Annotated in this window: 42 protein-coding genes and 2 pseudogenes; 20 read left to right on the plus strand and 24 right to left on the minus strand. The window is 66.6% G+C overall.

Features of this window, described 5'->3' with window-relative positions; all coding sequences use genetic code 11:
- The first annotated feature begins 529 nt into the window (after positions 1-529).
- From E0H73_RS42700 to E0H73_RS42710, 3 genes are all read left to right on the plus strand, one after another.
- On the plus strand, positions 530-1774 hold the full coding sequence (locus E0H73_RS42700) for a lipid II:glycine glycyltransferase FemX (protein ID WP_238164636.1): 1245 nt from the start codon (positions 530-532) through the stop codon (positions 1772-1774).
- 272 nt (positions 1775-2046) lie between these two features.
- Complete coding sequence (locus E0H73_RS42705) at positions 2047-2340, plus strand: transposase (protein ID WP_131366550.1); 294 nt, start codon at positions 2047-2049, stop codon at positions 2338-2340.
- 42 nt (positions 2341-2382) lie between these two features.
- Complete coding sequence (locus tag E0H73_RS42710) at positions 2383-2715, plus strand: IS3 family transposase (protein ID WP_131366552.1); 333 nt, start codon at positions 2383-2385, stop codon at positions 2713-2715.
- Between the two features lie 162 nt (positions 2716-2877).
- Here the strand turns inward: E0H73_RS42710 and E0H73_RS48170 are convergent, their stop codons facing one another.
- Complete coding sequence (locus E0H73_RS48170; protein ID WP_272949199.1) at positions 2878-3009, minus strand: hypothetical protein; 132 nt, start codon at positions 3007-3009, stop codon at positions 2878-2880.
- On the opposite strand from E0H73_RS48170, the gene E0H73_RS48565 reads away from it, so the two are divergent.
- The 4 genes from E0H73_RS48565 (at position 2992) to E0H73_RS46845 (ending at position 5677) form a co-directional block, all read left to right on the plus strand.
- The gene (locus E0H73_RS48565) at positions 2992-3252 is read left to right on the plus strand and encodes an integrase core domain-containing protein (protein WP_131366601.1); all 261 of its coding nucleotides are present in this window, start codon (positions 2992-2994) and stop codon (positions 3250-3252) included. The two genes, E0H73_RS48170 and E0H73_RS48565, sit on opposite strands and share 18 nt — an antisense overlap.
- Before the next feature lie 1432 nt (positions 3253-4684).
- Positions 4685-4879, plus strand: a complete 195-nt coding sequence (locus E0H73_RS46835; protein WP_202867873.1) for a hypothetical protein — start codon at positions 4685-4687, stop codon at positions 4877-4879.
- On the plus strand, positions 4876-5073 hold the full coding sequence (locus E0H73_RS48570; RefSeq protein ID WP_202867874.1) for a helix-turn-helix domain-containing protein: 198 nt from the start codon (positions 4876-4878) through the stop codon (positions 5071-5073). The genes E0H73_RS46835 and E0H73_RS48570 overlap by 4 nt, the downstream gene beginning before the upstream one ends.
- A gap of 73 nt (positions 5074-5146) precedes the next feature.
- Positions 5147-5677 carry an IS30 family transposase gene (locus E0H73_RS46845; RefSeq protein ID WP_202867875.1) on the plus strand — a complete coding sequence of 177 codons (531 nt, stop codon included), beginning with the start codon at positions 5147-5149 and terminating at the stop codon, positions 5675-5677.
- A 67-nt stretch (positions 5678-5744) separates the two neighbouring features.
- On the opposite strand, the gene E0H73_RS42725 is transcribed toward E0H73_RS46845, so the two are convergent.
- The 7 genes from E0H73_RS42725 to E0H73_RS42755 all read right to left on the minus strand — a co-directional run bounded on the left by E0H73_RS42725 (position 5745) and on the right by E0H73_RS42755 (position 20380).
- Positions 5745-6092 (minus strand): hypothetical protein, encoded by a 348-nt coding sequence (locus E0H73_RS42725; RefSeq protein ID WP_131366554.1) that lies wholly within the window; start codon positions 6090-6092, stop codon positions 5745-5747.
- 516 nt (positions 6093-6608) lie between these two features.
- Entirely contained in the window at positions 6609-8237 is a 1629-nt protein-coding gene (locus tag E0H73_RS42730) for a glycoside hydrolase domain-containing protein (protein ID WP_131366556.1), read from the minus strand.
- Entirely contained in the window at positions 8234-9796 is a 1563-nt protein-coding gene (locus E0H73_RS42735; protein WP_131366558.1) for a peptidoglycan-binding domain-containing protein, read from the minus strand. The genes E0H73_RS42730 and E0H73_RS42735 overlap by 4 nt, the downstream gene beginning before the upstream one ends.
- Positions 9793-10674 (minus strand): peptidoglycan-binding domain-containing protein, encoded by an 882-nt coding sequence (locus tag E0H73_RS42740; RefSeq protein ID WP_131366560.1) that lies wholly within the window; start codon positions 10672-10674, stop codon positions 9793-9795. The genes E0H73_RS42735 and E0H73_RS42740 overlap by 4 nt, the downstream gene beginning before the upstream one ends.
- Before the next feature lie 74 nt (positions 10675-10748).
- Complete coding sequence (locus E0H73_RS42745; RefSeq protein WP_131366562.1) at positions 10749-16865, minus strand: RHS repeat-associated core domain-containing protein; 6117 nt, start codon at positions 16863-16865, stop codon at positions 10749-10751.
- Positions 16866-16988: 123 nt separating this feature from the next.
- The gene (locus E0H73_RS42750; RefSeq protein WP_131366564.1) at positions 16989-19826 is read right to left on the minus strand and encodes an AfsR/SARP family transcriptional regulator; all 2838 of its coding nucleotides are present in this window, start codon (positions 19824-19826) and stop codon (positions 16989-16991) included.
- 107 nt (positions 19827-19933) lie between these two features.
- A complete protein-coding gene (locus E0H73_RS42755; RefSeq protein ID WP_238164637.1) occupies positions 19934-20380 on the minus strand; it encodes a S8/S53 family peptidase in 447 nt (148 codons plus the stop codon).
- A 287-nt stretch (positions 20381-20667) separates the two neighbouring features.
- On the opposite strand from E0H73_RS42755, the gene E0H73_RS46345 reads away from it, so the two are divergent.
- The 3 genes from E0H73_RS46345 to E0H73_RS46350 all read left to right on the plus strand — a co-directional run bounded on the left by E0H73_RS46345 (position 20668) and on the right by E0H73_RS46350 (position 21618).
- Positions 20668-20826: a hypothetical protein gene (locus tag E0H73_RS46345; protein WP_165556122.1), complete on the plus strand. Its 159-nt coding sequence runs from the start codon at positions 20668-20670 to the stop codon at positions 20824-20826.
- On the plus strand, positions 20823-20957 hold the full coding sequence (locus E0H73_RS48175; protein WP_272949200.1) for a hypothetical protein: 135 nt from the start codon (positions 20823-20825) through the stop codon (positions 20955-20957). The genes E0H73_RS46345 and E0H73_RS48175 overlap by 4 nt, the downstream gene beginning before the upstream one ends.
- Before the next feature lie 91 nt (positions 20958-21048).
- Entirely contained in the window at positions 21049-21618 is a 570-nt protein-coding gene (locus tag E0H73_RS46350) for a hypothetical protein (protein ID WP_165556120.1), read from the plus strand.
- A gap of 60 nt (positions 21619-21678) precedes the next feature.
- On the opposite strand, the pseudogene E0H73_RS42760 reads toward E0H73_RS46350, so the two are convergent.
- The 8 genes and pseudogenes from E0H73_RS42760 to E0H73_RS42795 form a co-directional block, all read right to left on the minus strand.
- Positions 21679-21835 (minus strand): annotated as a pseudogene (locus E0H73_RS42760) (ANTAR domain-containing protein); the annotation flags it as partial.
- A 43-nt stretch (positions 21836-21878) separates the two neighbouring features.
- Positions 21879-22973 (minus strand): GDSL-type esterase/lipase family protein, encoded by a 1095-nt coding sequence (locus E0H73_RS42765; protein WP_131366567.1) that lies wholly within the window; start codon positions 22971-22973, stop codon positions 21879-21881.
- 423 nt (positions 22974-23396) lie between these two features.
- The gene (locus tag E0H73_RS42770) at positions 23397-27383 is read right to left on the minus strand and encodes an RICIN domain-containing protein (RefSeq protein ID WP_131366569.1); all 3987 of its coding nucleotides are present in this window, start codon (positions 27381-27383) and stop codon (positions 23397-23399) included.
- A complete protein-coding gene (locus E0H73_RS42775; protein WP_131366571.1) occupies positions 27380-33607 on the minus strand; it encodes an RHS repeat domain-containing protein in 6228 nt (2075 codons plus the stop codon). The genes E0H73_RS42770 and E0H73_RS42775 overlap by 4 nt, the downstream gene beginning before the upstream one ends.
- Before the next feature lie 499 nt (positions 33608-34106).
- Positions 34107-35543, minus strand: a complete 1437-nt coding sequence (locus E0H73_RS42780; RefSeq protein ID WP_131366573.1) for a glycoside hydrolase family 43 protein — start codon at positions 35541-35543, stop codon at positions 34107-34109.
- Positions 35544-36204: 661 nt separating this feature from the next.
- Positions 36205-36558, minus strand: coding sequence for a hypothetical protein (locus E0H73_RS42785; protein ID WP_131366575.1), 354 nt, complete (start codon positions 36556-36558; stop codon positions 36205-36207).
- 9 nt (positions 36559-36567) lie between these two features.
- Entirely contained in the window at positions 36568-37116 is a 549-nt protein-coding gene (locus E0H73_RS48575) for a GntR family transcriptional regulator (protein ID WP_131366603.1), read from the minus strand.
- Positions 37117-37471: 355 nt separating this feature from the next.
- Positions 37472-40033 carry a glycoside hydrolase family 20 zincin-like fold domain-containing protein gene (locus E0H73_RS42795; RefSeq protein ID WP_131366577.1) on the minus strand — a complete coding sequence of 854 codons (2562 nt, stop codon included), beginning with the start codon at positions 40031-40033 and terminating at the stop codon, positions 37472-37474.
- Positions 40034-40524: 491 nt separating this feature from the next.
- Between E0H73_RS42795 and E0H73_RS42800 the strand changes: the two genes are divergently transcribed.
- Positions 40525-40950 carry a LacI family DNA-binding transcriptional regulator gene (locus E0H73_RS42800; RefSeq protein ID WP_131366579.1) on the plus strand — a complete coding sequence of 142 codons (426 nt, stop codon included), beginning with the start codon at positions 40525-40527 and terminating at the stop codon, positions 40948-40950.
- A gap of 304 nt (positions 40951-41254) precedes the next feature.
- On the opposite strand, the gene E0H73_RS42805 is transcribed toward E0H73_RS42800, so the two are convergent.
- A complete protein-coding gene (locus E0H73_RS42805) occupies positions 41255-41455 on the minus strand; it encodes a hypothetical protein (protein ID WP_131366581.1) in 201 nt (66 codons plus the stop codon).
- A 684-nt stretch (positions 41456-42139) separates the two neighbouring features.
- On the opposite strand from E0H73_RS42805, the gene E0H73_RS46850 reads away from it, so the two are divergent.
- Together E0H73_RS46850 and E0H73_RS48580 are read left to right on the plus strand one after the other, a co-directional pair.
- Positions 42140-42361, plus strand: coding sequence for a hypothetical protein (locus E0H73_RS46850; RefSeq protein WP_202867876.1), 222 nt, complete (start codon positions 42140-42142; stop codon positions 42359-42361).
- A 321-nt stretch (positions 42362-42682) separates the two neighbouring features.
- Complete coding sequence (locus E0H73_RS48580; RefSeq protein ID WP_202867880.1) at positions 42683-43135, plus strand: nucleotidyl transferase AbiEii/AbiGii toxin family protein; 453 nt, start codon at positions 42683-42685, stop codon at positions 43133-43135.
- A gap of 267 nt (positions 43136-43402) precedes the next feature.
- On the opposite strand, the gene E0H73_RS42815 is transcribed toward E0H73_RS48580, so the two are convergent.
- Positions 43403-43951 carry an HAD family hydrolase gene (locus tag E0H73_RS42815; RefSeq protein WP_131366583.1) on the minus strand — a complete coding sequence of 183 codons (549 nt, stop codon included), beginning with the start codon at positions 43949-43951 and terminating at the stop codon, positions 43403-43405.
- A gap of 505 nt (positions 43952-44456) precedes the next feature.
- The gene (locus E0H73_RS42820; RefSeq protein ID WP_238164639.1) at positions 44457-45593 is read right to left on the minus strand and encodes an MFS transporter; all 1137 of its coding nucleotides are present in this window, start codon (positions 45591-45593) and stop codon (positions 44457-44459) included.
- Between the two features lie 1367 nt (positions 45594-46960).
- Between E0H73_RS42820 and E0H73_RS42830 the strand changes: the two genes are divergently transcribed.
- From E0H73_RS42830 to E0H73_RS42840, 3 genes are all read left to right on the plus strand, one after another.
- On the plus strand, positions 46961-49693 hold the full coding sequence (locus E0H73_RS42830) for a helix-turn-helix transcriptional regulator (RefSeq protein WP_131366587.1): 2733 nt from the start codon (positions 46961-46963) through the stop codon (positions 49691-49693).
- An 80-nt stretch (positions 49694-49773) separates the two neighbouring features.
- Positions 49774-50142 (plus strand): VOC family protein, encoded by a 369-nt coding sequence (locus E0H73_RS42835; RefSeq protein ID WP_238164640.1) that lies wholly within the window; start codon positions 49774-49776, stop codon positions 50140-50142.
- Between the two features lie 42 nt (positions 50143-50184).
- Positions 50185-50577: a VOC family protein gene (locus E0H73_RS42840; protein ID WP_131366591.1), complete on the plus strand. Its 393-nt coding sequence runs from the start codon at positions 50185-50187 to the stop codon at positions 50575-50577.
- A 61-nt stretch (positions 50578-50638) separates the two neighbouring features.
- On the opposite strand, the gene E0H73_RS42845 is transcribed toward E0H73_RS42840, so the two are convergent.
- Both E0H73_RS42845 and E0H73_RS42850 read right to left on the minus strand, forming a co-directional pair.
- Positions 50639-51439 carry an alpha/beta fold hydrolase gene (locus E0H73_RS42845; protein ID WP_202867877.1) on the minus strand — a complete coding sequence of 267 codons (801 nt, stop codon included), beginning with the start codon at positions 51437-51439 and terminating at the stop codon, positions 50639-50641.
- Positions 51436-51903 carry a hypothetical protein gene (locus E0H73_RS42850; protein ID WP_131366593.1) on the minus strand — a complete coding sequence of 156 codons (468 nt, stop codon included), beginning with the start codon at positions 51901-51903 and terminating at the stop codon, positions 51436-51438. The genes E0H73_RS42845 and E0H73_RS42850 overlap by 4 nt, the downstream gene beginning before the upstream one ends.
- Positions 51904-52381: 478 nt before the next feature.
- Between E0H73_RS42850 and E0H73_RS42855 the strand changes: the two genes are divergently transcribed.
- Entirely contained in the window at positions 52382-53131 is a 750-nt protein-coding gene (locus E0H73_RS42855; RefSeq protein WP_131366595.1) for an orotate phosphoribosyltransferase, read from the plus strand.
- A 562-nt stretch (positions 53132-53693) separates the two neighbouring features.
- Here the strand turns inward: E0H73_RS42855 and E0H73_RS42860 are convergent.
- The 3 genes and pseudogenes from E0H73_RS42860 to E0H73_RS42870 all read right to left on the minus strand — a co-directional run bounded on the left by E0H73_RS42860 (position 53694) and on the right by E0H73_RS42870 (position 55570).
- The gene (locus tag E0H73_RS42860) at positions 53694-54047 is read right to left on the minus strand and encodes a DUF3349 domain-containing protein (RefSeq protein ID WP_202867878.1); all 354 of its coding nucleotides are present in this window, start codon (positions 54045-54047) and stop codon (positions 53694-53696) included.
- 1 nt (position 54048) lies between these two features.
- Entirely contained in the window at positions 54049-54354 is a 306-nt protein-coding gene (locus E0H73_RS42865; protein WP_202867879.1) for a hypothetical protein, read from the minus strand.
- Positions 54351-55570 (minus strand): annotated as a pseudogene (locus E0H73_RS42870) (inorganic phosphate transporter). Before E0H73_RS42870 ends, E0H73_RS42865 begins: the two are co-directional and overlap by 4 nt.
- A 127-nt stretch (positions 55571-55697) precedes the next feature.
- Between E0H73_RS42870 and E0H73_RS42875 the strand changes: the two are divergent.
- The 3 genes from E0H73_RS42875 to E0H73_RS42885 all read left to right on the plus strand — a co-directional run bounded on the left by E0H73_RS42875 (position 55698) and on the right by E0H73_RS42885 (position 57576).
- Positions 55698-56021: a hypothetical protein gene (locus tag E0H73_RS42875; protein WP_238164641.1), complete on the plus strand. Its 324-nt coding sequence runs from the start codon at positions 55698-55700 to the stop codon at positions 56019-56021.
- A 607-nt stretch (positions 56022-56628) separates the two neighbouring features.
- Positions 56629-56949, plus strand: coding sequence for a hypothetical protein (locus E0H73_RS42880; protein ID WP_131366597.1), 321 nt, complete (start codon positions 56629-56631; stop codon positions 56947-56949).
- Between the two features lie 27 nt (positions 56950-56976).
- The gene (locus E0H73_RS42885; RefSeq protein ID WP_131366599.1) at positions 56977-57576 is read left to right on the plus strand and encodes a hypothetical protein; all 600 of its coding nucleotides are present in this window, start codon (positions 56977-56979) and stop codon (positions 57574-57576) included.
- Positions 57577-57671 lie beyond the last annotated feature (95 nt).

Here is a 57671-nt window from a genome sequence, read left to right on the forward strand (position 1 = left end):
CACCACCTGCGACGAGATCGCGAGCCGACTCCACCTCAGCCACGACCGGATCGACAACCTCCTGCTGGCAATGCTCCACGGAGTCATCCGACTCCAGGAGGGCTGAACAACTGCCGGACTTGTTCTTCGACATCACCACCCTTGAGCATCTCGAGTACCTCGAGCAGGGCAGACTGGTCCAGAGCCATCGTGTGAAGTGTCCTTTCGCGAGAACCATTGGCGTGGTCTCGCTGACCTTCACACGGTGGCCTCCTCACACGTGGTCACCCACGCCGAGCAGGGCCCCGACTTACACCACCCCACGGGATGCAACCCGGCGCTGTGACAAAACGTCGGGTCATTAGCGTCTTGAGGATAGACCGGGTGTGTACCTCGCGGAACCTTCGCCTGGACCATCTGCGTCCTCACGGGTAAGGAACGCCGCTCACTGTCCGCCGTTCGATGCCGGCCATGTCAGCTCATCGTGGACATGGCCCAGCATGTCTGGAGGTGCTTTGTGCTGACGTTGTGCTCGACTAGTCAACTCCCGTTGACGATCAGCCAGGTCGAACCAATGGAGTATCGAGCCGCCGCCGACCTTTATGGCGGAAGAAGTTTCCTGCAGGTCCCGTCCTGGTCCGCGGTCAAGGCAGCGTGGACGTCTGAGCTTTTGGCTTGGCGAGACGGTGAGAACCGAGTCGTTGGAACATCGCTCGTACTGTTTCGCCGGCTACCAGGCTTCTCCCGATGGTTTGCCTACCTCCCGGACGGGCCAGACATCGACTGGACCGACCCGAACCTGGATCGCTGGCTCGATCCGCTACTCGACTATCTTGAAAGGAACGGCGTTTTCGCGGTCCGGATGGGTCCACCGGCCTCTTATCGGCGTTGGCAGGCCGCGACCTTGAAAGCGGCGGCCGGTCCTGGCCGGCGAGTCGACCACATCCTGCCTGACGTCGTGGAGCCAATCGGGTCTGCGGTAGCCGATCGGCTGCGTGCGGTTGGATGGCGCCGCTGCGGTGAGGGAGGTTCGGCTGGCGACGCGCAGCCGCGATTCCTCTTCCAGGTGCCGCTTGAGAAGCAGACCGCAGACGCTCTGCGAAACAGGCTCGGCAAGGACTGGAAACGCAACATTCTCAAGGCAACCAAGTCGGGGGTTGAGATCCGGCGCGGAACCTGGAACGACCTGCCCACCTTCTACGAACTCTTGAAACAAACTGAACGACGCAACGGCTTCGAACTCGGCCGGTCCTTGGCCTACTACCAGCGTGAGTACCGCGAACTGAACAGTGAGATGCCCGGAACGATGCGTTTGTACCTGTCGACCTGCGATGACGAGGTATTGGCTGCCCACACGATGATCGTGGTAGGTCGCCGTGCTTGGTACCAGACAGGCGGCTCGGCCGACCATCGCCGCGACGTCAGGCCGAGCCATATCCTCCAATGGTCGATGATCAGGGAAGCGAAAGAGCTCGGCGCTGAGCTGTATGACATGCTTGGCGTCTCCGGCTGCCTAGACCCCGAAGATCGCGCGTTCGGACTTCTGCGGTGGAAACTCGGGACTGGGGGCGAGTTGGTGGAGACAGTCGGCGAATGGGAGCGAGTGCTGCCCGGGCCGATCAACGCCGTACTCCATCGTGCCATGGTCAGCTACCGCAATCGACGCGTCCGGAAAGGCATAGGCCACCGTGAGCAAGCTGATCCAGCGCCCGGGCGACACGCTGGTCGTCAGATGGCTCTGATGATGGAACGGCGGCGCTCGGGGTTGCAGATCCATCCACAAAGAGCGCCCTGAAGATGGTCATCGGGTGAGGCTGGCGGCGCGGAAGCGGGCGGGGCAGTCTTCGGGTCCGCGGAAGGTGTCCGTCGAGGTCACCTCTCTTTGCTGTCGGTGACGTCCTCGGAATGCTGGGCAATGTAGAGATCGGTTCTGGTTGGTCAGGTTCGTTGCCGAAGAGCGCCACGACCGAGCTGGCGCCAGGACCATCCCGTGCGGAGCAGACGCCAGGGTGCACGTTGTGGGTTTCCCCTCGTAACGTGGAGACATCGCCCTAGAAGGTGAGGGTGATGGCTGAGGTACGAAGGAAGTTTGATCAGGAGTTCCGGGAGGGCGCGGTCCGGATTGTCCGGGAGACCGGCAGGCCGATCGCGCAGGTTGCGCGCGAGTTGGGGGTGAACGCGGGCACGTGGGCGAACTGGGTGGCCAGGGACAAGCGGGCTCACGATGGTGACAGGGTGTTGAGTGAGGATGAGCGGGCCGAGCTGGCTAGGTTGCGGCGGGAGAACGCGGAGCTGGCAATGGAGCGTGATGTGCTCAAGCGCTCGGTGGCCCTCTGGGTCAAGGACGCGATGGGCCGGTGACCGTGGCCGCGTTGATCGCCACCCAAAGGGAGCAAGTACCGGGTGCCGCACGCGTTCAGTTACCGGACGCTGGGAGTCTGCCAGGCGTGGTTCTACAAATGGCGCCAGGTGACCAAGTACGGCGACGACTCGCCCCGGCATGCCCGTCGCGAACAGCTGAACATTGAGATCCGGCGACTCTTCGCCAGGCACTGTGGCACCTATGGCTCGCCGCGGATCACCGCCGATTTGCGCGATGAGGGCTGGCGGGTCAGCAAGAACACTGTTGCTGCTGTGCTCCGCGAGCTCGGTCTGCAGGCCCGGCGCAGACGCCGCCGCAAACAGACCACCCGCCAGACAGCGGCAGCCGGGGCACGTGGCGGGCGCCAGATCTGATCCGGCGCGATTTCCCTGCCGGCACGGTGAATCGGAAGTGGTACGGAGATCGGACCGAGATCAACACCGACGAGCGCAAGCTCTACCTCGACAGTGTGCTCGACATGGCGTCTCGGCGCATCGTCGGTTCGCCGTCGCGGAGCACCACAACGCCGAACTTGCCTACAACGCGCTGGTGATGGCGGTCGCGGTCCGCGGCGGCAAGGACGCGATCACCGGCGTCATCATGCACACCGACCAGGGCAGCGAGTACACCGCCGGCACCGTCCGGGCCGCCTGCACCCGGCTCAGCATCACCCAGTCCATTGGCCCGGCCCGGCTCGGCACTGGACAACGCCGTCATCGAATCGTGGCACTGCACGCTCGAGTTCGAACTGGGCAGCCTCGCACTTCACCACCAAGACCGTATCTCGTGCCCGGGTCGCGGCCTGGATCGAGGAATACAACCACGACCGGCGCCACACCGCGCTCGGGACGCGCTCCCCGATCGACTACGAACTGACCCTCCACGTCACAGATCAAGAGCAAGCGGCATGAACGAACCAACTCTCGCACGGCTGAGTCTGACCTCGTCCTCGTCGACATCAAAGGCCGAGCCCCAGCGGGGCGCCCTCCAGCCAGCCGGGACCCCGACTCCGGACGAGCACGCCAGGCCGCCAGCAGAGGCCGGCCGCACAACCGAAACAACAAACCGAACCCCTACGGTTTCAGGGGATTGCCGACAATGCCCCTAACCGAAGATGTCAAGGGACGTTTTGAGTGTAGCCACGACGTCTTCGACACGTCCTTCCAGGCGGCCCGTGCGTCGTCCCGACGATTCGTACAATCCTTGGTCGACAAGCCTAAAGGAGGTGGGCAGCGATGAGGCGCCGACTGGGGTCCGCCTAGGGCCTAGTGCATGGATGAGGATCGCAAGCCCAACAGGCAGCTGCGGAACGCGCGCGGTGAGATGTCGCAGGCCCGGCTGGCGGTGTTGGTGATCGCGGCGATTCTGCGAGGGACTGGTCGTCCAGGTGCGATCACTGCGAAGTCGGAGTCGGACTGGGAACGTGGTTGGTATTCCTGGCCGATCGCTCCGGTGCGGGATGCGTTGCGCGAGGTGCCCGGAGTATCGGAGACGGCGATCTCGGGTTCGAGAATCGGCGAGCTCGCGCGCCGGAGCACGGCGGCATGGCGGAGGTCGGTGCATCCGTCGCCTTACTCGATCTGCTGCGAGCGGAGGCGATGCCGGCCGCCGGAGTAATCGATGTTCCAGGTGGGCGATCGTTCCACGGAGCTGGCCTGGCGGCGGTGGTTGACCGTCGGTTCCTTTGATGGCGGCGTCGTACGCGAGCTATCCGCAGGTTTGCTGGCGAGACTCAAGCGTCCACATCGCCGAACGATGCTGCTGACGCCGACGCTCAGTGAGGACGGGCAGGTCGTCCACGTTGCGGATGGGGAGGAGTTCGCGGGTGCCGCCGTACGGCGCACTGATGTTCATCGCCTACCAAGATGCGTACCGGCTGGACAAACCTGACAATCGGTGTGTTGTGGGCGGTCGCGAACACGGACTCTGCGATCTTGGCCGATGACAGTGCCCTCGCACGCCTGCCAGCGATCGCTGGCGCACTATGACGAGACCTCGAAGCCGGCGGCGACGCTCAGCGAGGTGCCGAGTCTGAACGGCGTCTCGAGCAAGTGGCTCGGATCGGAGTTCCGTACTCGGCACATCATCATCCGTCATCTGCCGAGGCTCAGCGCCGATCCGTTCTTCTGGAGCTGTGAGCAACGGGGCGAGGAGGCGTCGGCTTGGCTGCTGTGGACACACAAGCTCAACGATCTGCAGGTGGTTTCTACTGACGGTTGCAATACTTCGTCCTGGATTGGGAGGTTGTGTTGTCGTCTCGTCGTGTGAAGAAGGGTCCTGGCCGGCGTCCGTTGTCGTCGGCGCGGCAGCGGTCGTGGAATTGCGGCTCGTGGATGGAGCATCATGGCCGCGGCCCGCGAGGTCGGTGTCTCGAGAACGACCGGCGCCAACTGGTCGCGCGGATACAAGACCTACCGCAACGGGGAAGTGGTCGGCTTCGTCGCTCCACTTGACCGGCTGGCCGTGCGCCAGATCAGCCCACGGTTCCTGTCCGAGGAGGAGCGGATCGAGATCGCGGACCGCGCCGGACCAGCTTGAGTATCCGTGCGATCGCGGAGAAGCTGGGTCGCTCGCCGTCGACGATCTCGCGGGAGCTGCGCCGCAATGCCCATGCCAGTGGTGGCTATCGCCCATTCGAGGCGCACCGGCAGGCGACCGCCCGCAGGGCTCGCCCGCATCGGCGGCGCCTCGACACCCACCCAGAGCTGCGCGACCGGTGGCCGACCTGCTAACCCAGCGGTGGAGCCCACAACAGATCAACCGGCGTCTGCGGCTGCATCGCCCTGACGAGCCGCTGATGCGGCTGTGTCACGAGACCATCTACCAGCCTGGAGCCAAGCTGCTGCGGCCATCTCGCGTGGCGCCGCACCATCGTTCGCCGCTGCGCACCGGCCGGGATCAGCGGCGCGCGCACCAGAGGACCGAGCGTCGCCGAGCCCGCTTCGAGCGGCCCATGCTCCCATTCACCAGCGACCGTTCGCGCCACAGGACCGGTCCGAGGCCGGCCATTGGGAGGGCGATCTCGTCATCGGCATGGAGCAGGCCTCGGCGATCGGAACCCTGGTCGAGCGCACGACCAGGACGATCCGGCTGCTACGCCTACCGCGACGGAACAGCGACCACCTGCACGCCGCGCTGAAGGACCGCATGGGCGACCTGCCGCCGGCGCTGCTGCGCTCGATCACCTGGGATCAGGGGACCGAGATGGCCCGCCACACAACGATCGCCGTACCCTTGGTGTGCGATCTATTCTGCGACTCGCCTTTGCCGAGGCAGCGGGGTTCGAACGAGAACACGAACGGGCCAGCTCTACTCACCTCTTTGCCCATGCCATGACGGCGCGGGCCTGCCGAAGGCCGAGAATGGCCATCCGCCCGCGCCACCACCTGATCGTGACTGTGCGTCACATCACATCGCTTCGCGTCCTTGCCACTTCCCCCGCCCGAACGATCCCGCCGGCGTCGAGCAGCGAACCCTCACCCCGGTTTGGAGGCATGACATCGCGAAGCCGCCCCTGCAGGTCGGATCCCGGTGAAGCATCTCCACCAAGGTCATCGAGACCGACAAGAAGGGCAAGCCCGTCAAGCACCGGTCGCAGGCCAGGTACCGCGATCACGACGACCAGGTCCGCAACGTAACCGCGATCGGCCACACCAAGACAGCGGCCGAGCAGGCCCTGCTGAAGAAGCTTCAAGAGCGTGCAAGGACCAGCCGATCCGGCGAGCTCACCGCCATGCACAAGATCGGGCACCTACTCGACCTCACCCGCCAAGCCGCCAGCATCCGTCTCGACACCCCCTCTTCCCGACGGCTTCCGCGACCCCACCAACGTCCCCGTGCCCTCCGCGCAGCCCTCTCCCCCGTCGGCAGCACCGCCGGCCGCGACCTCGGCCTCACCCTCAGGACGATCCGTCGCGAAGCCCACCTCACCCGCAACAGACCGCCGCAGCCCTCAACTGGCCCCAAACCAGAATCGAACTCATCGAACCGGCCGCAGCACAATCCCGACAGATCGCAACTCGCGCCCGACCGCACATCGACGACGAACGTCCACGCTTCGACGCGACGCCCGAGCGGAGCAGCGAGCTCGCCGACCGTTTCCTTGCCGACTTGGACAACGGTGATCTCGACGGCTTGGTCGACATGCTGGCGGAGGACGTGGTCATGTACGGCGACGGTGGTGGCCGCGGTCGCTCGTTGCCGGAACATCCAATGCGCCGTCTGCTCCGCCCCTGGCCGCGAAACGGATCTCCGGCCGTTCCCGGGGCTACGCGACGAGATACAGCCAGGTTGTGGTGCCCACGGTTCCGGTCCTCGGAAGGGCAGAGCGAGCTTGGAAGGCTTCCACGTTGGTGGTCGTGGCCGGGCCGAAGTCCCCGTCGACATCGGTGCGGATGCCATGGGCGGTCAATTGGCTCTGGACGGCCTTGACCGCACTGCCGGTGCTGCCTTGCTGGACCGGGACGACCAACTGCTCCCAGGTCGCTGCTCCGACTCGGCCATCCACAGGCAGACCGTGAGCGGACTGGAACGCCTTGACCGCGGCAAGAGTTGCGGGGCCGAAGTCACCGTCGACGGCCAGGCCGGCCGCCTGCCGGTGATTCAGCAGGTACTGGACGGTCTTGACCCGCTCTCCGATGCTGCCTGCGACAACGACCGGCCAGCTGGGCGTCGGTGGCGGGGTCACGTCGCCTGCGACCTGTACGTCGAGGTAGTCGCCGTCCATCTCGAGCGTGTAGCCGCCATGGGTCTCGCTGACGCCACCGTGGTACTGGTGAGCTCGCTGGTGATCGGCCCAGTGGGTGGGGTCGATGTAGCTGGTGTCGGTGTTCTTCGCATTGTTGTAGCTCGCGAACCAGACCACATCGGGTGAGGTCGGCCCGTACGTGGCGTTGAGATCGCGGACGGCGCTGAGGAGGCTGCCGTACACACCGGACTTGTAGCCCTTGGCATGCAATTCCGCGGTCCAGGCGGAGAGGTAGTTCAGCACGTTGGTCGTGTACGTCGCGCTGTACGCCTCCATGTCGTTGTACAACACGCTGCCCGGCGGGATCCCCAGTGCGGCCGCTGCGTTGACGGCGTCGTCTGCCTCGGCAGACCCCTTGGCGGCGGCAGTGGTCCCCAGGCCGGACGCCTGAGTCCCCACGTAGATCGGCAGGAAGTGCCAGCCGCGACCGGCCTGCTCGGTCAGCCAGGCGGGAGTCAAGTTCGGCTGAGCCGAGCAGTACCGGTGGCTGCCACCGAAGTAGATGCCGATCGCACGGTACGCGGTGGTTGCCGTCCACGCTGCCATCAGAGCCGACGACGGTGCGTTGCATGCGTCGAAGCCGTCGCCGGTGTAGTTGGTGTCCGTCGCCGCGATCGATGCGGTAGCCACTCGCGGAGCAGCCGGCATCGCAGCGGCGCGCGCCGAGCCATCCAGCCGCGCGGAGCGCAGTACACCGGCCAGCGTGTCGAAGTCCGAGCCGTATGTCGCGCTCACCACGACACCCGCAGCCGGTACGGCGAAGCGCACCTCCTGATCGACGGACCGACTCAGGTGCTGCGGTGCCGCCTGCGTCGAGACCAGGACATCTGACGCCACGGCCGATGCGTCGAGCGGTTGGATGACCACGCTCTCGGTCCGGCCGACCGCATGGGCCGGACACTGCTGGTCGCGGCCTGGCGCGCCGAGGTACACGGCGTGCAGGTCGCCACGCACGCACGTGGTCGGCCGCTCGGCCAGGTCGATGACCTGCCAGTTCGCCGGAACTGTCAGGTGATAGCCACGATAGTCCACGTCCCGGGTCGCGGGTGCGGCATCGGCCGGCGCGGTGACCGCCCCGAGCACCACGACGGTGGCCGCGAGTCCCGCCGTACGGAAAGCCATGTTGTTGCCTTTCACAATCAATGTCACAGGAGGAGGGTCTTCCAGGTGTCCGCATCGACCATGCCGGTCGCAGGCAGCCCGTTGGCCGCCTCGAAGGCCTGCACCTTGGTCCCGGTGGTTTGGTCAAACGCGCCAGTCACCGCGACGGCGAACCCGTGTGCGGTCAGCTCGGCCTGAAGGGCCCGCACCGCGTTGCCGATGTCACCCGGGCGAAGACTCGGTACCAGCGCTCGCCAGGTCACTGCGTTGACGACGCCGTCAGCCGTGATCCCGTGTCCGGCCTGGAACGACTTCACCGCCGCGGTCGTGAGCGGTCCGAAGTCACCGTCGATTTCGAGTCCCGCGTCGAGCAGGTACTGGACGGTCTTCACCCGGTTGCCGGTGTTGCCCTGCTTCACGGTTGGCCAGCCGAGCAGGCCGACGTCCATCGCGTACACGACCCGGTTCCCGGGCACCTCGCTGAGGGACCACAACGCGTTCGTGGCGGGCCAGTACGACAGATCTTCGGGATGGGCCTGCAGCGTGTTGAGGAAAGCGGTCGGACTCTCTCCACGCGTGAAGGTGTACAGCGAGCCGTACGACGAGGAACTGGTGGTGTAGCTGGTCGAGGCGAAGAACCGGCCACGGACCGAGGCCGAACCCTGCATATGCGTGATGCCCGTCTCGTAGGCCTCGGTGGCCGTTCCCCCGAGCTCGAAGGTCGCCGGATTCGCGCTGAACCGGACCACTCGGTGGGTGCCGCTCGTGGCCGTGTTGTACTCGCAGACCACCACGCTGTCCGACGGACCAGTCCGGTCCAGCGAGACGGCGGAGTAACGCAGTGCTGGGTAGCCGGTGGTCGATGACGTGTAACGGAAGGCCTCCGGGAGCACGTACTTGTAGCTGTACGCCTGATAGGTACCGTCGGACTGCAGCCCCATCGCGGTCCGGTTCGAGTCGACCCGCCACAGGTGATCAAGGTCGAAGACCCGGAACCCACCCCACGTGTCGGCGACGTACAGGTTGTGGCCATACCAGGTGATACCGCCCGAGTGCAGCGAGATCTTCGCGCCGGTGTCGGCGTCGACCGTCGTCTCCGCCCGGAAGTCCGGGTTCCCGCCCGAGTTCGTGTACGGCTCGACCAAGAGGACGACGCGGTACTGCGGAGCACTCGGGTTCGAGTAGTCGACGAACGCGATCCGCGCACCCCGCTCGGTGCCGCCGCCGTTCCAGTACCAGCTGGCCAGGATCGCCTTCCGGTTCTGGTAGCTGCCCGACGGATCGGCGTCGGCGCTGGTCGTGATGCCCTGCGGATACCAGTCGGACGTGTGCTCGTCGTCGGTCCCCGAGGCCGAGGACCAGCAGAACGACGCGACCCTGCCGGACGCGTGCGAACCACACAACGGCGCAGCCCGGTTGGCGTCGTCGATCACCTGCGGGACCATGGCCTTCGGCAACTTCTCGTCCAGCGCCGCGATCGTCGGGTTGTACGCAGTCTTGTGCAGCTGGAAGTTCGATGCGGTCAGGTCCGTCGGTGCGGCTGTGGCCGGCGTGGTGGCGATGAGGGCCGCCGCGACCAGAGTCGCGGCGGCCAGCAACTGCTTCATCGCGCGACCGGGCTCGCGTAGCCGACGATGGCGGAGTACGAACGGCTGACCGTCTTCTGCAGCAGCGCGTCGTCGTTCCCGGTGGCCGGGTTCGAGGTGTTGCCGGAGATGTAGGTGACCGAACTGCTCGTCGACGACACTACCAGGCCGACATGCCCGTAGCTGAACACGATCGCGTCACCCGGTTGCGGACTGCCCGTGTGCCACGTGCCGAAGTTCTGGCCGTACGTCGTGAAGCTGCTGTAGTACGAGGTGACGTAGGTCGTCTTGGCGCCGGCCTGCTTCCACACCCACTTGCCGAAGTCGGCGCACCAGGCCTGGGTCTTCCAGCCGTTCGAACAGTGCGCTCCGGTACCGCTCAGGCCGAGCGCGGTCGTGTAGTAGTTGCAGTTGTAGCCGCCGATCTCGCGATTGTGCGCCGAGTTGGCCGCCTCTTGCTGCGCGATCTGCACGATCGCCGCCGCGAGTTCGCCGGGCGGTGGTGGCGTGCAGTCCTTGACCCGGGTGACGCCCATCGCGGTCATCGTGGCCGCGTCGGCCTGCCCGGTCTGGGCCAGGCTGTGCGCTCCCTGCCAGGTCTTGATCGCAGCCTGCGTCGCCGGTCCGAACTCCCCGTCCGGATCGGCGCCGACGACCTGCTGCACCTTCGTCACCTGCGCGTCGAGTTCGTCCGTTGTCATCGGCCCGACCACGCCGTCGGGATCCAGACACCGATCGGTCTGGAACGCCTTCACCGCCGCGCTCGTCTTCGGCCCAGTCACCCCGTCGACATCCCCGAACGACAGATACGCCATCCCCGCCAGATCCCACTGCACCTGCGAGGTGGTCACCGCAGCCGCGGGCTGTACCCCCGCGACCAGGAACCCGACCGCTACCATCCCAACCACCAACAAACTCCGAATCCTCACAATGTTCCTTTCGACAAGGGCTCGCTTGTTTTGCAACGTCGCGGTCACCACGCGCGTTGGATGAGGCTGCCGATCGTCCCGGTGGTCGATCCAATTCCTGCCGCGAGGTCCGATGCCGAGAAGGCGACATGAATCCCCCACGCCCTCGACTGAAGCGTGAGCGCGTCGATCACGAACGCGTCGGTCGCAGGCTCACCGGTTGCCCGCAGGACCGCCCGGTCGGCTTTCGCAATTCCGACCAGCTCCTGCGCGGAGTCGAGCGCCTTCCCCGATCCGGCCGCCCCGAGGAACGCAGCCGCCTGGAAGCCCGAGTCGATCGAGTTCTTCCACTCGTGGTTCGCGATGTACACGCCCGCGTCGAACGAACTCACCACGGCACCTGCTCCGGCACAGTACTTCGAGAAGAACGAGCAGACGCCCAACGCCGCTTCGCCCGCCTTCCACCATGGGTTGTTGATCAGGCCCTTCAGGCGCTTGGCAACGCCCGGCTTCTTCGGTGCTATCGAGTAGTGGGAGCCGCAGTAGTCGTGGGCTGTGTCTACGTGGCAGCCAGGGTGCCAGATCTCGTAGCTGGCGTTGCCGTCGGCGCCGCAGTAGTTGTGGCCGGAGTCGATGTAGCAACCCGGATAGTGGCGTTTGGCCGGGCCTGCGCTGCGGTGGGAGGTCGAGTGGTGGGAGGAGCCGCGGGGTGCGTGGTAGTGGCGGGCTCGTTTGGCTTGGGACTTTTCCCAGTTCTTCATGCAGGAGCCCCAGCAGTCGGCCGGCTTCAGGCCGGTCGGGTCGCTGTAGGTGATGGGGTTGTCGGCTGCATACGAGTACGGGTTCGCGGCGTCCGGTTCGGCGTTGTTGTCCAGCGGGTCCGGTGACACGAACTTGGCGATCGTCGGGTCGTAGTACCGGGCTCCGAGCAGGTCGAGGCCGGTGGCCTTGTCCTGGACCTTGCCGAGGAAGCCGCGATCGGTGGGCAGTTGGTTGCCGGCACCGCGCGGGGCGCCGTTCGGAAGGTAGCGCTGACGGCTGACCGCACCAGCCGCGTTGATGGCGAGCTGAGCGGAGCCCTGCTGGTCCGCAGTGAGCCAGGTCAACCCGGCCGGCGTGCGCTGCGCGACCACGGCTCCACCGGAGTTGTAGTACCGCGTCGCCGTGGCCCCACCAGCGCCTGCGACCAGTTCGGTGCCGTCCAGGAACAACGTCGTGCTGCCGGATTCGCTGCGCAGCAAGCGGTCACCGTCGGCGCTGTAGACGAAGTTGGTCGTGCCAGTGCTCGTTGTGAGTGCGGTCAGCTGGTTCTGCGCGTCCCACGTCAACGTGGACGCGGTTCCATCGATCTTCCTGGTCTGAAGGTTGCCGTCGGCATCATAGGTGTAGGTGTTCGTCCCGACCGCACTGACCGCGTGCGGACGGACCGAGCCGGCACCCTGGGCCGGGTAGGTGTAGGTGGTGGTAGCCCCATTGCTACTGGCGGAGGTGATGTTGCCCGAGCCGTCGTAGGTGTAGGCCAGGTTGTACGGATCGGGGCCGCCTGTGTCGGCGGCGTTCGGGCAGCTAGTGGTTGTCGTGTACGCCGTGGTCAGCCGGTCGCGGCCGTCGTACCCGAAGCACTGTGACTGGTTGGCGACCCGGTCGGCGATGGTCTTGACGTTGCCGATCTGGTCGTAGGTGTAGCCGTCGTCCTGCACAGTGTTGCCGCTGACAACGGTCTTGATCCCAGACAACCTGTTGGTGGTCGTCTCGTAGCTGTACTGGCGTTGCACGCTGCTGCCGTAGTTGCGGGACGCCAGCTTCAGCGAGTCGGAGTACCCGGTCCCACTGACGTACGTCGCTGCGCCCGCGAGCGTGCTTGGCAGGCCGAGGCTGGTGTAGGCCTGCGTCACGGTTTCCTTGGGCAGACCGCCTGCCTCGGGGTAGGTGATCGAGGTCTGATGATCCGCCGCGTCGTACTGGTACGCGAAGTTGTACGCGCCGGCCAGCGAACTCGGCGCCGGGATCGTCACCGACCGCGCAGTCACCCGATAGCGGCTGTCGTAGCCGTTGACCGTGGCGGTGTACCCCTTGCCGTCGGCGGCGTACGACGTGGACGACGAGACCTGCCCCAGCGCCCGGGTGACGCCGTCATCCATCAGGGTGTTGTCGTAGGTCCACGCGGCCAGCTTCTTGCCGGTGTTGACGTCGCCCAGCCAACTGGATGTCTTGCGACCGAGGTCGTCGTACCCGATCGACACCTTCTGGGTCTTGGCGTCCGTGACCGACGCGACCTTGCCGGCGAGGTCGTACGCGGTCGTGCTCTTGCCGCTGTCAGGGTCGTCGGCGGTCAGTCGGTGCCCCAACCAGTCGTAGCTGTAGGTGCTGACGTTGCCGCTGGGGTCCGTGACGGTGGCCAGTTCGTGCGTCGGCGTGTAGGTGTACTTGGTGTCCTGGTGGCGGGTGCTGTCCAGGTAGTTCTGGACCAGGGTGTTCTTGTCGTGAACGTCGGTCCAGGTGACTGTCTGCCCACCGGTCGGCGGGACCTCGACAGTGTGGTCACCGTGGTAGCTGGTAGTGGTGCGCCAGAGCTCCGCACCGGCCGCCTTGGTGACGTCCGCGATCGGCTGCTCCTGGGCGTCGTAGCTGGTCGTGCTGTACTGCGGGATCGCGTTCTCGGCCGGGTTGAGCAGCCCTGATCCGGCGTCTGCGGAGTTGTAGAACGGCTGGGACTCCAGAGTGCTCAGCCCTCGGCTGTCATTCCGGGTGACGGTGACCGCCCGGCCGCCCTGGGGTGCAGGCGTCTGGCTCTCGACCGCACTGCCGAACCCGTCGTCGTACTCGTAGCTGGACAGCCACACCGCACTCGTACCGGTGCCGGACTGCAGTTGCCTGGAGGTGACCAAGGTCGGTCCGGTCGGGGCGGTGATTCCGGTGGCCGGAGTGACGTAGCTGAAGGTCGACGATGCCGTACCACCCGAGCGGGGCTCTGTCGGTCGCCATACTGCGGCGAGCCGGCCGAGTGCGTCGTAGTCGGACTCGGTGACCTTGCCATTGAGATCCTTCACCTTCACGGCTTGGCCGAACGCCGGGCTGAGCACCGTCACGGTCGACTGGTTCAGCGGGTTAGTGACGGTGACACCGTCGGTCGGGTAGCCGATGGCCGGGGCGTACGTGCTGGTACTGACCTTCCCCAGCGCATCGGTCTCGGTCTTCACCCGACCCTGGTCGTCGTAGGTGTGCTTGACCGTGCTCGCCGTGTTCGTGTCGGTGTACGACCGCACCTCGGTGGCGTTGCCGTCGTACGGCTTGTTGACGGCATCGTCGGTCGAGGCCGCACCGTCGTACAGCGTCACCTTCCGGGCGATCACCGCGCCGGTGCAGGTGCCCTGATGGGTCTCCGCGGTCTCCGGGTACTCGATCATCCAGCGCCAGTCGTCGGTGTTCCGCGCGTACGACGTCGTCGTGCAGGTGTCGTCGGAGGCGATCGCCGTGTCACCAAGATCAGACTCGATCGCCTCGAGGCCGTACGCGTCGTACGTGTGCTCGATGTCGGTCACCTGCCAGGTCCCGTCGTCCCGCCGGTCCCGGGTGTAGTGCTTCTGCTCCCGCACTTGGTAGGCGTTGTGCAGTCCCGGACCGTTGGCCGTGATGCCGGTGTCGGTGTAGATCCAGCGCTCGGACGACAGTTCGGTGTACTTGTCGTCGTCGCCGAGCCGGTAGTCCTGGGTCTGCAGCTTCTGCCCGGCGCGACGCTGGTAGTCGTAGAAGACGTTGTTGTCGTAGTCGGTCAGCGTCGTCCCCCGGGCGCTGCCGTCGGCTTTGATGTCCTCGTTCAGACCGCGGTAGTACGTCGTCGTCTTGACCGTCCGCTCGGCCTTGAGCCCCTCGCCCTTTGTCACCCGCACCTGCGGGTAGCCCCTCCAGTCACCCCAGGTCTTCTGCTCGCTGGGCGTGATCATGTCTTCGTCATGCGCCCAGGCGGCATTACCCAGGTACGCGTACGACGTGACCTGGTCCGGCTGTCCACCGACGTGGTCGATGTCGCGTACCTCGACCGCCGAGTACTTGTGGAAGATTCCGAACCCCGCAGCGGCCCCGTCGGGCTTGAACAGCTGCGGATAGCACTCGTCGTCGTTGGTGTCCCAGTGGCCGTCCTTGGTCTTGTACCAGGCGTCCCACCCGGTGGCACCCGAGCCGCCGACGAAGCAGCCGTGGCCCGTGGCATGGTCGTAGGTGACCTTGGTCTCGCCGCCGAACTCGTTGTGGATGTTCGTGACCCGGCGCATCGAGAGCGGCTTCACCCCCAGGCTCGCGTTCCAGTCCACCCGGTTGTTCAGGTTGTGCCCGTCGAAGTTCGTGACCGGCTCGCGGATCGTCCCGCCCTGCAGGCCGATCCGGCGGACGTAGTCGAGCCACAGGGCTGGCTGAGTCCCGTCGTCAGTGGCCGGGAACGCGTACTTGAACTGGTACTTCGTGACTGGGTCGTACCCCGTCCCCGCGGGGTTGCGGACGAACGCCGACACCGAGTCCAGCCAGTCGGTGACGAAGAACGTGGGTGAGTGCTTCGAGCAACCACTCGAACAGATCTGGTCCGTCGGCACGTCGGGGTACGACGACGGCGAGCTGGCGATGGTCGGGCAGTCCGCCGGCGGGTTCAGGTCCGGCTCGTCGATCGTCGTGCGCTGCTTGCAGCGGTTGTAGTGGGTGAACGACACGTACGCCGGCGGCTCCGCATCCGGAGTCTCCGTCTTGCCGTACTCGATCTTCGACAGATAGCCGCCGCGGATGTACGACAGGTCGTTGCCGGACGAGGTCCGCCGGTAGGTGTTGGTCTCGGTCGCGTAGTAGAGGACGGTCCAGTTCTCGTTCGGGTCGTGGATGTGGTCGAGGTTCCACCGGTAGGTCTGCTTGCACGACGCCAGGTCCGACTGGTGACAGGGCTCGCCGGAGTCATCGCTGACCACCGGCACGATCCAGTTCGAGTTCGTCTTGGCGTGGGTCGTGCGCTGCTTGTCCTCGCCGTACCCGAAGTAGTAGCGCGAACCGTCGAGCGTCGAGATGATCCAGTACTCGCCGTCGTTGTCGTCGTTCGGGCCGCCGGTGACGTGCTCGATCTTGTACGACTCGTCGTCGCGCATCCGGTACGAGCCGTCGGCCGCCTTGATCAGCTCGGTGGTGTGCCCGCCGAAGTTGATGATGTACTCCGCCGCGGCCGGATCACCGGAGTACGGCGACGACCAGCACAGGTCACCCCAGCCGACGTGCCCGTCCTCCGAGCAGGACTTGTAGACCCGCTGGATGTACGGCTCGCTGAGGTCCCAGCCCTGCCCGACCCACGAGGCCTGGTTGTTGCTCTTCGAGCTGCGGCCGTCGACCGAGCCGGAGTTGTAGTTCAGCGACAGGTCCGGCGCCTTGCCATACGGCGGTGCCGGCAGCTCGAGCGGGTACGAGTACGTGAACGCGCCGCCCGACTCACCGGCCATCCACTTGGCCGAGTCGCTCAGATCGGTGGCCCGGTAGTCACCGCTCTGCCCGGAGGCCATCGGCGTCACCGCGTAAACGACCGGGACACTCGAAGCAGCCACGGTCGCAGTCAACGTCTGTGTGGTGGCGTTGTTGCTGGTGACCACCGGCGTCCCACCGGCACATGCTGCGTTCTCCGGGTGATCGGCGCAGCTGCCAGGGACCTTCACGACCCGCAGGCGATCGGCGTACGAGCCGCCGTACGCGTCTGCGAAGCGCGAGTAGTTGACGGTCAGCTTGACCGACTCCGCCGCGCTCTGCCCGTCAGTACGCCGCAGTTCCAGCGCCATCGCGGTCCCGGTGCCGAAGTGCGACGCCGGATCGTGGCCCAGGCTGCGAGCGCGCACCTGCGCCGGGAGGGCCTTGCTGACAGCGGATGCCGCGCCGGTGCCGGCGATGGTCAGGGGCAGATCGCCCAGTTGCACCGGATGTCCGTCCGGCACCGAAACAGTCACGTCCGCGGCCTGCGGCCAGGTGGTCGTCGTACCTGCCGCTGCCGTCTTGTCGGGGTCGGGCGTGTGGGCCACCGCGGGTGCGCCACGGCCCGGAACCGATGGTTCCTTGACCACGGCCGCTGCCGGCGGGGCCGGTGGACCCGCCTGTGCCGGTAGGGCCGACAGTGTGCCGGCGACCAGCGCGGCACTGAGGAGCGAAAGCAGAGTTCTCGGCACCATCGAGGGTTCTCCTGGCAGACGTCGGGCGGAGCGGGCAGGACTCTTCCTCCCCGCTCGGGCAGCCTGACGCAGCGGTGTTGCCAAGATGTTGCCACGACCGTGCCACGCGGACTCGGGGCACTATCAGCTGTTGAGGCGGATGATCTCGGGGGTGTCGGGAACAGGCTGTCCGAGCAGCAGCTCGGCCTGCGCGGGACGCAGTACGTCGAGGTCGCGCAGGATGGTGATCGACTCGTGCCAGTGGACCCGGGCGCGGTCGTCGTCGCCGAGCGCGTGGTACGCCTGACCGATCCCCCACAGCTGCTCGGACTCGTTGTAGCGGTCGCCCCAGTCCCGGAACAGCGGCAGCGCGGCGCGGTGGCACTCGATGGCCCGTGACGGCTGCCTCGACCGGAGATAGGCCCACCCGAGGTTCGCCAGCGCCAAGGCCTCGCCGGTGCGGTCGCCGAGGTCGCGGTGCCTCGCGATGCTCTGCTGCCCACAGACGATCGCCTCGTCGCAGCAACCGGCCGACTGCAGCGCCAACCCGAGGTGGTTCAGCGCAGAGGCCTCCCCCGGCACGTGACCTATCCGGAGATTGATCGCCAGCCCTTCCCGCAGACAGGCAACGGCCTCGTCGAGCTGCCCGAGCTGCCGGTAGGTGATACCGAGCCCGGTCAAGCATCCCGCCTCGCCGATGTGATTGCCGGTCTCGCGCCAGAGCTCCAGTGCTCTCTTGGTATGCCGCACCGCCTCGGCGAGGCGACCGACCTGCCCGCAGAGCACACCGAGGTCTTCCAGCGTCTGTGCTTCACCTTCCTGATCTCCGCTGCGGCCTGCAGCGTCGGCGGCCAGCTCGTTGAGCGTGATCCGTTCGCGGGAGTGGCCGCGGTTCGCAAGTGGCCGGTACAGCGCATGCACCAGCCGGACTGCCTGATGCGGCGCATTACCGGGCAACTCCAGTGCTCGCCGTATGGTGGCGACCAGATCGGCCAGGTTGACCTCGGTCCACGCGATCGCCTCCGTCGGCGTCCGTAGCTCCCCCTGGCCGGCGACGAGGGTTCGTGCGACCCGGCGTGACTCGGTGGGATGCACCAGAAGCGTCGCCTGCGTCGCCCACGCGAGGTAGGACGCGAGCAGACGTCGTACTGCGGCGTGACGCGCCTGCTCGGATTCGTCGGTCTGCGCACGGTCGCGGGCGTAGGCCAGAACCAAGTCGTGCATACGGTAGCGGCCGGGTTCTAGCTCGTACAGCAGGTACTCGTCGAGCAATGCCTCCAAGTGCGCGTCCGCCTCAGCTACCGATCGTCCGGACAGGGCAGCGGCCGTCTGTGGTGTGAGCTGGTCGCCCGGGTTCAGTCCCAGCAGTCGGAAGACTCGTTGTCGCTGCGGCGGCAGAGCGTCGTACGACAGGTTGAACGACGCCTCCTGTGAGACATCGGCCGACAACCGCCGAGCCAGGTCGCCCAGTGTCCAGGTCGGGTGCCCGCGGAGGCGGCGCGCGCCGAGCGTGATGGCCATGGGCAGATGGCCACACAGACTCGCGATCCGCGCTGCATCGGCCTCGTGCCCGGCCACGCGTTCGGGGCCGGCGATCCGGGCCAGCAACGCGATCGCCTCGGCCCGTGTGAAAACGTCCAGCGGAATCGGTTGGACCCCGTCGAGTCCGGACAGCCGGCGGCGACTGGTGATCAGTACCAGGGAAGGTCCGCTCCCAGGCAGCAGCGGGCGTACCTGCTCCTCGGATGCGGCGTTGTCCAGCAGCACCAGAGACCGTCGACCGGCCAGGTGGCTGCGGTAGAGCGCGGCACGTGCTTCCAGGTCCTCAGGGACCTCCCAGCCCGGTACGCCGAGTTGGCGGAGAAAGCCACCGAGGACTGTCCCGGGATCGGCCGGCGTCCGTTGCGGATCGAAGCCGTGCAGGTTCGCCCACAACCGAACCTCGTCGAACCAGCCACGGCGTACCAGGTCGTGCGCGGCGTGGATCGCGAACCGGGTCTTGCCGACACCCGCCATCCCTTCGATCGCGCAGACCACCGGTTGGCTCCCCCGGCCCTGTGCGGCAGGCGCCGCCAGCGCGGTCAGCGTGGCCTGCTCGCCGTCCCGGCCGGTGAACTCGGGGATGTCCATCGGCACCTGCTGCGGCGGCTTGCTCGGCTGGACCGCGACCACAGGCCCGGCCGCAGCCGGGGCGAGGGTCGGATCGCAGGTAAGGATCTTCTGCTGCAACTTCTGCAGCTCCGGACCGGGGTCCAGGCCCAGCTCCCCCGTCAGACGGTCACGGGCCTTGGCCAGCACCTGCAGGGCGTCGGCCTGCCGCCCGGCCCGGTACAGGCCTAGCGCGAGGCGGGCCCAGAGGCTCTCGCGATACGGATGGTCGCCGATCAGCCGGTGGACCTCGGCCACGGCCTGCTCGTGGCGGCCGCAGTCGAGGTCGGCGTCGATCGCGAGTTCGGTCGCGACCAGCCGGAGTTCGTCGAGATCCGTCGCCAGCCGCCGGCGGAGCAGGTCGGAACTGGCGTCCGCCAGCGCCGGACCGCGCCACAAGCTCAAGGCCTCGCGGAGCAGCCGTCCTCTCGCCGTGACGTCGACCGTGTCCCGACCCTGCTGGACCAGCCTGCTGAAGCGGTTGACGTCAATCGCCGCCGGGTCCGTCGCGAGCAGATAGCCCCCACCCCGCGCCTCCAGCCGTACGCCGTACCGATCGCGTCCCGCAGGCAACAGGCACGAGCGCAATCTCGAGACGTGGCTGCGCAGGCTGGCTCTGGCGGAGTCGGACGGGCTGCCGTCCCAGAGTAGGTCGATCACCCGATCGGCGGACACCAACCGGTTCGCCTCCAAAAGGAGGACCGCCAGCAGGGCGCGCTCCCGGCGTCGGCCGAGTTGCAGCCGTTCGGCGCCGTGCCAGGCCTCGATCGGCCCGAGCAGTCCGAACCTCGCCGAGCCGAGTTCCGGCTCACCCTCCCGCGGCAATATCTTCACTGCCCGATCCTCACTTTCCGGCCCCAGCCCGGCCCGATCATCCGCCCCGGATCGAACCCCGCGCCGACAGTGTGCCGCGCCAGGGTGTCGTCCGGGACGCTCCGGAACTACGACGTACGGCCGGAACGCCTTGTGACACGGGCCGCTGTCCACTGGCCAACACCCCCGCGCCGGACAGCGATCGCGATGGCGGCCACAATGATGCCGAGGGCGGCCAGAAGCACGAACGCCATGACAGCAGCCGCGGAACCAACACCCGAAGAGGCGCCCACCTCCGGCACGCCGACGCAGGATCCCGGGAACAGTACGCCGTTCGAGGCGTTTCCCTCATTCTCCATGGACGCCAACCACCGACCCTTCTCGATGGCATGCACGACCGCTGCCTGCACGTTCGAAGAACAGCCGCCCGGGTACACCGCACCTTCGGAAATGTTGATGACCTGCGCCCCGCGATCCGCCGCATAGACGATGCCACTACTCAGTTGTTCGGCGTAGCGTCCGCGACGATGGTGAGGATCGGGGCCATCGGCCGCGACACCGTTGCGGCCATCCAACACTCACTTCGCGAGGCTGGCGATCGTCCGTCGGTCGCCGCCGACCTCTGTCCCCAAACGATCCGGGCATACGGTGCTGCGACCGTCCTCACGCTGCAAACCCAGCGCGCGACCTGGACCCGCCGGAACCTCCTCGCCGAAGCCGCACGCCAGACCCGCCTACTCCGCCTCGCATCCGCCGGCGAGCGATTCGCCGTAGTCCAATCCAAGCCCCTGTGCGTGTGGGTACCCAAGCCTGACTATCAACCTGCTCCAGGCCAGCAGACCGACGACTAGAGCGGGCATTGGTGCACCAAGTTCTGCAGCTTCGGGACTACGAGACGCTGGCGGACTTCGAGCGGAAGATGGGCTCGTGGGACGCGATGAACACGCGGCAGTCGAACATGATGCAGCGGACCGGCCTCGAGACACGGTTCTTCACCACACCACCTCCGGGGCGGGGTTGATCACGCGCGACCGCCTCGGGAAGCCACCCGACCCGGCACCGGTCGACACCGACGCGGCCTTCGAGGCGCTCGGCCTGGCCGTGCTGATCCTCATGCTCGACCCCGTCTCCGGCGCCCACTGGAGGATCTGATGGACCGGTTGGCCGAGCACTACGCCCGGCCGCGGCTGGAGCCGCACTGGACGCCGGGCTACGCCGCCGATGACGTCGAGGCGGTGTTCGGGTGACCACGACTGGCGGGGAGCCGAGATACAGCGGTGGGGAGCCGAAGTACAGCGCGCGAGGCGGCTGGGCGACGACCGCTCGCGTCGTACGCCACGACCACACTGCGATGACGGACATCGTGGTGACGAGGCTGGAACCGACTCCGCCGCCCGTGCTGGCCAACCCGCGGCGGCCCCACGGTGACCTGTCCACCGCCACAGTGGCTGAGATCGTCGCGATCGCAGAACCGATCTGGGCCACATCGAAGCACGTCCGGACCAACCTGCGCTGCGGCATCAAGGACCTGCTGGCCGAGCTGGAGAAGGCTCATCGACCCAGCGAAGACCCCGAAGACGTGTTCGCACGAGTCAAGGACCACCTGGACCAGGCGGCCTCGCTGATCTCGAGTGCGGGACCGGTGATGACTCCGGCCAGGCGAAGGACTGAACCGAGCGAGGTGCGAGTCCCGGCCGATCTGGCCGGACCGGTCGACGTCGCTCTGGCCAAGTCTGTCGACCAGGTCCCCGCGCCGAACGCGCTGCCGGGCGGATCGCGCTATGAGGTGAAGTGGGACGGCTACCTTCACTGAACCTGTCAAACGACTGGCTCTGGTGCCAGCGGGCGATTGGTAGAGCTGTTCTGGTTGGCGGGGCAGCTTGCGGGTGTCGATGAGTTCTTGGGCGACGTCGCGCAGTTTGCGGTTGTTGGCTTGTGAGTAGCGCTTGAGGATTGTGAAGGCCCGATCGCCGTCGAGGTCGAAGCGCTCCATGAGGGATGCCCATTGCTTGTCCGACTAGCTGCACTGCCCGCATCGAACCCAAACGTCGTCTGGTCGCGATCGTGCCGCTGTCAGGTCGTGGGGCCGCTTAGGTAGAGCGCGTCGATCTCGGCGTAGCAGTCGCCCTTGGTGAACCGTAGCGCGTTCGTCCCGGCGGTCAGTGCGACGTCGACGCCGACCATGGTCCAGTTCTCCCAGCCGAGGTTCTGATACCGCACTGTCGTCGCGGGACCGCCGTTCACCGACAGGTTGTGGCTGCACACGGTGGTCGTCCCGTTCCCGCCGCGGATCCTTATCCGGTGCTGGCCGACGGCGGTGGCGTGCACGGTGAACGTGACCGAGCTGTCCGGGAAGTCGATCTTGCCGACCTTGGTGCCACCGGATGAGCTGACGTTGTTGGCCAGCCGGACGGCGTTGACCAGAGTGGCGTTCGAGGTCTGCTCGGCCTCGTAGAGGGTGAGCGGGATCCCGGTCAGCGCGGTGTACCAGCGCGCCGCTGCCCGCGACGCCGCCCCGTAGCCCGGGTGGAACGGGTCGATCAGCTCGGACTGGATCAGGCTGCCTCCGGTGTCGACGGTGGTCACGTCGCGGCCGGCGGACGCCATCGACCCGACCAGCCCGGGGAGGATCGCGTTGAATGCCTGTACCCGGCGGTTGTGGGCGGCGTCGGCCAGGGGCGGCAGGCTGGTGACGATTACCTGTGTCTCCGGCGCGGTGGTGGTGATCCGGTCCAGCAAGGCCCTCATCCGACTCGGTGCGCCCGCGGTCGAGGCATCGGTGTACATGTCGTTGGTGCCGATCTGCAGCAGCACGATCTGTGGCTGGTAGGTGTTCAGCCAGCCGATCACGTTGTCGTGGATCTGCTGGATCGTCCATCCGCCGTGTCCCTCATGGTTCTTGTCCGGCAGCGCCGGACCACCGCTCGACACCGAGCCGACGAAGTCCACCTGCCAGCCGTCCGCGGCGAGCAACTGCCACAGATCCGTCCGGTACCCGCCGCGCGCGCTGTCGGCGCCGGCGGTGTTCGAGTCGCCGAGGGGCATGACCTGGACCGGTGCTGACTGCTGCCAGGGTGACTCGCCCTTCTCGGGGAAACTGCGCACGCCGGCGGGCAGCAGTGCAGCCGTCGCGATCAGGACGGTGAGTGCTCGGATGGCTTGGCGCATACCGACGAGCCTGACAGGGCCGGATCAGCCATGCCAAGCCTTTCGACGACCATGCAGCCGTGTCGATTCCGGCTCGGGGCCTGCCGTATTGATCAAAAGGACGGAGGCCGAGGCCGACGTTCCCGCCGTCCCCGGTGCCGATGTCCGGCGGTCGAGGAAGGACGCCGCACTCAACGACCCCAGGTTTGCCTCACGCTTGTCTCGCGGTACCTGGCCACAGGTGCGGAAGGTGGTCGAACCGTACCAACCCACGGCGGGTATCCTGCTCGTCGAGTTGCGCCAGATCCCGCGCCGCGGCCTCGCGCGCCTGCGCCTGCAACTCTCCCGCCGCATATCCGCTGTGGACGTCGTGCACCCTGGCTCCGCGGGCGCCTCACCCGGACCAGTTGAGCAGTCAGAATGAGGCGCCCACAGCGGCGCTGTTCAATTGGCCGCAGTCAGGTTCCAACGTTGGCAACTGCCGTTCCAGTAGGGCCAGGTGATGACATCGGATCCCATGACGGCACTGCAGCCGGCGACGTCCATCGATCGTCCCGACGAGTTCTGCAGGATGCTCCAGGAGCCGCCGGCGGCGGGTTCTATTCGCCAGGACTGGCAGTCGGCGGCGTCGTTCGGGGTGATTGGCAGGATCGGTGACCCGTTGCTGCCTGGGCAGCCTTCGACGTCGATGTTCTTCTGCGAGTTCGGGTCGTGGATCTGGTAGATGTCGTCGCCCTTCGGGACGATCTGCCAGCGTTGGCAGGGGCTGCCGGCGACCCAGGTCCACATGCGGATGTCTGTGCTGGCCGGATTGGTGCCGCAGTCTTTGATGTCGAGCACGTGGCCGCTCTTGACCGAGGCCATCTTGTAGCGACCGCTGAGGGTCTGCCCGGTGAAGGCCGGTCGCAGGATCCACTGCTGACTAGCGTCGGCTGAACAGGTCTGCTGCACCACCGGTACCGCATCGCCGAGCGATCCGCCGCGGACCGCGGCACACTTCCCGCTGTGGGCGAAGCGAAGCCGGACTACGGTGTCGTAGCTGCTGCCTTCGAGGTATTCGACTGTCATCTGCTGGTTGCCGGTGCCCACGCAGGGCCATTGCAGCAGGGGTACGTCGTCACCGAGCAGGTTGTCGTCGACGTGGACGCAGCGGGCTTTGCCGTCGTTCTGGACTCCGCTGCCGTGCACAGTGTGGACCTCGAACTGTTCAGTGCCGGCGATCTGGGTCAGCCGGAACCGCTGCTGGATGTTGCCGTTACAGGAGTACTGGTGGATCGGCGCGGCGTCGGTCTGACTCGCCGCCGGCACATCGAGGCACTTGCTGGAGTGCCGCGCGACCAGCTCGTAGGCACGGTTGTCGATATCGAACCTCGGCCCGGTCGTCGCCGCCACCGCCTCCTCCCGCCACCCCGACACCGGCGCCGCGAACGACGTCCCGCTCGAAACCAGGGTAGAGACGTCGCGCCCCCCTCCGTCGAGCGCGGAGACGAGCGCGACGTCGTCCGTGCCGTCGCCGGTGTAGTCGCCCGCACCGAGCGCGTTCCTCGCCGGGTCGAGCGTGCCGCGATACCACTGCGATTCGGTCATCGCGGTACCGCTCGAGACGAAGACGCGCAAGGCGAGATCGGTCTGCCCGTGTTCGTACATGGCGACGATGTCGTCCTTGCGGTCACCGTTGACGTCGGCCACGACCGGCTTGCTCTTCTCCCAGCAATACGCGCCCTCGTACAGCGGCACCGGTGTGGGCGCGAACGAGGTCCCAGTGGACTTGCGGACAGTGACACGTGTCTGACAGTTGCCCAGGTTGGACATATCGACCAGATCGTCACGTCCATCACCGTCGACGTCTGCGAGCAGGGGCGCACTCCGGGCCCATTCACCGGACCCGGCTGAGGTGCTGACCCATTGCACCGGGGTGCCGAGGTTTCCGCCGCGGAAGATCAGGACCCGCCAGGTGCCGTTCCCGTCGTTCAGTTGTACGGCGATGTCGTCCTTGCCGTCGCCGTCCGCATCACCGGCGAAGATCCGCGCACCACTCAGCGGCCAGCCCGCCGAGCCGCTGTGCCACACCGGCAGCGAGGGCGAGTCGTACCGATTGCCGTCGGACTTCAACAGGTACGCGCCGATCCGGCGCCCCGCCTCCTCCCGGAACAATACGATGTCCGCCCGCTGGTCACCGTCGAAATCGCCCTGCACCGGCCGGGACCGATACAGCGCGTATCCACCGTTCTCGCCCGAGTCCCAGGCGAGCGTCCCGGTCTGCAGACCACCGGGTTTGGCCAGCACGTTCCAGACCCCGGTCCGGCCCCACCCATGATCCAGTACGGCGCTGATGTCGGCGCGACCGTCGCCGTTGATGTCACCACGCACCCGGGGAATCGTCTGCGGATTGTCCGACGAGATCACGTCGTAGGCGGGGCCGAGCGTGCTCGTGTTTCCCGCCTTGTCGACCGCGCGGACGAACAGGCGTTGCTGCGGTCCGATCACCGGATCCGGCCACACCGTCACCGGCAACCGGGCCACCCCATCGGGCCCAGCCTTGATCCGCGACAGCACCTTGTCCTGCTGGAAGCCGTACAAGTACTCCGCGACATCGCTGTCCGAGCCGCCCGGACGTAGCGTCACGATACCGGTCGTCCGCGCCGGGATCCCCGGCTCACCCTCAGGCGGGAAATCGACGGACGACACCTGTGGCGTGGCAGGCCGGGTCGCATCGAGGACGAAGTAGCACTTCGTGCTGTCCGGTCCGAACTCGATCCCGTCGTCGGCCACGTTGTCGTTGCTGCTGGCAACGTAATAGTACGGCACCCCGGCGGCCAGTGCGGTCTCCGGCAACTGGGGCCACGCGAAGGCGGCACCGGAGGTTGTCGTGCTGGACACCGCTTGGTACGCGACTGCTCCGGTGTCCACGCGGTGCACTGACAGCCTCGTAGTGATGTTGTCGTTGTCCGGGTCGCTCGCCACCGCGGCGAACGTCGGCGGGACAATGCCACTGACAACTGTCGGTGCGCTCGCGGTGCCGCACGGACGTGGCCGGGAGAAGTTCACCTTGACCGGCTGCCGGGGTGCGTTGTTGTAGCTCACCACCAGCTTCGCTGTGCCCGGGTGGAACTTCTTCCACTGGAACTTGTTACCCTCGTCCGGCGCGCGGAGACCGAACGTCGCCGTGCCCGCACGCGCAGTGGCGACTCCCTGGATCACGGCCTTGACCCTGGCATCGGTGAACCGCATGCCCATGTCCGGCTGACCGCTGCCGGTGTGGGCGTTGCCGCTGGCCCGGGCCAGTTCGCTGAGCCAGTGACCAGGGACGGAGTTGCCCCACTCGAGCTCCTCACTGGGTGTGATCGCCTTGGTGTGCCACAGGGCGGCCGGCGTCGGACTTGTGGTCGGCGAGTGATCGAGGACGATGTCGAACGCCGCGGCCACGATCGTCGCTCCGGCCAGCGGCTCGGTCCGGAACTGGAAGTAGGACCGGTACCGCGCGTCGAGATCCCAGGACAGTCCGACCTTGGCGCCGTCGGCCCGGTCGTAGTTCCAGTACGACTGATTGGGCGCGTACGAGTTGATATGCGACCAATACTGATGCCCGGCCGTCCACGACGGATCGACGTAGACCGGGAATCGGGTCGCCGCCGACGTCAGCATCGCCCGATCCGGTACGACGCTCAGACCCGCAGCGGTCCGGTTGGTGGGGATGGTCGCGTGCCGGGACTGCTGGGTGCCGCTGTGCCGGACGTCCTCCGCCGCCCCGGCGGTGTCCCACATCACCGCGGCGCCGGTCGTGAACACCTTCGCGCCTTTGTCGTCGAGGGCAACTGTAGAGCCGTTCGGTCGCGACTCCACCCGCAGTCCGGTGGTGTCGAGGCCGAAGTCCACTCGATGCAGTTGCTGGGCGGCGGCTCGGGTCTTCACCACCAGCACCTGGGCGAACCCATCGGCTTCTGCGCGGAGTTTGAGGTCGATGCCAGGGAACACCTCGGGATAGGTCGCGGTGTCACCATCCAAGACCGGTTTCGGCAACTTGGTCAACCAGGTCATCCGGAGCTGACGCCGACTTGTGCCGAGGGCAACCAGCGCACGGTCTCCGCCTCCGGACAACACCAACTCGGTCACCGTCGCACCCGGGCGGACGGTGCCGTCCGGGTGCTTGCGCAGCGTGGTGTCGATCGGTACCCAGCCGGTACCGCGCCGGGCGCGCACCGGAGTCGGGTGCGCGACCAGCGTGTGCAGACCGGAAGGCTCGACGTACACGTCACTGCTCTCCGTCCGCAGCTCGGTCAACTCGACTGGCCCGGCAGGCGCGGCGGAGGCGGTGTCCGCGGTCGTCGCGTCGTCGGCGCGGGCGACGCCGACGGCGGGAAAGGCGAGCAGGGCCGCGAGCGAGGCCGCGATGATCCGACGCCGGGTGCCAACCGGCTGTCGCCTCGTCACAATCCCCACCCCTCGAAGATGTCCAGGATCCTCGCAATCAGCTGGCCACCCGGAAGGCGGGCCTTACCAGGCGACTGTGAGCCGAAGTCCTTGCTGTCGTACGGCCCTCTCCACTTCGGGCTTCCGTCGGGGTACTGGGTCGGGTGCGGATCGACCTCCTTGGCGGTTTCATAGATCCAGTCCTCCCGGTGGATCGGTTTCTCCCCGCGCCCCCGGGCGATCCCGTCCTGGAGCTGCTGGGTGATCTCCTGGTCCCGGCGCCTCTCTTCGGGAGTCAGCTCCCGTTTCTTCGCCCGGTCCGGGCCGTTGCCACGGGACGCCGGTTTGTCGCTCTTGCTCTTCGTCGCCTTCTTGGGTGCCTTGGGTCTCGCCGGCTTCGGTGCCGGCTTCGGTTTCGACGGCTTGGGTTTCGCCGTGGCCGGTTTGCGGACCGGCTTGTGGACCTTGTCGGCGACCTTCTTGTAGATCCACTTGATCCGGTTGACGATCTTGACCTCGAACCGGGTCTCGCGTTTCGCGACGACCTTGATCACGGTCTTGGTTTGCTCGACCCAGTGGGTGACCTGGTGGGTGACCTTCTCCCACAGCCAGAGCAGGAAGTTCCAGACCGTCTCGACGATCGTCTCGATCACCTTGACCAGGAACTTGACGATCTCGACCAGCAGCATCAGCACGAGCACCGCGATGACGGCGACGATGACCACCGGGATCACGATCGGGATCGCGATCACCGCGACCCGGCCGTCGGCGTCCTGGAACGTGACCGGGTTGTTGTTCGCATAGGCGTACCCGTTCAGCTGCTGCGGATCCTCCGGATCGATCTCCGGATCGACCGAGATGAACCGCCCCAGCGTCGGGTCGTACTCACGGGCTCCGAGATGGACCAGGTTCGTGGCCGGATCCGCACTACCGCCGTGGAATCCGCGCTGCCCGGGCCACTCGGTCGGGGCACTCCCCCGGACTTCACCGTACGGCGTGGTCCGGCGCCGCTGGAACGACTGGTTCGATGCGTCCACGGCGATCGTGGGCGAGCCGTGCAGGTCGGTCAGCAGCCAGGTCAGCTTCCCGTTCGTGCGGATCGCGACCACGTCTTCGCCGAACGTGTAGTACCGAGTGCCGCGCAGTTGGCCATCGGTGCCGAGCAGGACCTCGGTCTCACCGAGGTAGAGTGTCGTACCGCTGCTGTCGCGTCGAAGCAGCCGGTTTCCCTCGCCGTCGTACACGAACCCGCTGCCCTTGCTGGTGCTCTCGAGCTTGCCCTCGTTGTTCCAGTTCAGGGTCTCGGTGTTGCCGCCTTCGGTCCGGGTCGTGAGGTTGCCGGTCGCGTCGTACCCGAAGCTCTTCGTCGAGCTTCCGGCCGGACCGGTTGTGGTGACGCTCTTCAACGTGTTCGGGTGCGCTGGGCCGCCGTACGTGTAGGTGCTGTTGGTGGTCGCACCGGTCGGGGCCACCTTCTTCTCGGTCAACCGGTTGCCGACCTCGTCGAACGTCCAGCTGTGCCAGTACGGCGCCGGACCGCCCAGCCCCGCGGCCGTTGGAGCAGCCGCACAGTCGCCGGATCCAGGTGTCCAGGCCTGGGTCAGCCGACGCTGGTAGTCGTAGCCGAAGCACTGCGTGTCCGTCGGCTCGCCAGTGGTCGACGACGGTGTATCGGTGATCTTCTCGACGTTGCCGGCCGGATCGTACGCGTACTGCGTGTCCGAGATCCGCCGCGGCGAGGTCTCACGATCGGTGACCACCCGCGACAACCGGCGCGTGCCGTACTCGTACTCGAACCGCTGTTGCACCCAGCGGCCGCTGCTCTGCCCGAGCGTCAACACCTCCGTCTCCTCGAGTGGCGTGTGCGTAGCGCTCCGGACGTACGAACCCAGCTCGCTGCTCAGCGTCGTGGGCAAGCTCTGGTCGTTGTAGCCGATCGACAACGTCTCTGCGGGCAGGTCCCCGACCCCGGGCAGGGTCCGCGTCGCTACCTTGCCGTCATCGGTGTAGGTCTGCGCCACGGCGTACGTGCCTTGCAGTGCTCCCTCACTGGCCGGCAGCGTAACGGACTGACCCTTGGGACGCCCTGCCTCGTCGTAGCCCGTCACCGCGGTGGTGTAGGCCTTGCCGTCCAGCCACCGGGTGGTCGACGTTGGTTTGCCCGCGGCAAGGGTGTCGTAGGTCCACTCGATCTGGACCGGCCCGGTGACCGAGCCACCGCGCTGGGTCTTCAGCCGCCCGAGATCGTCGTAGGTGTAGGCGGTCGTCACGCCCTTTGCGTCGGTACTCGACTCGATCTGGTCCACCTTGTTGTAGGTGTACGTCGTCGTGCCGCGGTCAGGGTCGGTCTCGGTGGTCCGGCGACCCTGGATGTCGTACTGGTAGCTCCAGACGTTGCCGGCGGCATCGGTGAGCATCTTCAGCTGGCCGAGCGGTGTATAGGAGTATTTGGTGCTGTCGTAGCTACCGGTCCAGGTCTCGCCGCGGTACTGGCGCAGTTCGGTCAGGTTTCCACGGGCATCGGTGATGCGGCTCGTGGGCGCTTGGCCCTGAGGCGGATCGATGCTCTGCATGGTCGCGGTGATCTGGTGATCGGTGCGGTAGAGGTCCTGGCCGTTGGACCGGTAGATCTGCGCCGACGGACGGTCGGCACCGTCCCACACCGACACTTCCTGCTTCGGTACGACGGTGTCGTCGACATACAGGATCTCCTGGCTCGGCGCGCCCTCGGCGTAGTACGGCCCCGAGGTGATGGACTGCTTGCCGCGACTGTCGTAGCGGTAGTCGGTAACGAGTCGTCCACCTGCCGGTGTGCCCTCTTGTGTCTGGCGGAGCCGCTGCAGGCCGTCGTACAGCTCATAGGTGACGTCATAGCGGTCGTTGCCGAGCCGGGCACGAGTGATGACGGCCGACGAGGCGTCACCGCGCAGCAGGTACTCGTGCTCGACGTCCGCCGGGCTGGTGGCCTTCGGGTGACCCGGGTTCCAAACCTTCACGGTCCGGCCGAGTGGATCGAGGGCAGCCTCGGTCCGCTTGCCGTCCGGTCCGGTCGAAGCGATCTGCTCACCCCACGCCGGCTCGTACTCCTCGCTCGCCACCAGCCCGTTCGGTGCCGTCTCCGTCGCCTTCGTGACCGGGCCGTAGGACGGTGTGAACGTCGTTCGGGTGGTCTGGTTCAGCGCGTTGCTGACACTGGTGCGGCGGCCATACTCGTCGTACGTCGCGGTGAAGACGGTCTCGTACGTCGGGTTGCCGCTGCTGTCGAAGCCGGAGAGCCGCTCGCCCTTCGTCGGCACGCCGCGCGTCGGGACGGCCGCGTGTGACGTGGCGCCGTCGTAGAACATCCGCTCGTCGCTCAGGACTTGCGCTGTCGTCCACGGCTTGTCGCAGCCGACGGAGACGACTTGCTCACGGGTCTGGAGCTCCTGCAGGCCGGTAGCAGCGTTCTCCTGGTACTCGTAGCGCGTGCAGGTGTCGTCGGTGGTCGTCGTCGTGTCGTTGGCCAGATGCTTCCACAGCAGCCGGCCCTTGGCGTCGTACTCGTGCTGGTTGGCGACGTTGAGCGTGCCGCCGTCGACGGCCTGGTACTGCGTGACGCCCTTCTGAGCGGTCATGTACGCGTACCGCGTTCCCCACGGGCGGGTCTCGACGGCAGTGGGCTGGGGCGAGCGCCAGTAGTCGTTGATGGTCTTGTTCACCACGGCCGATCCGGCGAACGTGATCTGCTCACGGACCTGGCCGGAGAACTCCTCGATGTCGTCGACCGCCGTACCGGTCGAGTCTGTGATCTTGACGGGCCGCGGCGTCCCGTCGGCCTTCCGGTCACCGTGCATGCCCCGGTAGTACAGCGTCTCGGTCACCGATTGGGTCTCGTTGGCAGACCCCTTCAGCACGCGGACCTTCTCATACCCGCGCCACTGGTTCCAGGTGTGCGTGGTGGTGTCCGACAGGCCGTCCTGCTCGTCGTAGTGCCACGCCGGCGTACCGATGTATTCGACCTTGCTCGTCACCGGCACCGGCGCCGCGGGGACACTCGTCGTCGCGCTGCGATCGGTCTCGGTCGCCTCGGTGACGACGTACTTGTGGAACCAGTCCTGCCGCTCGGCCTGGTCGGGTGGAGTCCATCGTTGCGGGTGGCAACGACGGGCGTTCTCGGCCGGATTCGGCAAGTTGCCGGCCGTGCAGTCCTTGGGGGAGTAGCTGACGGCCAGGTCGCCGCCGGTGCCGTACTTGACCGCACTGATGCGATACCACACCATGCTCGGCAGATTCGGGTTGGCCGGATCGACACGGTTGTCCAGGCCGACACCGTCGAAGTTGGTCTCCGGAGTCTGCAGTTCCCCGCCGACGAGACCGGTCTGGCTGACCGACTCGAGCCACAGCGCCCGGCCGGTGGTGGCACCGTTGGTGTACTCGTGCCGCAGCGACCACGACTGCACGTCGGCCAACGCCGTACCCCGCAGCACCTGGGTCGTGATCTTGCTGAGCCGCTTCTGACTCCAGAAGGTCGGGTTGAAGTGGTTGTTGCAATTCGTCGTACTTGCGCAGTTCAGGTCCCAGGGCGTGTCCGGGTACGACGCCGGCTGCGACGGACCGCATCCGGCGCCCACACACCGCTCGGCGGTCGTGAACAGCACCTTGCCGACCGGGCTCTGGGTGTAGGCCTGACCGTCGCGCTGGCCGTACTCGATCCGGTTCAGCGTGCTGTTACGTACGTAGTTGCTGACCGTCGTCGCAGTCAGGTTCCGCGCGTAGCGGTTGGTCTCGCGGTCGTAGTACAGGCTCATCGTGTTGCCGTGCCGGTCGACGACGTAGTCCAGGTTCCAGCGATACGCCTGCTGGCACCACGAGTCCGCGAACGCCGACTTGCTGCATTGCTCGCCGGTGTTGTTGCCGTAGACTGGCATCGTCATCGTCGATCCCGTCTCCGGCCTGCCAGAACTCCAACCAGGCAAGCGATTCCGGCCGAAATAGTACTTCGTCCCGTCCTTGGTCGTGACCCGCCAGTACTCGCCCTTCTCCGCCGCCAGAACGCCCTCGTCGCCGTTGACCATGCCCCACAACTTCTCGACCACGGTGCCGTCGTCGCCGCGCAGCCGCCAGGTCTCCGACGTGCTGGTCTTCGACACCAGGAACAGGTCGCCCGACTTACCGCTCATCGACAGGCTCGCGTTCTCGGACGCGAAACAGAAGTCACCGGTCTTGCGAGTCCCGTTGTTGCCGGCATCCTTCGAACAGCTCTTGTACCGACGCTCGATCGATCCGGCACCGGCGATATCGAAGCCCTGCCCCACGACGGAAACCTGGTTGTTCGTCGCCGCCGTCAAACCGTCCAACGAAGACGACGAGTACTGCAACGCCACCGCCGGCTGCGGCCCACCCATACCTGGTGGTGCATCCATCGGCATCGACCACTCGAACCCACCGGATTGCCCGCCGATGCTCCACGTCGCCGCGCCGCCCGATTGGTCACCTTTGCCGAAGTCCCCGGCACCTCCGGACGCGGCGGCTGCCATCCTCAACCTACTCGGTTGCGCGCCGACCGTCACGTCAGCCTGCAGGGTGCCGTCGCCCTTGTTGCTCGCGGCAATTGATTTGCCCGTGCTCGCGTCGTACAACCGCAGCCGGCTGGCCCAGCCACCGCCGTATGTGTCGCGGAAGGCCGAGTAGTCCACCGTCAGCTTGACCTGGCCGTTGGTCTTCACGCCGTCGGTTCGCTGGACGTCGAGCGTCAATACGTCACCTTGGCGTCCATTGACCGATACCTTGACATTCGACGGCCCGGTCGACGTCCCGGTCTTGATCCAGCGTTGGGTCGCGTCGGCGCTCGGCCCGACCCACACCGGGAGGTCACCTACCCGTTGCTTGGCCTCTGCGGGCTTGCTGCCCATCACGGCGTTCCAGCGGCTGACCGACGAACCGTTGCCGGGCGTCGGGACGGACACCTCGGCCTGGCCCGGCGATGGCCAGTCGAGCCGTGGCGCCCATGGTTTGGTCGCATCGACCATCGCCGGATCTGTCGGCTGCGACGCCGGCTCGGCCTCGACGCCGCGCACCGGCTTGTCGCGACGCAGCTCGATCTCCTTGTCCGGCTTCGGCGACGCGGCGACCGCGGTGAAGCCGTTCTGCTGATTCCCCGCCACCAAGGCAAGACCAACGAGAACGGAGACGCCAACACGTGCGCTTCGTCGTACGACGCGACGTCGCAGGGGCAACTGGGACAGACCCGGAATGATCGTCGTCATCGCGATCTCCTTGTTCAGGCGGGGGGATGAGGCAGTAGAGCCGACCGGAGCCGGGCAGGATCATTGAGCTGACGGAGCTCGCCGCAGAAAGAGTCACGGGCGTGTGTTCGCGTCTTGCAGCCGCTGACGGGCGGTGAACTCCTCGACGAGACCGATCCTGGGCCGACTCGTCAGCGTCGTCGTGGCCGGTCGGAACGGCCCGGATCGTAGCCGGGTGGAGGGGGTGATCCGGGCCGTTCCGACCAGCAACGGCGACTCGTCCAGCTACTCCAGACCCCGGGCCGGAGAGGTGGCGCGCCCAGAAGCGGTCGCCCGCGCCGAGCGCGAAGATCGCCAAGTGGTTCGCACTGTCCGGCGAACCAACAGCAGCCAGTGTGGCCGTCAGCAGAATGCACCTCATGAGACCCTCTCGATCCAGTCACGACCGCAGCCGTGACGACACGAAATGTCGCTGTCAGAACGCTGATAGCGCGAGGAGTTCCCGAGCTCGCGAAGCCGATCAGTAGACTTCTATGCGGTCGAGGCTGATGACGGTGTTGGTGGAGGCGGGGTTCTTGTCGCCGGTGACGCGAATCTTGAGCGTGTGTGGTCCATTCGCGAGGGTGGGGCTGACGTAGCTACGTTGTTCGCCGACGCGGATGGAGCTGTAGTAGTCGATGCGTTGTTCGAGGCCGCCGTCGATGGAGATGGCGGCGATGCCGTTGCCGGTGTCGAGCACGCTGAGAAGGGCGACCTTGATGCCCGTGAAGCGGATGGTGGCCGACGCGTTCGTCTCGCCGCTCCAGTGGTCGTTTCCCCAGAAGCACTGGTTGCCGCAGGCGGAGCCGGAGTTCCAACGGCCGGCGTACTCAATCTGGTTGAGGCCCGTGCCGATGTCGAAGTCGTTGATCCAGTAGTTCGCGGATCCGGCATCACCGGACGGCAGTGTCTGGGTGGCGCCAGCGGCGCGCGGCCTGCCCAGATTCGGTGTGCCGTCAGGGTTCCACCTGATCTTCTGCACCCGGCTGGTTCGAAACGAGTAGGTGTAGGTGCTGGTGTTCTTGCCGTGGTACGCGATCCAGTCCTCGGTGCCGTCGGGGGACTTGAAGAACGAGTGGTGGCCCGGTCCCCAGACGCCGGTCTCGTCGTTGCGGGAGAAGATCGGGCCGGGGTGCTGCACCCAGTTCGAAGCGACCATCGGGTCGGCACCGTTCGCGATGCTCTTCATCCACAACTGGTAGTCCGGTTTCCCGGTGTCGCAGCTGGAGTAGGTGAGGAACACGCGTCCGTTGCGGTAGAGCGGCGTCGGCCCTTCCCGGACCTCGTTGCAACCGCCACTGGCCGGGATCGCGACCCGGCCGCCGGTCACCGTCCACGGGTTGCTCATCCGAGCGATGTACAGCTGCGCCGGACCGCCCTGACCACGGCCGGGTCCGCTCCAGACGAAGTACTGCTGGCCGTTCACCGTGATCGGCTCGCCGTCGATCGCGTACTGCCCGAAGTCCGCGATCTTGGTCTTGAAGTGGTACGGCCCGAGTGGGTCGGAGCCCTCGGACTCGATCACATACATCCGGTGGTTCGCGTCGGCACCGTCGGAGGCGGTGTAGTAGATGTACCAGCGGCCGTCAACCTTGCGAAACGCCGGCGCCCAGACCTGCTTGTTGCGGCTCGGGTCTGCGTCCCGCCACACCACCTGCTCCGGCTGCACCAACAACGTCGCCAGACTCGCCGACGACCACATCCCGATCCGATTCCCGCGCGTCGTGGCGACGTAGTACCGGCCGTTGTCGAACATCAGCGATGGATCGGCCGACGCGTTCACCGGATTCCGGAAGGTCTGCGACAACGCCGCCACTTCCAGCTCCGGTGCTGCCGAAGCGGCCGGCAGACCGCTCAGCAGCAGTACGACGCCACCCACAGCAGCTGCGGTGCGGCGGACGGAAGAGTCGAGCCTCATGGAACCTCCTTCACGATGGAACCGTGGCGACCTTCGCGGCTACAACAGTTCTAGTGAACTCTCCCAGCGCTGTAAACCGTTTACATGTGGATCAAATAGCGCCCCGCAACACCGTCCTGGACCCGCCAAATATAGTTGGTATAGGCAACGACCGCTCCCGCGTTGCAGGTCGCGGACGGCAACTACGCCTTCAGCGTCAGCAGGAAGGCTGGTCGTGTCACTGAGCCGTCGCGACTGCAGGATGTGGAAGCGTTGCTCTTAGCAACATCGTCGCGCGCCACTCACCTGCCGCCAGAGCGCTCCGAACCGCCGACGCGTCAGGAAGAGTCCGCAAACGCCAGCGGCAGAATTTGAGGGTGACGGCATCAATGTAGCCGGGGAGGCGGGGCGCATTTCCCTGCGCTGTTCGAGGCAGATCTCGAGCCGACGACGGCAAGGGGCGATCGGCAGGTTACCCGCGGCTCAGCTCTTCGCCCGACAGACTTCACCCTCGATCCGGGTGACCAAGTGATCTGTATCCTAGCGCTGATTGAGATATCTGTCGCCGGTAGCACCCGCGTAGTTCATTGGCCCTCCAGCCGTTAGTGTCTGGGCAGCTTAGAAGCGAAGCCGACCCGATGGAGATGCCGATTTGCCGGTTTGTGGGCCAGTCCAATCTCGATCAGATAACGCGGCGCAGTCCGGCTGGGATCCGGTCGGCCGAGATTAGCGCCGTACCCAAACACGAAACCGTCCGGGCCGGGACGGTCGATTCCCCAGCATGAGATCGTTCCCAGGTTCCCCCCTCCGCGAGCGCACGCGCGACGAGCAGCGTGCCGCTCGGTTGACCGGGCGGGAGCAGCGCGGCCATGTGCGTACCTCCGCTGGACTCGATCGGCTCGAGGACATCGGCGAAGTCCGCACGCAGAGTGCTGGTCAGCAGGTAGTGCAGACGTTCGTACGAGCGCCGCGTCCGCCGGATATAGCAGGCCAGGTCGCAGGACGCGCGCGGCGACGTCGCACGCCTGCTGCGCACCCGTGGTGATCACCAGTTGCTCGGGGACAACCCGGACACCGCGACTGATGGCCAGGTGCCGCGCGAGCGCATCACGCAATCGAGCCCAGCCCGCTGGATCGGCGTAGCTGACCTCGGTGCGGGGGCGAAACTGATCGTTGAGCGCCCGCCATCGTGCGAACGGGAACTGCGTGCGCGCCGGTACGCCGGGCGCGAAACTGAACTCGGCGACGGCACGGTGAGATCAGGAACTGCGAGCTGTTCAGTGTGCCAGATCGCCAGCGGCCGCAACGGAGACGCGACCGGCATGACCGCGGCAAACGCCGGTCGGCCAGTGACGAACGTGGCGGCTCCGGCACGTGAGCGGATCATCCCGTGCACAGCGAGCCGCTCATACGCCGCGACTACGGTTGTGCGTGACACCGCCAGCCGCGCGGCAAGCTCGCGACATGACGGCAGCATCGTCCCAGCAGGCAGGACACCGGAACTGATGCGGTCAGGCAACTGTGCCTGGATCTGCTCAGCAAGCTCGCCTCCGCCACCCGATCCAGATGCAGATCCATGCCGGCATTCTCGCAGGTCTACATCACAGCGGCGCTCAGACGCACGCTAGGTCTCGGCGAACGCCAGTGCCGCAGGGCTGCCCCACCGATGTCAGGGCCGCTTCGGCGCGCCGGCCGCCGCTCTGGCTGCCAGGCGACTCTGCTTGACGAGTTGCCGCGCTGGCCAGCGCTTTTCGCGGTCCTCGACAGATGGTCGAGGAGGGAGGAGTTCGGCGTGCCGAGCGGCTCACGGAAACCGGTGTCATCTGCACTCGGGATGTTGAGACAAACGAGAAATTTCGTTGCCCTGTGCAATGATGACCTGCTGCAACTATTCCGCGCGGCTTATCGCACCCGTCCTGCTGAGCGATCCGCAAGCTAATGGGCAGATCCTATCTCCAGCTGTCCTGACGTGGCTGGTCAGCAGGCGTGGCCCACCAGTGGTGTCGTGGATCGTTGGCCGCCGGGGCGAATACATGCTGCTCGGCGTCGAACCGCATCCCCTCGGGGTCTCCTGTCGGTGCGACCTGGGTGCCCGGTGTGACGGCGGTGAGATCGACTACCACGGGCGGGCCGGTCTGCGGAACGCGGATCCGGATAAGGTGCTGGTCGGCCACCCGGCGTACGAAGACCGCCGCGTTGCCGTTGGTGTCCGCGTAGCCAGCCGGACTGCCTGTTGCCACCACTCCGGTGGCCGTTGTCAGGTCGATGCTGGTGGGTCGGTCGCCGTCCATGTCGAACGACCATTGGAGGATGTGGCCGTCTGGGCCGACTAGGACGACGTACTGCCGTGCGGTGAGGATGTTGCGCCCGCTGCTGTCCTTGCGGGTACCCGAAGTCGTCCAGCCTGCGAGCTTGGTGCCCGCCGCGACGGGGATGCCGAGATCCTCCTGCTGTACGACGGCTGAGTCGCTCGACTGCCACCACCATCGATGCAGTGTCCCGTTGGCTCCCCGCGCATAGACCATCTGCACGCGACCCCAGACAAAGGCTGCCGGCGTCCCCGTGATCGTCCCGCCCCAACTGTCACCGTGCACCTTGGCGTCTCCTGGGGACCACCACAGATGGCTCAGCTTGCCGTTGGCATCGGCGCCGAAGACGTGGCGTGCGGAACCGGAGCTGAATCCGGCCGGATCGCCCGCGAATCGGATCGTCCCGAAACCGTTCGCCGCCGCGGCGGCGGTCCAGTCCGTGGTCCGCCAGCCCGTGCCGGGCGTGTACAGGGTCTCGCGGACTGCCCCGTCCGTACCCCGTGTGAACACACTCAGCTGATCACCGGCGCTGTTGAAAGCTACCGGCCGTCCCGCGACCGTGCTCGCCGGCAGCAGGTCCTCGCCGACCTGGCCACCGGCCGCGGTCCACAGAGAATGGTGCAGTGCGCCTGTGGGCGACGTCGTGTAGAGCTGCTGGGAGTCCAGGTAGCGCATGGCCGGCCCGGTAGGTGTGGCCCCGAGCCCCGGGTCGTTGAACATCGGTGTCTCCACGATGCCGGGCGCCCGTCCGACCGCGGTGATGGTCGGCAACGCAGCGGCGTACGTCGACGAGACCGGCGTCGTGCCCCACGCTTTCTGGGCCACTGGCCGCATCCTGCTGGTGAGGTCGCGCTCCAGCCGGCCCGTGTCGTACACCGCGCCGGAGGTCCAGACGCAGAACTGGATACCGACGAGCGCCGGGTCGGTGGCACCGCCCGGGAGACGCGTCCCACCCTTGAAGGTACCGGGGTCGAAGGAATCCCAGATTCGGTCCGGCGGGTTCTGCGTGGTGCCGAGGTTGAAGTAGACGAAGTCCGCGTTGGAGTTGATCAACGAGTGGCCGGACGCCTTCAGCTGCGCCGGAGTGAGTCCGCTGCTCCACCAATGCATGAGTTCGAGGTTTGTGTCCAGCGGGACCTTGGTGGCGGGCATGATGTCGTCGGACCACATCCGCGCCGTCTTGCCTTGAGCGCGGATCACGGCGTTCGCCTGGTTCATGTAGGCGCGGTACGCGTCCTGGACGGCACCGGTCTCGTTGTACTTCGCCATCGCTTGCTGGTAAAGCTGCGCGAAGTTGGTCGAGTTCACGCCGTTGGTGCGGATGTTGAACCGCGGCCACTCGTCGCCGCCGATGTTGAAGGTGTCGGTGGGAAACCGGCCGGCATGCTCGCCGAGCTTTGTGGTCGCCCACGACACCCCGGCCGCGTTCATCACGTCGAGGGCGATCGGGTCGCGCAGCGTCGACGTCCCGGACTTGTACGTCAGCCGGTATTGCTCGGGGATGTAGCCGGTCTGGAACTTCGGGCTGTTGGACCAGCCGATCAGCTTGACGTGGCGCTGGTTCGCGATCGCCTGCACTGCGGCGATGTCGGCGTCAGTCATGCTGAAGGAGCTCAGCGTCAGCTCGTTCAACTTCAGGTAGCTCATGTCGCGCAGGAGGTTGTCCAACCACGACACAGGATGCCGCCCTATGCTCAGGAGGAAGCCGCGAACCTTGTACTGCGGTGAGTCGTTGACGACTCCGGCCGGCAGCACCCGCTGTCGTTTGATCAGCTGCAGCATGGTTCGGGTGCCCCAGTAGACCCCGACTGCGGTCTTCGCGGAGATCGTGGTGACGCCACCGAGTTCGACCCGGTACGCCTCGTCCCCAGACATCGTCGGATCGAGCCGCAGTACAACGTCTCCGCTCGTGGCCGGCGATCCGACGAGCACTGACGGAGTACTGCCCTCCAGATAGGACAGGTCGTCCGCGAGGGTCTCCGCCTCCATACGCAGTCCCGGCGCACTACCGTCGACGACGAGGCGTGATCCGGGCGACCACGTGAACTCGCCGGACGCCGCCGGTTGCCAGGATCTAACCGCCGGCAGCACCGCCGGCAATGGAGTGGCTGCCTGCGCAACCGTCCCAGGAGCGCCGGCGACAACGGCGGACGCCAGAACGAGCAAGGCAACTGCCAATCGCCGTACCGAAGACCAGGTCATGGCGACTCATAGTGGACACAGAGACCACGACCGTAAACCCTTTCGACCTAGGTCGAACACCGGTTGATCGACACCGGATCAGTTGTGACTCCCTTGTCTGCAAGGTGGGGGACGGGAGCGAGATCGTCGATGTGGTGCGCCGCACCGTCCGGCAAGGCGTACTGAATGAATTGCAGAATGAGGGCTGGCATGGTTGCGGATGTCAACCATTCCGAACGCTCACAGCATAGCGGCGAATTCCAGGTCTGCACCCACGACCGGCGTGGACGGATGAGAGGACTGACACCGCGCCGTATTCGCTCAGGCGTCGGGCCAGGTCAACGAGTATCCGCACGTGTGGCCTGCGACCCGAGCCCGGGTCCAGGAGGCAATCGCGTCGCTCGGTTACCGGCCGAACCTCTCCGCGCGCCAACTCAAATACGGGCGGGGCGGCTTCCTCGCGCTCCGTCGTACCGGAACTCGAGGCGCCGTACTTCGCCGAAGTCGCGGCGTTGTTCATGCAGGTGTGCGTCGAGCGAGGCTACCTCGGCCTGCTGGAGAGCACCGGCGGCACCCGAGAGAGCGAACGACTGGTGCTGCAGGGCGCGCAGACCCACATGATCGACGGCATCGTGCTCTCGCCACTGAGCCTGACCGGTGCGGCGCTGGCGGAGCGGTCGCCCGGCCAGCCGACGGTACTCCTGGGCGAGCGGGAGCCACCGCCCGGTTGGTCGCACGTCGCCCTCGATTCGGTGGCGACCTCGCGCGCGGTGACCGAGCACCTGATCACCACTGGTCGCAGACGCTTCGCGGTCATCGGTCACTCGGAGGACGATCGGACCGTCGGCACCGGCTCGGCCAGGCGCTTGACGGTGTGGGCGAGCATGCCGCGGCGGTGGAGGCGTACTACCGTGCGCTGGACGCCTTCGGCCGAGTAGGCGACACCTGGAGCATCTGCATCGTTCTGAAGCATCTCGGCGTAGCCCAGCAGGCGGCCGGTCAGCAAGAAGCCGCCCGAGCAAGCTGGCGGCGCGCTTTGACGATATACGACGAGATCGGAGCAGTAGGCAGCGATGAGCTCCGACGTTCGGAACTGGTCGCGCTCCTCACCGGCCCATGAGTTCGCCGACTGAAGAACCGCGCCAACGCACCCGACTTGGTCGGGATTCGGGTGCAGATTCAGTGTCCGCACCCGAACCCGCTGGTGTCACTTGCTAGGCGTGACGTCTGCAGGCGACCAGCCTACAGTTCGCGGTCGATCTTCAGCTCGCGGTCGTCCTTCAGCTCTCGATCACTCATAAATGGCCTCCTTGGGGGAAAGGACAGTGCGTCAAGGCTGCCATCCTTGCCTTGCACGGTTCTTTTGCCCTGACATGAAAGCATGCCGAAAGCGCCGCCATCTACAGTTTCGGCACTCATCGGCGTGCTGTCGTCGTACACCATGCTAGCGACTGCGACTTTCGTGCAGTTGGTCCCCGACAGCCGACGCGGGCAGGTGGTCGGGCTTGCGTCCGCCGGACTGCAAGCCGTTCAAGGACTCGGTGTCGCTGCTGCAGAGTTCACTTCACCGGCGGTCGCCGTGGGCATGATGGGCGCGGCGGGCTCGGTACTCGCACTCGTCGCCGGTCGGCTGTGGAGCGCCTCATCGGAGCGTCACGGACGCTCCGGCTCGGACCGACGGAATCCGATGTTGATCTCATCCGCGGAGAGAAAGTGCGATGGAAGACCGCATGAGTAGCCTCGGTCTGCAGAAAAGGTCCGATCAGTTCAGAACGAGAGGAATGCCGAACATGTCCTTCTTGAAAGGTTTGTTGGCCGTCGTGCCGGGTCTGCTCCTGGTCGCCGGTACCGCAGGCGTTGCCGCGGCGGGCGAAGGAATGACACACAACGTCGTCGGCACAGACATACGGACGTGCGGACCGGGAAGAAATACCGCTTCTACCAGTCCGCCGGCTACCTGACCATCCTCAGTGTGATGGCGGCCTGCCGATCTCGTCGAGGCTGACCTTCGGGGAGATCTCGGCGCTGGCGTCGTCGGTGTCGGCGACCAGCCGGGCTTCCAGCCCGACCGCGGCCGCGGTCAGCCCTCGACCTTGAAGTGGCCGCCAGGCCGGCGACGACGTAGTCGTGGCGCATGTGGCGGTGCAGGAGCAGGACTTCGATCAGGTCCCGGGTGCCGGCGGTGTCGCCGTGCGCCGCCCAGCAGCCTGTCACCTGGCCTCATGGACCGGCGTGAACTTGCCGCTCGCGCGGGCCCGCTCGAGCGCGGCCGCGCAGCGCGCCGGGTTTGCGGATCAGCGCCTCCAGGTGGTGGTCGAGCTCGACTCGGGTGCCGCCCTTGGCCAGTAGCCCGTTCGTGCCGGGCGGCCCTGCGCGAACACTTCGTCCTCAAGGGTCGTCTGCTCCTGGCCCAGTTCGGCGCCCGCCGCGCAACGCGCGACATCGACATCCTCGGGCAAGCCTTCACCGACGAGAAACCCGAGATCATCCGCGAGTGACGACGATTGCGGAGACCGAGATCGACCACGGCGTCGCGTTCGACAGCACAAGCCTGAGAACCGCGCCGATTCGAGACGACGGCCGCTACCACGGGCTCCGACTCGTGATGCCTGCCTCGATTGCCCGTGCGCGCAGCTCAAACTTCAACTCGACGTCAGTGTCGGTGATCCCATCACCCCTGAGCCTCAAGTCATCGAGTACCAACAGCTCCTGGAGACCGGGACCTTCACCATCCTCGGCTATCCACTCGCCACCGTCATCGCCGAGAAACTGTCCCCTGCCGTCGAACTCGGCGACCTCAACACCCGCGACCGTGACCACGCAGACCTCTACCGCCTGCTACGTGCCAACATCCTCCGCGCCGACGAGGTATCCACCGCTCTCGAAGCCACCGCAGCGAACCGACGGATCACCTTGCGACCACTCAGTTCCAGCATTACCGATCTCCCGCAGCAGCGACAGCCGTCCGACACCGCATGGTTACGACGTCAAGGACCAGCCGCCAGCGACTACTCAACCAGCTTCGCGGATGCGGTCGCGGTGATCACAGCCTTCGCAGACCCACTGATCAGCGGCGGGGCTCGCGGCAAGCACTGGGATCCACAGAACGCTCGGTGCACCTGAGCAACGGGTCACCCCACGGACCGCCAGGACGCCCTGCTTCGACAGGCCGGCCAACGGGTCGACCAACCGGCGACACACCTCTTTACGCACCTCGATCAGCGCGAGACGATGGTGGCCGATGAGAACTTACGCGCAACGTGCAGCTGTAGAATCCGTTACCTGTAAGGGATCCCGCGCATCATTGAGCAACGCCGATCAACCTCAGCTGGAAATCAGCAGGTTTGGGGTTCGAGTATCTGCCCTCAACTGACCGTGACTGTGCGTCCATCACATCGGCAATCGCATCCGGCCAAGTTGCGCGATGGTGTCGGGAGTCGAGCGGTGGTGGATGGTCAGCCATCCGTGGTGTTCGGCGGCAGCGCAGTTGACGCGGTTGTCGTCGATGAGCAGGGCGTGCTGCCCGGCCGGGGGTGGCAAGAGGTTGTCGGCGTACCGGAAGATCGCGGGGTCCGGTTTGGCGAGCCGGATCTCGTGCGACTTCACCGTCGCGGAGAAGATCTCCTGACCGGCCAGCACGCGGGCGCGATGGGGCTCCCACTCGGCGACGCTGTTGGTGAGGAGACCGACAGGTACGCCGTGATCGGCAATGGCTCGCAGTTGGTCGAGGAGAGCCTCGTTGACCGGCTGGTCGGCGTACCAGTGCTCGCCCCAGTGACGCAGGTCGACGCGCGGTGTCATCGGCAGGCACGCGGTGAGCTGGTCGGCCCATTCGCGCTGGGACAGGATTCCCAGTTCGAACGGGCCCAGTCCGTGCAGACCGAGCCGACCCGCGACGTGCTCGGCGGCCGCGGCCAGCTCGGGCAGCCACGTGAACAAACGAGAAGCACCCTTGCCGCAACGAAAGCGCGGGCTTCGCTCATCGTGAGGCACCGGCGGGATGCGGGGCTGCCGTACCGCCGTCGGTCTGAACCACAACGAGGTGCGCAAGACAGATGGGTTTGTATCCCTAGGGATACAAACCCATCGTCATGTCTGGTGAGTCCGTTCTTGCCCTGGGTGACTGCACCAATCCCGCGAGTGCGCCAGCACTTGTGAACCCGGATGAGCAGCTCCCGGATTCCTGGTCCTTGCACGACGTGGTGACTGGACCCCGCGAGGACGAGGGCACGACGCGGCCGATCGGGTGCTTCGCTCGCTGACTCGGCCCTTGCATCGACCACGGCGTACTGGTCACGGAGATCATCTGCGGGCCGGGTCTTGTGCATGCACCAGCCGACACTCGTTGTCACCAGCCGCTGCCCACCACGTCCTCGTGGTCGCGACACCCCTCCCCCGCCCGGTGCACCATTACAGAGCACCTGATACCCGGCGATGCGTCGCTTCAGTTGTCGGTGGTTAGGCGTCGCAGCCGCGGTGAGGCGAGGAGGATGCCGGCGGCAACGACGATGGCGAAGGTGAGAAGGAGGACCTTGAAGGTCGCGTGCTGCAGGGCGATCCCTGCGGCAACGACGGGGACCGACAGGCCGAGGTAGCCGACGACGAAGAAGAGGGCCAGGGCGGCGCGATCGTTGGGCGGCGCGGTCGTGAGGACCGTCGTCAGTGCGCTTCGGAAGATGCTGCCGGCTCCGACGCCGACCAGCGCCGCGCCGGCCAGGAACAACGCCAGGCTCGGCGGCTGCACCCACGCCGCCGTCACGATCACGGCCAGCCCGACGATCAGCACCGGAACGCCGAGGGCGAGCAGGCGGCGCAGGGGCCAGGTCGCAGTCGAGACCTGAGTCAGCGCACCGACGCCGAAGGCGAAGAAGACGGTCAGACCGGCCAGTGCGGGGGACGTACGATGCAGCGGCCCGGACAGGAACGCGGAGGCCGAACCCGCGAATACGCCGTAGACAGTGAACACAAGGAAGTCGCCGGTGAGCGCCGCACTGACCTGGGCCCGCGCTGCAGCAGGAATGGCCAGCCGCTGAGGGCGGTAGCGGGGCCGGGGTGCGGGCAGGGGCCTGACCTCAGGAGACCGCCAAGTGGCGACCAGTGCGACCACCAGCAGCACCGCGAAGATGACATAGATCAGACTGGGAACGTACGTCGCCAGTAGCCCGGCTGCCAGGGGTCCGATGGCCAGGCCACCAACGTTGGCGACCGTGGACACTATCTGCGCTCGCCGCGTCACGACCCCGTTCGGGCCAGCGTCCAGGTCGGTGAGGTAGGCGCCGGCCGTGGCGGTCGCAGCCCCCAGGGCAAGCCCCGTCAGTACACGCCCGACGAGCAGGGCAGGAAGCGAGGTGGACACGGCGAAGATCAGTGCGGCCGCCAGACCAGTCACCAGAGCGGGGATGAGCACGGTTCGTCGGCCGTACCAGTCCGACACGTGACCGACGAGGAGCAGGCTTGCCACGATGCCGCCGGCGAACACGGCGTACACGACGGTCACGGTGATCGACGACAGATGGTTCTGTCGTCGGTAGAGGCTGTACAGGGGGCTCGGTGCGGTGGAGAAGGCAGTCAGGATCGACATACTCGCGGCGATCGCCCAGAAGCCGGCAGACCGGCTCAGTCGTCCGCGCCTCGTTCCCCCGGTCACGGGTGCGTGCTCGATGTGGACAGTTGAAGTGGTCCTGCAACCGATGCTCTGCGCCCACGACTTCGGTCACACCAGTGCAATCCACGTGCCCGATCACTAGTCGCGCGGCCGGTCTGAACCGTCCGGCCCCATCAGTGACTCGGGCCTCCCTCGCAGTGGCCGGCCTGTCGCCCAGAGCAGCAGTTCGACGACATCGGTCTGACGGTTGAACACGGCGGCAGAACGACACCGGCCAATCTCCGGCGCTGCCACTCGACGACCTGACCTACCGCGGCATCTCCCTGCGCGCGTTCTACATTCTCAACTGGGTCGAGAACACACCGCGAGGCGACTCGAAGCCATATGGCGAGCTCGCGCAGCTCATCGAGCGAGACGCGCTCGGCGCCGACGTGGAAGCGACGTACTCGCTGGACGAATATTCGAAGGTCACTCGAGCACGTGCAGCAGAACGCGCGCACCGGAAAGGTCCTCCTCACTCCGGACAGTGCAGACCGATCAGAGTCGCTGGTGTGCGGGGGCGAAGGTGCTGGTGCCTGCTGCTTCCTCGGCGCGGATGATGTGGGTGATGGCGTTGATCATGGCCAGATGGGTGAACGCTTGCGGGAAGTTGCCGAGGTGTCGTCCGCTGAGTGGGTCGATTTCCTCGGCGTACAGCCCTAGCGGGGCTCGCGTAGGACAGGAGCTTCTCGCAGAGCGCTCTGGCCTCGTCCAGTTCGCCGATCTGCACGAGCGCGGACACCAGCCAGAACGAGCAGATCGTGAACGTTCCTTCGGCGCCGTGCATCTCGTCGTCGGTCTCCGAGACGCGGTAGCGCAACACCATGCCGTCCTCGGTGAGGTCGTCGGCGATCGCTCGCACGCTGGCACGAGCGAGTCGACCACACTCATCCCCTCCCGGTCCGCAGACCCAAGACGGCATCGGCTGCCCCTTCTCGACACTACGACCGGACGTCGTCCGCCACCACGGAGCGACGGCACGAATCTGACGACCAAGGCCGTCGTGGCGCGGCCTCCTCGGCGACGTATCGCTTCCGATCGAAGAAGCTCTTTCCTGGCCGGCGGGTCCGGGCCTTGGTCGGCGAGGCCCGGACGAGCGGCGACGCCCTTCTGGTGCTCCGTCGTCGGTCCGGTCGGCTCGAGCGGACATTGATCCGCCGTACGTCGGCCTCGCCATGGCTGGCTACGCCGGGTGGTAGGAGGCTCAGCGTCGTACACCGTTTCCCCGTCTCGCCCGTGGCCCGGTCGTCCTGGTCTGAGCGGCACCGTTGCGCCCGATCGGTCCCAGGTGCAAGCCTGACGGGATGGGGATGGCGGATCGTGAACTGCTCGGCCGGAGCCAGGAGAACGCCGTACTCGACGGGCTGCTCAAGGCAGCGCGGACCGGTCAGAGCGGAGTCCTGGTGCTGTGCGGTGAGGCCGGGGTCGGCAAGTCGGCGTTGCTCGAATCGCTGGTCGGACGCAGCCAGGCCTACCAGCTCGTGCGGGCAGTCGGCATCGAGTCCGAGATGGAGCTCGCGTACGCCGGGCTCCAGCAGCTCTGTAAGCCGCTCCTCGACCGGATCGACCACCTGCCGCGTCCGCAACAGGAAGCCCTCGGTACGGCGTTCGGACTCGCAGACGGCGCGGCACCGGACCGGTTCCTGGTCGGCCTCGCTGTCCTCAACCTCTTGTCGGACGCGGCCGGGAAGGTGCCGGTCCTGTGCCTCATCGACGACGCGCAGTGGCTCGACCGGGTCTCCGCACAGGTCCTCGCCTTCGTCGCGCGACGCCTCGCGGCCGAATCGGTCGTGCTGCTCTTCGCCGTCCGACACGGCGAAGAGCACGAATTGTCTGGCCTACCCGAACTGGAGATCCGCGGCCTCAACGACGCCGACGCGCGGGCGCTCCTGGACTCCGTCCTTCCCGGCCCGGTCGATCCACGCATCCGCGACCGGATCGTGGCCGAGACACATGGCAACCCGCTGGCGTTGATGGAACTCCCCCGGGCCTGGAGCGTGACCGAACTCGCGGACGGCAATCCCATTGGCACGCTGTCGGGCCGGATCGAAGAGAGCTTCGTACGGCGGCTGGAAGTACTGCCGCCCGACACCCGGCTACTCCTGCTCACCGCCGCAGCGGAGCCACTCGGTGACGCGACTCTGCTCTGGCAGGCCGCGGAACAACTCGGGCTGGGTGCGGACCCGGCCGCAGGGGCGATCGAGTCCGGTTTGATCACCTTCGGGCAGCGAATCCAGTTCCGGCATCCGCTCGTCCGCTCGGCGGCCTACCGGATGGCCTCGGCCCGGGATCGGCAAGCGGTCCACCACGCCCTGGCGGACGTGACCGATCCCGAGACCTCACCGGACCGGCGCGCCTGGCACCGTGCCCAGGCGACTGCGATGCCGGACGAGGAAGTCGCCGCGGAGCTCGAGAGCTCGGCCCGCAGAGCCCAGAGCTGCGGCGGGCTGATCGCCGCCGCTGATTTCCTCGAACGGTCCACGGAACTCACGCCGGAGCCCGCCCGCCGAGCAGAGCGGGCCTTGGCGGCCGCTGCAGCGAAGCGTGGCTCGGGCGCACTGGATGCGGCGCTGCACCTGCTCAGCGGTGTGGCCGCCGGCCCTCGGGATCCAGTCCGGGACGCTGAGGTCGAGCGGCTCCGCGGACAGATCGCGTTCGACCAGGGTCACGCCCGCGACGCCGCCCGGCAGTTGCTCAGCGCGGCCAGGCGGCTGGATCCACACGACCCTGTCCGCGCGCGGATCACCTATCTCGAGGCGATGTCGGCCGCGATCTGGGCCAGCGGACCAGAGGCCCCAGGGATTCTTGCCTTCGCCGCGGCCGCCGCCCCTCCCCCGGTCGAGTCGGACCCGCCGGCCGACCTGCTGCTCCAATCGCTCGCGCTGCGCTTCACCCAGGGCTATACGACCGCCGCGCCGCACCTCACCAAGGCACTCGAGCTGGCCAGCCAGGTGGAGATCGGCACCGACGATGTCGCCAGCTGGCTCTGGCTCGCGGGCAACCGCGCCGCCGGCATCGTCGCCATCGAGGTGTGGGACTTCGACACCGCGGAGGAGCTCGCCCTCCGGCAGGAGCGGATGGCTCGGGAGTCCGGCGCGCTCGTGCAACTGCAGTTCGCCCTCAACTTCCGCGCCAACCTCCAGTGCCTGACCGGCGACCTGTCCGCAGTGGCCGCGCTGGTCGAGGAAGGCCGCCAACTCGCCGCGGCCACTGGCTATCCGGAACTCCGATACGGCGGCCTGCTCCTCGAGGCCTTCCGCGGCAACGAGACAACGGCGACGCCACTGATCGGCGAGACCATCCGCACCGAGACCGCCCACAGCCAAGGCCGGATGGCCGCGTTCGCGACGTACGCGAATGCCGTCCTGCACAACGGCCTCGGCAGGTACGACGTCGCTCGCGACGCCGGGCTCCAGGTCTTCGAGCAGGATGTCGTGGGGTACGGCGCATTGGTGATCGGCGAAGTCGCCGAGGCAGCATCCCGGACCGGCGACACCAAGCTTGTCGAGACCGCGCTCGCCTGGCTCGCCGAACGCACCGCCGCGACCCCGACGGAATGGGGCCTCGGTATCGAGGCGCGGATCCGGGCCCTACTCACCGCGGACGAAGACGCCTACCGCCGCTCGATCGAGCATCTCGGCCGGACCCGCCTCGCTATCGAAGTGGCCCGCTCCCAACTCCTGTACGGCGAATGGCTCCGCCGCGAAGGCCGACGCGTCGACGCACGCGATCAGCTCCGGACGGCGCACGACCAGCTCTCCCAGATGGGATTTGAGGCGTTCGCGGAGCGCGCCCGCCATGAGCTGCTCGCGACCGGCGAGACGGTCCGCAAACGCTCGCCGGAGACGCTCAACGACCTGACCGCGCAGGAGGCGCAGATCGCCGGCCTGGCCCGGGACGGCATGACGAATCCCGAGATCGCGGCTCAGCTGTTCATCAGCCCCCGCACAGTCGAATGGCACCTGCGCAAGACCTTCTCCAAGCTCGGCATCACTTCCCGCCGGCAGCTCCGCGGCGCGTTGGCCAGCCCCGCCTGACGCACCAGTGTGTTCCACGGACGCGACGACACCGCGCGTGGATGACGCTCGAACGAGGAAGCGTCAGAGGAGAAGATCCCGTGGACTACAAACTCGAGGCCGTTGTGATTCCGGTGTCCGATATCGACCGGACCCGGCACTTCTACCGAGCTCTGGGGTTTCGGCTGGACCTCGACCGCAGCGGCGAAGGCCGCCGGGTCGTTCGGCTGACGCCGCCTGGCTCACTGTGCTCGATCATCATCTGCAGCGATGTCGGCTCGGCTCCGCCTGGCTCGGCCCGCGGAGTTCTGACGGTGGACGACCTCGAGGCGGCCCGATCTGAGCTGCTGGCTCGCGGCGTGAGTCCGAGCGGGATCTCTCGCTGTGAGGCCGGCTTCTCCTACGCGACCTTCTGCGATCCGGACGGTAACCATTGGTTGTTGGTGGACGCCGTACATCTGGGGAGTTGAGTTCTGCGGGCTGGTGCCGCTTACTGTGGCCAGGAGGTTGGAATGCCCGCACTCGAAGCCGTGTCGCACCTTTCGCTGACGGTGTCCGATCCTGAGCGGAGTGCAGAGTTCTACAACCGCGTGCTCGGTACCGAGACCGTGTTCAAGACCAAGGTCGACACGTGTCAACTGCTCATCGTCGCGCGTCCTGGGGTGATGATCGCGCTGCGCGACCATCCCGAGCCCGCCTCCCAGACCTTCGACCCGGCTCGGATCGGGCTGGACCACGTGGCCTTCGCGATCCCTTCGCGGGCAGATCTCGAAGCTTGGCACACCGGCCTCGAGGCCGACGGGGTGAGCTGCTCGGCCATCGAGGCGAGTCCGTTCGGGCTGCACCTCAATCTCAAGGATCCCGACGGGATCGCCATCGAGCTATTCGTCTCCGAACCGGCCTGAACACCCTGAACGCACGAACAGCCGGAGCCTGATGCTCCGGCTGGTTCGTGGCGGGGTGGGATCAACGGGCGGCTCGCTCGATCACCTTGGTCACTGCCGCGGGCTGCGACAGGGCGACCAGGTGGGAGGCGCCTGGGATCTCTGTGATGGTCGCGCCGGCCCGCTTGGCCATGAAGCGTTCGGCGTCGGGGGCGATCGCCTTGTCACCACTCGGAATCACTGCGTACTTCGGAAGCGCCGCCGGGGCGGTCTTCTCAACCGGCTCGGTGAAAGCCACTGCTGACACCGGCCGCTGCGCGGCGAGGAACACCGCACCGTCGCTTGCAGGCAGATCCGCGCCGAGGACCGGTCCGGCCGTCTGCGTGTTCAGCGCGAGGTCGACGCCACCGGGGTAGCTGATCGGCACCAGGTTCGGACCGAGCTCGCTACCGGGGAACTGCTCGTTCAGCGCGCCCAGCGTCTCGCCGGCCTGCGGAATGAACGCAGCCACGTAGACGAGTGACTTGACTCCGGACTGGTCGGCGAGCTCGCTGACCAGGGCGCCGCCATACGAGTGACCCACGAGCACCTTCGAACCGGGGATGCCCGCGAGTACGCCGCTGAGGTACGGCGTGTCGGACACGGTCCCGCGCAGCGGTACGGCGGGGGCCACGACCTTGTAGCCGTCGCGCTGGAGCCGACCGGTCACCTGGGACCAGCTGGAACCGTCGGCGAACGCGCCGTGCAGTAGCACGATCGTCGGCTTCTGCGTTGCATTCGATTCAGCAGCCTGCGCGGTAGTCGCTCCGGCCAGCAGTAGCCCGGCGCCGAGCGCTGTGATCAGAACGTTTCTTGCCTTGAGCATCAACTTCATGGTGGTCATACCTCCGTGCGGTTCGTAGTGATGGCGTTGTGGGCCTCGATGGCCCGGATGGTGTTGTCAAAGGCCTTGCGGATCACGTTCTTGCCGCCGAGGGCGAACAGGCCGGCGATCAGGTGGCCCTTGAGGTTCTTGCCCTCGCGGACGATGACGACGTCGATCAAGGTCGCGCCGTCGGCCCGTCGGGTGAAGGTGTAGGTGTGGCCGGACGCGCCGCCCCAGACATTGGAGTCGGTAGTGGTCAGGACGACGTGATTCGGGTCGGACCAGTTGTAGTGCAACCGCTCCCAGACGCTGGGCGAGCCTTCGGTCACATCGGCGTACCCGGGGCCTTGGTCGTGGACCGTCAGGTAGTCGTCGTGGCTGTTCGCGAACACCTCCGCGCGTCCCGGCCCGAAGTCGGTGAGTGCGGCGACGAACTGTTCAGGCGTCGAGGTGGTCACCTCGGTGAAGTGAATGGTGGTCATGCGCTTTCCTTTGTTTGAAGGGGTCTCACTGCCTCCACGATGCGGCGGAGACAACTCCGTCACACCAGTGCAAGACCCTGGTCCCGTGCCCGGCGTACGCCGCGGCGGCTGCCGATCGCCCCAGGGACAACCACGACCAGCGCATCTCCCTGGTCTGATCGGGCCCTGAACGTCTTCCTGCTCCTCCTCCAGGTCTTCTCGCGCCCGATCGACGCCTGACTCAGGGAGTCGACAGGAAGTCCGTGACGAGGTCCGCGAGCAGGCGGGGGTGCAAGAGGACCTGTGGGCCGCGTCGGGGTAGATCCGCGGCCTCGCGTTGGGCAGATGGTCGGCGAGAAGCTGCGAGTTGCACGGTCGGGATCATCACGTCGTTGGCCGCGGAAGATCACCAGGGCCGTCGCCAGGCATTGTTACGGGCGCGACCCATCGTGGAACGCGCGACCTTCGAGGTATGGCAACTACTTCAGGAGGCATTCCGATGATCACCACGGCACACAGCATCACAGGCAGTACGGCGAACCCGCACCGAGTGCGTCTCCTCGACCAGGCACGGTCCACTCGACTGCCCGCCAGACCCGATCTCGTCGCCCGGCTCGCGACCACACCTGGCCTGGTCCGCCCCGGCATCTCGTCCTGGGACATGAAGACCCGGCTCCCGCTGCATCCGCTGTCCGTCGAGAACGCGTACGGCGACCCACGGCTGCTGCACGACCTCGCGATCCCGGGCGCGACGTTTGCCGACCGGCTGGGCGTGGACGTCATCGTCGGCGCCGAGACCGGAGGCATCCCCCTCGCGGCGGCCGTGGCACTGGACGCCGACCTTCCGTTCGCGTTCGTGCGCAAGCCCGGTTACGTCGGTCACGAAGACAACGAACCGCGGGTCCGTGGCGCGGAGGTCAACGGCCGGCGAGTGTTGCTCGTCGACGACGCCGTCTCGCAAGGCACCGCGATCGAGGGCTTCGTCAGCCGACTGCGCGCTGAGGGAGCGACCGTCGTCGGTGCGTTCGTGATGGTCGACATGCGCGATGTGGCGACATCAGTCACGCCGACAGCCGCAGCACTCCCCACGGAGTCGATCGCGACGTACCTCCAGGTCCTGAGCGCCGCGACAGACCTCGGCGTACTCGATCCCACCGTCCACCAGCTTGCGGTCGACGCCCTCGTCAACCACTGGCCCGACGACGACCCGCGCTGGACGCTCCTCGACCAACGTCCCATCGCCGCCTGAGTACGCAAGATCCGTCCGCCGGCTGGCCTTCGGGCTCGTTCCGGGCGGTGGCGGGGTGGGGTAGAAGCGCAGGTCGCAGGCCAGGACGAACCGCCGCCGGCACCACGGACGGCGACGAGGTCACGGACGAGCTCGGGGCGAGCAGGATCATCGGCGGAGCCGCGATCTCGACGAAGAGCACAGGCCCGGCCGGCCGCAGGTTGAGCGTCTCGAAGTAGATCTTTGCCATGGCTCCCCCTTGCTCTGCGATCAGTGCACCTAGCCCGCGCGAACGCCGGGGTGCTAACTGGCGAAACGAGCGGCCCCAGGTGTGAACGTGGGCCCTGCATTGGTGGCCACGGAGGGAGATCTCGATGGCGGGCTTCGATTACGACGTGCTGATCGTCGGTTCCGGATTCGGCGGCAGCGTCGCGCGCTTCGTGCCGTAAGGGATGCCGAGTCGGCGTCCTCGAGACCGGTAAGCGGTGGAACGACCATTGCGCCTTCTCCTCTGATCACGAACTCCCCAGCCGGGCCGGCGCCCGGCCATCCTCTCGTCGAAAGGCGTCGCGCGTGAAGGCCGCTACGGGATGTCGGGCCGGCCGTGGTGTTCGGTGAGGTGGGTTTCGACGCGGGCGATGTCTTCCGGGGTGGGCAGGGCGTCGGTGATCTTCGTGATGTGTACGCCGATGTCCTGGCTCGCCTGTTGGGGTGTGGAGGTGTCGGCGATTCGATGGGCGATCTCGGAGACTTCGTCCTCGGTCAGCCGGCGTCGCAGCAGGGCCAGGAGTGGGATGTAGTCCTTTGGCGGGACGCCGTCGGGGTATCCCTCTCTCAGCCATGCGAGTACGCCGCTGACGCGGGCAGCCATGCTTGGCCGGTCCGCCGGGGTGATCGGCGTCCCCGCGGGCTCGTTGGGTTGGTTCCCGAGCGCCATCTCAACCCTCCTTGGTGACAACGGTCGGATACCCGTGGTCGAAGGAGATCTCCTTGCCGAAACCGGTGGCGGCGATGATCGCGATCCCGAGGACGACCCCGAGCAGGACGACCAGGAAGCACACACCGGCCAGCAACTTCCCGACAGGATGAGGCCGGCCGTGACTCACTTCGGCCTCGCCACCGCTCCCCCAGGCGAAAGACCAGACACCGACGGCGAAGATGACGGGCAAGACCGCACCGAACAGCAGGCTCGCGAGCAGGACCCGCCACGCGCCGTCGAGTGCGTACTGCAGGTTGTCGATCATGCGGCCACCTTCGGTTGGGGTCGGCCGAGCGACGGCGTTCCCGTCCACTCGTGGTTGACATTGCCGGCCGAGACAGGCTGCAGACGCGACCGGGCGTACAGGAAGCAAGAGACGGCGACCAGGACCGCGAACACGAGGAGCGGTCCGGCGTACCCACCGAAGGCGTCGCCGATCCACCACATCAGGGCACCGACAGCGCCCGCCGCGGGCAGAGTGGTCAGCCAGGCCACGACCATGCGCCCGGCGATCCCCCAGCGCACCTCCGCACCGGGCCTGCCGATGCCGGTTCCGACGATCGAACCAGTGGCGACCTGAGTGGTCGACAGCGCGAAGCCGAGATGACTCGAGGCGAGAATGACCGCGGCCGAGGCACTCTCGGCGGCCATCCCCTGGGGGAACGGATCTCGACCAGGCCCTTCCCCAGCGTGCGGATGATCCGCCAGCCACCGACGTAGGTACCGATCGCGATCGCCAGGGCGCAGGTGACCTTGACCCAGAACGGGATCGCGTCGGTGTCATGCCAGCGGCCACTGGCGATCAGCGGGAGCGTGATGACGCCCATGGTCTTCTGGGCGTCGTTGGTGCCGTGCGCCAAAGAAACAAGGGACGCACTGCCGATCTGACCCCAGCGGAAGCCGGTCTCGGTGAACCGCCGAGCAACACCGGCAGTGGTCCGGAAGATCAGCCACGTTCCGACCGCAGCGACTGCGCCCGCAATCACCGGCGCTGCGATCGCCGGCAGCACCACTTTGCCCAGAACGCCATCAAGCTTGCTGCCGTCGCCGTTCCAGTTCACACCACTGAATCCGAGCCCAGCGATCGTGGAACCGATCAGGCCGCCGAACAACGCATGCGAGGACGACGACGGCAACCCCAGCAGCCAGGTGGCCAGGTTCCACACGATGCCCTCCACCAGACCGGCCAGGATGATGAGCAACAGGGCATAGCCCTGGTCGCCGACGAGGTCGGCGCGTGGCGCGCCCTGCTTGTCCTGAACTTTGACGACGGCGTTGGTGACGGTCAGGGCAACCTCGACGGACAGGAACGCGCCGAGGAGGTTGAGGATCGCCGACAACGCGACGGCGATCTTGGGTCGTAACGCACCGGTCGCGATCGAGGTCGCCATCGCGTTCGCGGTGTCGTGAAAACCGTTGGTGAAGTCGAACGCCAGGGCGGTGACGACCACCAGCACGAGCATCAGGGTGGCGGGGTCCATGCCCCTCCCGTGAACGATCGCCCTTGGCTTCACACCCCCATAGCCGGCCATTTCACCTGACGTTCACGTAAGGGCCACCAGTCATTCGAACCCGACTGGCGAGGCAATCCGGGATACCGCCGGCAGCATGTTGCGCGACGTCCGCGAGTACATCGACCGGCTGAACATCGCCGGCCACCACATCGGTGACGACCACGACGACGACCCGGTGCTGCTGAACCCGGACGGCCGCGCCGTGGACACCTGGCGGGAGAACTATCCGTACGACGAACGAATGCCCCGTGAGGAGTACGACGAGGCGAAGTATCTGCTGCAGGTCGAGCTGCTCAAGTTCCAGAACTGGGCCTCCGACACCGGCACCAGTTCAGATGGTTCGCGAGTTCGGTGCGCGAGCCGACGATCCGGCGAAGCTCGGCCAAGGCTCCGTCCAGGTCCCCGCGTGCGGCCATGAGCAGGGCCTGGTCCGCTGCCACGAAGATCTGCGCGAGTTCACGCAGCGGCTCGAGCGTTCTGCTCCGTCAACACCGCCACCGAGATACCGTGGTCCGGTCATCAGCAACCCCCGCTCGTTGTTACTTCATGGACCTCGTCCGGCCGGTCTTCATGCCCAGTCAGAACCTGCGCAGTTTTCCTCGTAGAGGACGAGAATGGCGTGATCTATTCGGGCGGCTTCAATACGACAGCGGGAAGACAACCGTCAACTCCGAGTGTTGTCTCAGTCTCTTGTACAAGCGAATGAATAGTCCATCGGCTGCGCACACCGCTTTCCGTCGAGGACGCGAGCACCGAGCCTGTTGCGCCTTTCAGTGAAATAGACCGCTCAGTCCGCTTCCATTGAACTGTCACTGCCTGTAACGTCCAACCAGGCACACTCGGGGGAGATGGGGGTGGGTGTGTTGCCCAGGGGGAAGCATGGGGGCTCGCCAACGCGAGTGAGGCAACCGGAAGACAAGCAGGCGGAATCGCCGTCCAATGAGGTAATCCTCGCCAAGATTAAGCTTCGCGAGGAGTGGGTTCGGTCCGTTTGGCGGCCTGGAGTTATGGGGTTCTGTATCGCCGTGGTGACCGCGGCGTCCTGGCTACCTGCTCACGAACTCGCCGGCCAGGAAACTTCACTCAACATGACGGCGGCGTTGAGTCTGACGCTGAGCGTCTCGCTAGCTGGCACCGGACTGTGGATGTGGGGCAGACATCACAAGCGCCGGGCAGACGAGCTGGAGGAGCGGAACGCGGACCTGTCCGAGAAGGTCAAACGCTTGGAATCGGAGGACCCGACCAAGCCCAGCGGGCGCGGTGAACTTGATGGCGTGGAGAGTAGTAAGCCGAGCAACAAAGCGAGTCACGCTAAAGACAAGCGCAAGACAGAGCCCGTACTGTGAGCAGTCCGGGAAGAGATGGGGAGCAAGATGAGCGGCGCATTGCTACTACTGCTGGCATCAGTTGCCATCTTCTGGTTTGGCCTCTTCACAGTCTTTCCCGCCGCGTCGAGGGCACAGTTTGTGATGAGGATGACGAAGATCCGTGACGACTGCGATGACGCGATCATCGATCGTCGCTTGCCGGATTGTGATCCCGTTCGAGACTTCATCAACAAGGCGAACGAGATGATGAAGGATGCCGACCGTCTTGGCGGGACCTCCTTCCATCTGGCTGTGCAGACAGTTGTGGCCGAGACGGGAGCCGAGCTTCCCGAAGCGGGGCCGTCATACGGCGCCCTCGATCCGGACCAGCGCCGGCTGATGAATAGTCTGGATGAGCGAGTGACAGATGCCCTGGCTGATCATGTGATCCGCGGCTCTTCTCTGTGGTGGTTCCACCGACCCGTTCGGGCGTTAGTTCGGCATCGCACGGCAACTTTCGGAACCTCACCAACATTCACTGGAGGCGGCACGAAGCCCGCTCCGGAAGCCCGCGGGGTCGAACTGATTGGACAACTCGTGAACGACCCGGTCGAGGTTGCTCAGGAGTACCGAACAGTCGACAGCAGCCCAATTCTGCACGTGTGAGTCTCCAGGCAATTCAACCGCACGTTGTGCAACTCTCTAAGACAATCGTTCGGCCTTGTCCGTCTGGCTTCACAGCGACTGCCAATCGCGGTGGC

Origin of the sequence: Kribbella pittospori (assembly GCF_004331465.1) — a bacterium.
GTDB classification, from domain to species: Bacteria; Actinomycetota; Actinomycetes; order Propionibacteriales; family Kribbellaceae; genus Kribbella; species Kribbella pittospori.

What these genes read in the sequence shown, in the direction of transcription:
- E0H73_RS42885 (WP_131366599.1), top strand. Translation starts at nt 56,977, where the DNA reads ATGAGCGGCGCATTGCTACTACTGCTGGCATCAGTTGCCATCTTCTGG.
- E0H73_RS48170 (WP_272949199.1), bottom strand. Translation starts at nt 3,009, where the DNA reads ATGCTGAGCCGGGTGCAGGCGGCCCGGACGGTGCCGGCGGTGTACTCG.
- E0H73_RS42850 (WP_131366593.1), bottom strand. Translation starts at nt 51,903, where the DNA reads ATGACCACCATTCACTTCACCGAGGTGACCACCTCGACGCCTGAACAG.
- E0H73_RS42780 (WP_131366573.1), bottom strand. Translation starts at nt 35,543, where the DNA reads ATGAGGCTCGACTCTTCCGTCCGCCGCACCGCAGCTGCTGTGGGTGGC.
- E0H73_RS42865 (WP_202867879.1), bottom strand. Translation starts at nt 54,354, where the DNA reads ATGATCGACAACCTGCAGTACGCACTCGACGGCGCGTGGCGGGTCCTG.
- E0H73_RS42775 (WP_131366571.1), bottom strand. Translation starts at nt 33,607, where the DNA reads ATGACGACGATCATTCCGGGTCTGTCCCAGTTGCCCCTGCGACGTCGC.
- E0H73_RS42830 (WP_131366587.1), top strand. Translation starts at nt 46,961, where the DNA reads ATGGGGATGGCGGATCGTGAACTGCTCGGCCGGAGCCAGGAGAACGCC.
- E0H73_RS42745 (WP_131366562.1), bottom strand. Translation starts at nt 16,865, where the DNA reads ATGGTGCCGAGAACTCTGCTTTCGCTCCTCAGTGCCGCGCTGGTCGCC.
- E0H73_RS42860 (WP_202867878.1), bottom strand. Translation starts at nt 54,047, where the DNA reads ATGGCGCTCGGGAACCAACCCAACGAGCCCGCGGGGACGCCGATCACC.
- E0H73_RS42805 (WP_131366581.1), bottom strand. Translation starts at nt 41,455, where the DNA reads ATGGTGTACGACGACAGCACGCCGATGAGTGCCGAAACTGTAGATGGC.
- E0H73_RS42840 (WP_131366591.1), top strand. Translation starts at nt 50,185, where the DNA reads ATGCCCGCACTCGAAGCCGTGTCGCACCTTTCGCTGACGGTGTCCGAT.
- E0H73_RS42845 (WP_202867877.1), bottom strand. Translation starts at nt 51,439, where the DNA reads ATGACCACCATGAAGTTGATGCTCAAGGCAAGAAACGTTCTGATCACA.
- E0H73_RS42875 (WP_238164641.1), top strand. Translation starts at nt 55,698, where the DNA reads ATGTTGCGCGACGTCCGCGAGTACATCGACCGGCTGAACATCGCCGGC.
- E0H73_RS46835 (WP_202867873.1), top strand. Translation starts at nt 4,685, where the DNA reads ATGGCCGCGGCCCGCGAGGTCGGTGTCTCGAGAACGACCGGCGCCAAC.
- E0H73_RS42735 (WP_131366558.1), bottom strand. Translation starts at nt 9,796, where the DNA reads ATGAAGCAGTTGCTGGCCGCCGCGACTCTGGTCGCGGCGGCCCTCATC.
- E0H73_RS42740 (WP_131366560.1), bottom strand. Translation starts at nt 10,674, where the DNA reads ATGGTAGCGGTCGGGTTCCTGGTCGCGGGGGTACAGCCCGCGGCTGCG.
- E0H73_RS42855 (WP_131366595.1), top strand. Translation starts at nt 52,382, where the DNA reads ATGATCACCACGGCACACAGCATCACAGGCAGTACGGCGAACCCGCAC.
- E0H73_RS42765 (WP_131366567.1), bottom strand. Translation starts at nt 22,973, where the DNA reads ATGCGCCAAGCCATCCGAGCACTCACCGTCCTGATCGCGACGGCTGCA.
- E0H73_RS42820 (WP_238164639.1), bottom strand. Translation starts at nt 45,593, where the DNA reads ATGTCGATCCTGACTGCCTTCTCCACCGCACCGAGCCCCCTGTACAGC.
- E0H73_RS42705 (WP_131366550.1), top strand. Translation starts at nt 2,047, where the DNA reads ATGGCTGAGGTACGAAGGAAGTTTGATCAGGAGTTCCGGGAGGGCGCG.
- E0H73_RS42795 (WP_131366577.1), bottom strand. Translation starts at nt 40,033, where the DNA reads ATGACCTGGTCTTCGGTACGGCGATTGGCAGTTGCCTTGCTCGTTCTG.